Consider the following 54,392-nt stretch of genomic DNA (forward strand, 5'->3'; position numbering starts at 1 on the left):
GCTCCCGCAGTTGCATTCGGACCAGGTGGAAGCCTTCCTTGGCCAGCGCCCGTTGGTGGCGGCCGGCCGCCCCCGCTTGTCGCAGCTTTATCAACGTGAAGGCCTGGGCGAGCTTCGCGCCCAGCACCACAGCGTCATAGGGTCTTCCGCCCACAATGCGCTCGTACAGGTCAGTGGTGAGCTGCTCGACACTGGATTCCGTCATTCCGCGCCGGGCTGTCCGCCGGCAAGCACGGTAGGCGGACCAGACATGTGGCTGGTCAAGGTCGTTGAAACGAAGTAGCTTGCCGAGGAGCTGGGCAAGAGGGTGGGCTTGAAGCGCGCGTGGGAGCCGCGCCATGGCAATCCTTGTGGATGAGAGAAAGGGCAGGGCGTTGCGCCCCTCTCGTATAGCCAGGAGTCCGAGGCGTCCAAAAGAAAAAGAGCACCAGGAGGTGCTCTTAGGAAGAAGCTCAGGCGAAAGCGTGAGCCTTGTGCTTGGCGTAGCCGCGCTTGTGCAGGGCCTTACGGTTGCGTTCAACGCGAACACCAGGCTTCATGGACATGGTCTTGGGAGAGAGACCTTGTTCACGCATGGCGGCGTCGCGGACTTGGGCTTGGGTGAGCCTGATTTGCAGTTGCATAGGGGCCTCGAAAAACGTAGTTGAACTCAGCCCTATAGCGACGATGTCGGAACAGGGACGCGGGCCTAGGAACTCCGACGCATGGGCGGGGCGCGCGGCGCGGTCTGCGGTATTTGAGGGCGCCGCTTACTTTTCCGCCTTCGGGGGAGCGGTGTCGGCCAGCATGGCCGTACACCAGGGGGTTGGAACTGCCTCCCGGTAGCATGCCTTGCCGGCGGGGAATGACAGGGCCGCGAGGAACAGCCCCGCCCAGAAGGCGGTGTGCTCCCAGTAGGTCCACTTTCTCGCCTTGCCGTTGAGCCACGTTGCGCCCCAGGGGCCAATTTCTGACTCGAGGAACGCGGCGGACGTACCGCTCGTCACCTGCGTCAGGCTGCTGGCGATTACGCCGCCAGCCATCCCGGGCCATCCCGGCGATGAGAAAGCAAATGACTGCGAGCGAGGCCAGGGTGCCGGACAGCGGTAGCACCGGCCCGCCCGCGAAGGTGAGCCCAACTGCGGTGAGGTATGACGCTGTGAGCGTCAGATAGGCGCCGATATGGAACTTGGTGTAGTCGTACAGCCGGTCGAGGCTCTTGTTAGGGTCAAGGTCTACGGCGGCAGCTTGCAGTGCTGAGGAGGGCGCCGCCGGACCCAAGGAGAGCGCGGCAGGACTCGAGGGCGTGGGAGCAGTTCCGGTTGGGGACATCGGGCCTCCGTGGCTAGGGTAGTGGCGGCGCTCGCAACTGTGCCTTGGGTTCGTGGGTTCGACAATCCCCTACCAGGAACGATGCGAGCTTCAAGGGCCAGCGCGCCGGCGCTCTCCCCGCTCGATGCACTGTCCCCGCTCGCAGCAGTGACTCGCAAACCGCAGAAAGCGCCGCACCAGCAGAAAGGGAACACCGAGTGCAAAGACCAGGCCGCTCAGAACACCGAACCCCATGCTCACGTCCGCCACGGCCGAGCTCCCGGCTGCGGTCATCCCTGCCACTAGGGTGGGTGCCAGCAGGGGCACCATCACTGCAGCGAGGAGGATGAAGGCAGGAATGGTAAGGGCCAGCCACCAGAGCGACGCGGCGGTGGGGCTGCCTGACTTTGCGGCGGCCGCGCCAGGCGCCGGGCCATAGATGCGTTCCATCAGCCAGTCGCGGTAGCCGAGCCAGAAGAAATGGAAGGTGCAGGCGATGAAGGCGGTTTCCCGGGCATTCGCTTTATGGGTTTTCAACATGATGTGCAAGGCTCGCTATAGAAGTCAGGTCAACTGAAATCTTTAGCGATGAGCATTCATACCCTCAATCCAATGAACGAACGCCGATACAAAACCTTCCAAGAGCTCAAGGCGAAAGCCGACGGCGACTGGCCGTACATCCTCCAAGAGCTGGCCCCTGAACTGGCCGACGCGATGGACAAGGCGCCGCACCACGTGTCGTGCCCTATCCACGGGGGCACGGATGGTTTTCGGCTGTTCAAGGACTACCCGAAGACTGGCGGCGGCTACTGCAACACGTGCGGCCCCCAAGCGAACGGGTTCGCCATGGTCGCATGGGTGCGAGGTATCTCGTACAAGGACGCAGTCCGTGAAGTCGCCCAACTCCTGGAAGGCGAAGCCGCGGCACCCGTCGTGGTACGTCGCCCGCCGCCTCCGAAAATTCCCGACCTCGTCGACCCCCGAAAGGCGTATGGCCGCATCCGGCAAACCTGGATGGCCTCCACGACCCTGAAGGACACGCCGGCGGAGAAGTACCTCGCCGCGCGAGGCATCTGGCTGCAGAACATGCCAAACACGCTGCGTGCGCATCCGCGTATGCCGTACTACGACAAGGTCGCGAAGGCCATCACCGGCTGGCATCCCTGTCTCTTGGCCCCCATCAAGGACAGCCAGGGGCGCATTGCTTCGCTGCACCGAATCTTCGTCAGTCCGACAGGCGGCAAGGCCGACGTGCCCGAAGCCAAGAAGATGATGTCCGCCTGCCATCCTCTGCCCGGGGCAGCCATCAAGTTGTTCCAAGCAGGCGAAGTGCTGGGAGTCGCCGAAGGCATTGAGACCGCACTGGCAGCTCACGCCATCTCGCGCATGCCTGTGTGGGCCTGTGTGTCGGCCACGTTGATGGAATCGGTCGAAATCCCGGCGTCCGTCAGGAAGGTCGTCATCTGGGCTGACCTGGACCGCAGCGGTCGCGGCATCAAGGCTGCAGAGAAGCTGTCGGCCCGTCTGCGCACCGAAGGCAAGGAAGTCGAAATCTGCGTTCCGCAGGGCCCGATTCCTGAGGCCGTCAAGGGCGTCGACTGGCTCGACGTCATGCTGACGGCCGGACTGGAAGGCTACCCACCTCAATGGCAGAAGTGGTCTCCGCCGCCGGAGTACCGCAAGGCCGCTTAATCCATTCTTCAAGAGCTCCCTCCCGGGAGCTCTTTCTTTGCCAGGCGCGGGAGCGCTTCAGGCCAGGCCGGCAGCCACTGCTGCTGCAGCCACCTCGGGGCGCAACGTCCATACCCACTCGGCGCCCTGTCGCTCGCCGTCCGCAAGCGCAAAGGTGTAAACCGGCAAGCCCTCTCGGGGGCTCTCTGGCAGGTCCGTCGGCACCTCGCCGTACAGCAGCCAGCCCAATCGCCCATAGTGAAGATTCGCTGCCTCGTGGCCCTTGTATTCAGCGGCAGCGGCAAGCTCGGTCGCGGTTATCCGGCGGTCCTTTGCCTTCACGTGCGCTCGCAGCATGGCTCGCTGACCATCATGCACGCGCGGTTCGATGCGGCGGAACGCGGCGGTGAGCTCGCCTACTTCCGGGACCAGTCCGTTGCGTGCTCGAGCCTTCTCAGCCAAGCGCTGGGACGTCCAGGCCTGTACCTGCGCGAAACAATCGTCCAGGTTGGCGCCCTTGACTGTGAGCGCCTTGGCTCCGTTGGTGTACACCACGCCGAAATACTCGCCCTCGTAGAGCAACGCAACGAGCCTGTAGGGACCCACCTCGTCACTCTTTGCGGTCTCGTTCATGCGTAGCTCCTCTGTAAAAAACTTCTTCTGTCAGGCTATCAGGGCCTGAACCAGCCGAGCAGGTCGAACGCCTTCGCCAGTTCGTGGTGCATCACCAGCTGAAACTCCCCGCCCTTGGGCTGCATGGGGTTGGCCAGACCGATTGCACTGCTGTAGAACGGCTCGGAGCTTCCGGGATTCGGGGCAAAGCTCATCTTCAGCGACTCCCCCAGCTTGCGAGCAAGCTTGCCATAGAGCACGTTGGCCAACCGGTACGACTTACTCGTCCGTGCTCCCTCCTTGACCTGGGCGGCAGCATTGCCGAGCTCCGTGAAGGTGACCGTCCGGTTGTGCGCCCGGAAGTGCCTCTCAAGCATGGCTCGGCCCATTGCGCTGACGCCCCCTTCCTGTTCGAGCTGGAGGAGGGCTGAGGCATAGCGGTCCGCGCTGGGAACCTCGAACCTCATCACCTCGGCCTCGACCTTTTCACGGCGGGTCGCCAGTCGGAACACCTTCGAGTGGTCGGTAGGCACCCCTCGCTCTGTAAGGAACGAAGCGATTTCGCGCCAGGTGTGACCCTTCTCTCGGAGCGCTTCGATAGCTTCCAAGTAGAGCTCAAGCCCCTCCTTCGGGGCGGCGGCCAGGGCGTCGTTGAGTATGGTGGTAGGGCTGGGCATCGCGCACAGCTTACACCAGGCCGAACAGAATGCAACAGCGTAAACCAGGCTGCAACAAAATGGACTTCCTCGCGGGGCTCCCGGGCGGCCTGGGCGGAAAGCGCCAAGCACAGCCGCGCGGCTAAAGCCCGTGACTACAGGCCAGGTCCCCTCAACCGCTACCAGCCAATGCAAGTCCGTCTCATTGACGCCAACGCGCTGGGCTTTGCCCAGTATTTCATCGGGAAGAAAGCAGGCCACCACGACACGCACGCAGTTCGTGGCTTCCTGGAGCACGTGCGCTCCCGCCTGCACTTCTCGCAGGGCGTAGTGAACCTTCTCCTGTGGGACGGCAGGGCGCAGTGGCGCTACGACCTCCTGCCGGCGTACAAAAGCTCGCGGCACAAGACGCCTGAGCAGCGCGAGGCGCGCGAGACCTACGAGCCACAGCGGCCGCTCATCCAACGTGCGTTGAACTACTTCCCCGTGATTCAGCTTCTGCATCCTGGCGCGGAAGCGGACGACCTGGCATTCGGCCTTGCGGGACAGCTGGCGGCGCAGGGGCATCTGGTCGACCTGTCGACCTCGGACACGGACTGGCTGAGCCTCGTGGCAAACCGGGTGCGCTGGGTGAACGCCAAGAAGTTGACGCAAGTCATCGAGCTGGATGGGTTCTTCAAGGCAACCGGCGTGAGTTCGCCCCAGCTCTACGCCCACGCAAAGGCGATGGCCGGGGACACGACCGACGACATTCCTGGCGTCGAAGACGTGGGCCTCAAGCGGGCGGCGGCGCTCCTCGCGAAATACGGAAGTCTGGAGGCCGCGCTCACCGCGGCGGAGGACCTGCTCACCTTCGGCGCGGAAGCGAAGTACTACCAGGGCCTGACCGACGCGGACGTGCGTGAGAGCGTCCGCCGCAACGTCAAGCTGGTCGACCTATCGGCCGGCCCGGTGCTCCAAGGCTCGGACATCCGAACTACGGTCGGCCAACTCGACGAAATGGAGCTCGCAGGGCTCTTCGACGAACTGGGCTTTGCAGACTACCTGACCAACTGGAGCTACTGGGGTCGCCCCCTGTCCAAAGAGCTGGAGAAGGCCGATGTACTTTCGGTTCAACGCGCCATCTCCAACATCCACTTTAGCTGGACCGCGAAAAGATAAACGGCTGGACTAGACCGTATCACCCATTATTTGCCCCTTGGAGCACACATGAAACAAATGCCCGGCTTGCTGAGCAAACTTTCCCAAATGCAAAAGCGCATGGAAGCCGCTCAAGCCGAAATTGCCGCGATGACCTTCGAAGGCACCGCAGCCAACAACCTGGTCACCGTGACCATCACCGGCGCCGGCGAGCTCAAGCGCGTGAACTATGACGCCAGCCTGAAGAGCGAAGACCTCGAGACCCTGGGCGACCTGGTCGTGGTGGCTGTGGCCAATGCCAATGCGAGGAAGGAAGAAGCGTCGAAGGCCAAGCTGGGCAGCCTGGCCGCCGGCCTGATTCCCTTTGGCATGAAGGTTCCAGGCCTGGGCTAAACCAAGGGCTAGAAGTCCTTTGAAGGCCCGCTTCGGCGGGCTTCTTCATTTGCCTGAACGAAAAGGGGAGAGCCGGAACTGCGTTATAAACCCATCCCCTTTACTAAAGACTAAACTCTACGTAAAATGCATTGGCGCATGCCGGCGTTTTAAGGTTCGATGGCCAGTCCTTCTTCTTCCCAGCCCACCGAGCAACTGAGCGGTGTGGTCAAAATCCTCACGTACGTGAACCCCGAGAACGGCTATTTCGTCGCAAAAGTCGATGTGCCGGGAAAGGGCGAGCGCACGGTGCTCGGTACCGCCCCTGTCATCAACGTGGGCGAGCTCATCAGCGTGCGCGGGGCCTGGGGAAGCTCGAAATGGGGCCCGCAGTTCAAGGCGGTGGAGGTAACCCTTTCGCAGCCCACGATGCTCGAAGGCATCGTCAAGTACATGTCCAATGCCATCCCCGGCATCGGCAAGGGGTTCGCCCAGAAGCTGGTCGACGCGTTCGGGGAAGACGTTTTTGACGTCATCGAGAACCACCCGGAACGCCTGAAGGGCGTCAAAGGCATCGGCAAAAAGCGCATCGACTCGCTCATCGAGTCGTACGCCGAGCAGAAGGCGACGCGCGAAATCATGGTTTTCCTGCACAAGGCGGGCCTGTCTACCCTGCGAGCAAAGCGCATCCTCGACAAGTACGGCGCCTCGGCGGTCGAGAAAATCAAGGCGAACCCGTACATCCTCTGTCAGGACATCTGGGGCATCGGGTTCAGAACGGCCGACGAAGCAGCCTTCAAGCAAGGGATTCCGCGGAACAGCGAGTACCGCATCCGTGCCGGCGTGCACTACGTCCTGCGCGAGGCCGAGGGGCAGGGCAGTTGCGGTCTGCCGGTGGAAGTCGTTCGCGAGAAGGCGAGCGAACTCCTGGGTGTGGACTACGACGTTCTCAGCACCTGCTTCGAGCAGGAGGTTGAATCCGAGAGCCTGATTCGCGATTTCTCAGGCGGGGTGGAGTGCCTGTTCTCCCCGCGAACCTACAAGGCCGAGAAGGCGGTGGCGGACCTACTCCTGAAGCACGCCAAGCGTCCGCTGGCCCATACGGTCAAGGACATCGACGTCTCCATCCTCTCCGTCGAGATGGACATGCACATCACGCTGGAGGACGCTCAGCGCGATGCGGTTCGTGCGGCGCTGCTGTCTCAGGTATGCGTCATCACAGGGGGTCCCGGTACCGGCAAGACGACCATCACCCGGGTCGTTATGGAGTGTCTCCAGGCGGCCGGCATGAGCCCGCTGCAGCTGTGCGCGCCCACCGGCAAGGCAGCCAAGCGCGCGGCCGAAGCCACGGGTTTCCCCGGCCAGACGGTGCACCGCACGCTGGAAGTCCAGCGGGACGGTACGTTCAAGTTCAACGAGAAGAATCCGCTCGATGCGGACGTCCTCGTGGTCGACGAATCTTCGATGGTGGACATCTACATGTTCCTGTCCATCATCCGCGCGCTCGCGCCGCACACGCGCCTCATCATCATCGGCGACGTCGACCAGCTGCCTTCCGTGGGTCCGGGCAAGGTGCTGGGCGACATCATCGACTCGGGCGTGCTGCCCACGGTGATGCTGCGCCAGGTATTCCGCCAGGCCGCGAAGAGCCAAATCATCCGGAACGCGCACGCCATCAACCGTGGCGACATGCCGGAACTGAGCTATCTCCAGGACTCGGACTTCCACTTCTCTAGCATCATGCCGCGGGACCCGAAGAGTGAAACCGACAAGGAGAAGGCGCGCTCGGACATCGAGAAGGAAATCCTTCGCCTTGCCCGCGACATGTACAAGCTCGGCTACGACCCTATCCGTGACGTCCAGATTCTGGCGCCAATGCGGCGCGGCAAGCTCGGCGTGCTGGCCCTGAACGTTCAGTTGCAGGCATTCCTGAACCCGATGCCTGAAAAGCAGGTCGAGTTCAACGGGACCAAGTGGTGCACTGGCGACAAGGTCATGCAGCTGCGCAACAACTACGACAAGAACGTCTTCAATGGCGATATCGGCTACATCTCAGACGTCGATGCCCAGACCCGAACCGTCATGGTGGAGTTCGACGCGGTTCCGGTCGTCTATAGATTCCAGGACCTGGACGAGCTGGCGCTTGCCTACGCGTTCACCATCCACAAGAGCCAAGGCTCGGAGTTTCCGGTGGTCATCATGCCGCTCGATACCAGCCACTACATGATGCTTCGACGTAACCTCGTGTACACCGGCGTGACCCGAGCACGGAAGTTGTGCGTGGTCGTCGGCCAGCCAATGGCCATGAAGCTGGCGGTGGAGCGCGCTCAGAAGGATGAGCGTTGGACGCGCCTAAAGGAATGTCTCATGAAGGGGCTGCCCGCAGAGATGCGGCGAGAAGAAGCGCTTGCTGCATAAGTTAGCTGGCTATACCGAGGGCAACTACCAGCCCCGGAAATCCATGACCTCCAAGCGAAGCGGCAAGCTCAAAATCATCAACCTCTTTGGCGCACCAGGAGTGGGCAAAAGCTCCGTCGCTGCCGGCATCTTCTGGCTGATGAAGGCCCAGCACTGCAGCGTGGAGCTCGTGAGCGAGTATGCGAAGTATCTGGTTCTATCCGGGCGAAAGTGGCAGTTGACCGAGGAACAGGTCTACCTGTTTGCCAAGCAACATCACAAGCAGTTCGTCATCGAGCGCTCGGGTTACGAGTTTGGGGTGACGGACAGCCCGTTGCAGCTCTGCCAGTTCTATGCCCCGAGCAAGTACTTTGGCAGTTTTGAACCCCTCGTCGACGAGGCATCGGAAGCCTTTGAAAACATCAACTTCTTCGTTACCCGCGACCTGGAAGCGGGCCATTTCGAGGAACGCGGGCGGACGCAGGGTCGCGCCGAAGCGCTAGAAGTGGAGCGACAGATGCGAGCCTTCCTGGCACGGAAGAACATCCCCTACACGGAGCTTCCTGTCGACATGCTGGCGCCGTGGCGCGTTGTGAGCAGTTTGAACATTGGCCAGCCGCCGGTGCCAGAGTTTGCCGCCTTTGGGCTGGAGACCTCCTGCATGACGGAACATAAGCCGCTCTTGGTCATGACCTACCTGTTGGCTGTCGACGGGGACGGGTCGCCCTGGGCCACGCTGGAGCGCTGCACCAGACGAAAGAGCGCTCAGCCGGACCGTTGGGCCGTCCGAACGCCCTGGGGCGGCTGTCTGAACAAGGACGCCATCTTCGAGTACGAGCCGTCGAGCTCGAGCCGAGATGCCGCGTTTCTCGCCCGGGCCAGGTTTGACACCCCTGAGCAAGCCTTAGACGTTTGGCTAAAACACTATGCACATGAGCGCATGCAATCCGAATATGACATCCGAGGTATCCGCCTTGTCTGACAAAAAGCCGCTCCTAGAGCGGCTCTTTTCACTCGAAAACTTCCTGCAACTGGTGGGCGTGGTCGGCGGACTATGGGGCAACTACCTAATCAACCAGACCAACGCCGCAGGATTTGTACTGTGGCTACTGTCCAACACTGCGCTCACCTGCCTTCAGTTTCGGACCCGTCTATTTGGACTGGTTGCGTTACACATGGCCTATGTTTATTTATGCTTTCAAGGTATCGCTAGTTGGGCCGAAAAAGCGCCGGCGTCCCTCTCAGCTTGGGTGCCTGCGTGGCTTATTTTCGTCTCGCGGTTTGTCGCATAGCCGCGGCGGCGATAATCTCAGGTTAAGTTGAGTTGCCGGGTACTGCCCGTTTAGAGTGTTCGCTTGCTAGGTAACATATTTGAGCCAAATATCCGCTTCGGAACTACTGCAACTGGCCCGACTAGGGCTCAGCCCGGGCCCCGAAGGTGGGCGCCAGGACGCATTCGCTCTGCTTGCAGAGTGCGTCGAAGACTTTGTTGTCAACGACCGCGACCTCGCCTATGTCGTGTTGAAGGCGCGCTCAGAAAATGTGATTCTTGCACAGTATCTCCAGCGCGTTATCCGGACGGTCTCAGCCGAGGAAAACGTCCCGGCGGCCACAGACAGCTGGCGATTGATTCTCGGCGGCATCGGCGTGCTGCTGCCGCCCGGCTTCGACTTTCAGGTCGACCAGTGGGCGAGGGCCATCGAAGGGTTGGAGTCCAGCCTTTCAACCCTGTGGGCTGACCAGACCCACAACGTGACCGTCATGCCGGAGGCGAGCCCCGTCGAAAGCTTCTACAAGCTACGGCCTAAGGCTATTCGCTCCGGCCTATTGCAACTTTTCAGTGACAAATGGGCTGACGCCTTCCACCTGGGTGACGTGGCACCTGCTGAGGCGTGGTCCGCCTTCGTGCTTCCGTTCGTTGTCGCCGTGGAAGTTGAAAGTGCCCAGAGCTTCGTACGTAACGAACTTGCGCCTCGCGCGCCGACGCTCGCGCTATCCGGGATAAAGCACCGGTTTGAATCCCATTTTGACCTTGGCTCTCCGGGCGCCAAAACCCCCTTTCTGTTGCCTCCGGTGGATTGGGCGAACCTGTTCTCCTTCGTGCGCGGGATGCACTTTCGCAAGGCCGTGCGCGAGCTGGTGACCGACCGCCCGGAGGCCTCCAACGATTGGGTGCTGAAGTTCGACGCCCCGACCCTGCGTTTAACGAACTTCAAAGCGCGGATAACCAAAGAGTTCCTTTTCCCTGAGGAAACACCGGCGGATGTTCGGCAGATTGCAGCTGCGCCTGCAAGCCAGCTAGGCATCCCGTACGTGGACGGCACCAAGGCCGACTAGCTCCGTTTAAGCACAAAAAAGCCGCGCATCTCCCGACGACAGCGCCACGGCTGCGGCCTCGGGGCGCTCAAAAACCTCAGCAGTTCTAGGCCTTTGCTCCGACCCTGGCTACACGTGTCAGGACAATAACTGGAGCAGACATGCAGACCTTTCTCGTTGGAGGCGCAGTGCGCGACCTCTTGCTCGGCCTTACTCCCAAGGACCGCGACTATGTGGTGGTCGGCGCGACCGCCGAGTACATGCTCGACTGTGGATTTCGCCCCGTCGGCAAGGACTTTCCGGTCTTTTTGCACCCCCTGACGCAGGATGAATACGCGCTCGCGCGCGTGGAGCGCAAGACGGCAGCCGGCCACACGGGCTTCACGGTCTCTACTGAGAACGTGACGCTCGAGCAGGACTTGAGCCGTCGAGACCTGACCATCAATTCGATGGCGATGGCGCTCGGGGGCGACCTCATCGACCCCTTTGGGGGCAAACGCGACCTTGAGATGAAGGTACTTCGCCACACGTCGGGCGCCTTCCTGGAAGACCCCCTGCGTGTGCTGCGCGTGGCACGATTCCAGGCTCGGTTCGGCCCCGATTGGTGTATCGAGAACAGCCTGCTCATGACGATGCATGGGATGGTCGCCGCAGGCGACCTGGCGGAACTGCCGTTCGAGCGAATCTGGGCGGAACTCAAGCGCGGCCTCATGGAGCCACATCCCGACTGCATGGTGACGACTTTGCTTGGGCTCGGGCTTCTAAGTGGCCCGAATGCGTTCAAAGGCATCAGCGTCCGGCCGGACTACGTGGAATCGCTTCGGCGCGCGGTAGCCAGCGAGGCAGCCCTCGAGGTTCGCTTCGCATGCGCCTTCCGGCTCGACAGCGACCAGGTTTCGGGCAAGCTGCCAAAAGACGTGACGGACTTGGCGCTTTGCGTGCAGCGTGCCGAGCAGGCCGAGCTTCGCCAATTCGACAGCCTAGTCGCCCAGCGCCAACTGGCGTTGCTCGAGGGGCTCGACGTGCTGCGCCGCCCGCAACGGGTGGAAGCTACGGTGCAAGCGTTGCAGTTGATGCACACGTTCGGTGCCGACGGCTTTCGCGCGTCTTGCGATGCACTCAGGAACATTGACTTCCAGGGCTTGGCCCAAGGGCTAGCCGGACCTGCAATCAAGCACCGCATCGAGCAGGAGAAGCTCGCCGTGTTGATTGCTCGCAAGGCCATGGCCGCTGCCGCCTGAAAACTCGTTCTTCGAAGCGTCCGACCCCTCCGTCGGGCGCTTTTTCTTTGCCTAGGCCAGAAAAGGCGACGCCGGTTGAGCACCGGCGTCGTTGAAAAGGGGAGAAGAGGAGAAAGGGTCTAGCCGAACAGGGACGTGCGCATTTCGAGGTCTGGCTCGCGATAAGCCGCTGACTCGCGCACCACGCCGGCGCCGAACAGGCCTGTAAGGACCTCGAACGCGACGAATCCATGGTGGTTGAAAGGGAAGCCGCTTGCCGCTGCGTAAGCCACAGTGATGCACGTGACCAGCGTCGGCAAAACGAGGCGCCGGAATACCTGCAGGCTGGGGCGTGTGAAGACGGCGCGGCCGCCCCTCAAGTAGATGAAGAGCAGGCCGACCAGCATCACGACCGTTGTGTGGCCCGATGCCTGGTAGCCGCAACATACCGCACTAGCCCCCCACAACGCGACGGCGGGGTACCACTGTAGCCGAAGCAGCCGGCTTGCGAGCTCATACCGGGAGTGAACGGAGGCCATGCGGTCATCGCCAACCATTTCACCGGTCGCCGCGATAACAGCCAACACCGTCGCCAGTATGAGGAAGGTGCCTGGAGACAGAAATGTGTTCATCGTAAAGTTTTCGTTGAATGTTGTCCTGCACCGGTATAGCGACCGAACGGAACCCACTGGCAGTTGAGAATAGTGGGCACAAACGCTTTAGAGTTTAGAGCAACGTATGCTAAAATGCAACGCACCGACGGATGGGATTTAGCTTTTTGGCTCGCCAATTCAGGCGCGCGAGCAGGGGCAGGTGGCTATACGTCGAACGCCCTCTAGGGCGGTATCCTTCAATCCGGCTCTTCCGCGTCTCATCGCCAGCAAGAGCCATCGACAGAGAGTTCCATGAACACGTCGCTCCCGACTCCCAGCAAGAAGTTCGACCTCCTGGTGCAGAGCGCCATCCTTCGAGGCGAGAAGCCTACCAAGGGCCTTGACGCCCAGCTTGCGCCCAACGAAAACCAGATGCATCGACTCACGGCTTTCATGGCCGACGGCCGCCAGGTCGTGGTCGCTCAACGTCACGGCCGAGGCGGGATGGACTTCAACAAGCTGCTGGGCGGCAAGGTTTACGCGGTGGCGGCCGACGCACTGTCGCCGGTGTTCGAGAAGGAGAACAACAAGCCGACGAAAGTTCAGAAACAGGAGGAGGGCAAGCCCCTTTTCTCGTCGTCGGGCTTCTACCTGCTCTCGTCGAAAGACTATCCCGCGCTTCGAATCGCGGAGGGCTATACCCGCCTGTTTGCGGATGGAGCGAAGGTCATGCTCCTCACCGCGGAGCAGCTTGCGGCCAAGGAATCTCTCTCGATGACTTCGGACATGGACTGGGAGATGGCCCTTGCGTTCCTGGGCGCGGCTTTGGGCGATGACCGAAACATGGTCACGCCGTTTGACGCAGACATCAACCGCAAGCGCCGCCGCGGCATCGAGACGGCAAAGGGCGTAGCAGAAGACGACCAGGAGACGTACACCGGCGTCGAGTTCACCGAGTTGGGCGCGAGCAAGAAGGACGGAAACCCCTTCGTCCTCTACACGTGGCGCATCGACGGCGGTGCAGCCCGGACCGGAACGCTCATGCGTGAGTTCGAGGCGACCGACGACAACGACCGACCCATCACGAAGTACGACGACGCGGACGCCACGGTCGCGCGCTTTGCGGACAGCGCCGAGGGTCGTGAGATTGCAGCCGCCTGCGAGGCAGGCAGGACCGTGGACTTTGCCTTCGTCCAGGGCCACGTGATGCGCACGAGCGTTTCGTTCCGCCGCAAGGTCGAGAACGTTCGTGCTGCGGGGAGCGACAAGCCCGCGTACGGCGACGCCGTCTACATCTGGGGCGCGCTAGGCGGTTGGGTGAAGGGCTTGGTGAGCGTGATGCAGTCGATGCACCCCAACTTCCCGGCGAAGGATTACGACGCCCACCACTACGTCGCGGCCTGTCGCCAAGCCGAGGTCGGGATGACGAAGAAGCCGGACGGCAGCGGCTGGCTACCGCCGCAAGCCGTTACCTACGACCTGTCGGCAATGTTGGTCTGAACGACAGTTCTCGCCTAACATACTGTCGACTCGTGCCCGTGCCTGTCGCTCCTTCCCCCGTTCTACTGCAGTCCGGCGTGCGGTTTCGCGCACGCCCCGACGCAGCCATGGCGCAGCGCCTGCGCCAATGGGTCGGACACCAGCGGTGCATCTATAACGCAAAGGTCGACGAAGACCGCTACTTCGCCGGCATGCGCCTCTCGATGCTGGCGCGCGGCAGGACCGCGGCCGAGGCGGCCACGCCGCTGGACCGCGCGTACGCGCAGTTCCGGGGCGAGACGACGCCCTGGCTCGGTGAAGTTCCCTCGCAGGTCCTGCGCATCGGCGCCGAGCGCTGGTTCGAGGGCAAGCAGCGCCAGCTCAAAGGGTTGGCCCGGGCGCCGCGCCGGCGCAACCGCCTCAACTTCGACAGCGTGCGCGTCTCCAGTGAGCTCTTCGAGTTCAGGGAGCTCGATGAGCCTCAAGGCGACCTGCGCCACGAGCTCGTCCTCGGCAACGACAAGTTCGGGTTCGGCAGCCTCCCGTTCACGGCGCACCGTCCATATGAAGTGCCCAAGTCGCTGACGCTGCGCTGCACCGGTGGACAGTGGTTTGTCAGCTTCAGCTACGAGCACGCCGCGCCGAAGGGCTTTGTGGCGCGCAATGAGGAAGAGCTCGCCTACGAGCTCGACCTGCTCGACGGCCCCGCGCTCGAAACGCGCACGCTCGGCCTTGACCGCAATGTCGCGGACAACTGTCTCGCGACCTCCGACGGACGGTTCTACGCCCTGAGCGCCGTGCAGAAGGCGCGCATCGCCCGAAAAGCTGTCGGCGCGAAGCGCCACCAGCGCCGGCTCGCCCGTCAGGAGAAGGGCAGCGCCAACAGCCGCAAGACTCGAGACCGCCTGGCGCGCAAGCTCGCCTACAAGCGCGAGGTTCTGCGGGACTTCAGCCACCAGACCAGCCATGACCTGCTCGAATCCAAAGCGAACGACGCCGGCGTGCCGCAACTGCTGGTGCTCGAGGCGCTGAAGGTGGGAAACATGACGGCTCGGCCCAAGGCCCGGCAGGACGAGACCGGGCGGTGGCTTCGTCAACGGCGCCGCGAGCAAGGCGGGTTTGAACCGGGCCATCCTCTCGAGCGCCTGTGGGCGCATTGCCGAGCAGCTGGGCTACAAGGCGGCCCGGCGCAACGTTCTCGTGCTGCAGGTGCCTGCGGCCTATTCATCCCAAGAGTGTTCCCGGTGCGGGCACACTCACCCAGGCAACCGCGACGCACAGCGGTTTGCCTGTCAACGCTGCGGACTCGAAGCGCACGCCGATACGAACGCCGCCCGCATCATTGCGGGCCGAGGTATCGGGATGGTGCGCGACCAAAAGGTCGTCGTGAAGGCCAGGAAGCGTGTCGCCTATCGACGGCGCGCAACAAAGGCAGGGCTGGAATCGCCCGATGTGCCTGTGGAGGGTGGTGTAAGTCGCGACGAAGCGAAAGCCGACATCGCGCAGTGCCCGAGGAAGCAGGAAGGTGCCACGACTACAGCGCCGTCAGGCGTTTAGTCGCGGGAGATTCACGGTGGCCCACATATCTCGGAAAGCTTCGGAGGGCATGTCGGGGTGGCGAACGACGTTGTGCGGCTGACCGACGAGCTCATCCTCACTGTAGCCGCTCGCCTCAACGAACGCAGGATTCACGTAGGTGATGATGCTGTTCAGGTCGGTCATCGAGACAAGGGTCTCGCTGCCGAGTTGATATTCGCGATGGGTACCAGGGAGATTGCGCTTCATGGTTTGTCTGGTTTCGGGTGGCCAGCGAACGCCGGGCCTAAAAAAGACCGCCCCCTGTGTGGGAGCGGTCTGGAATGAAATGGAGTGGCTCTATCCGGCGAGAAGTGCCTCGAAGGCGGCTTCGTCCAGGACGGACACGTTGAGTTCCTGGGCCTTGGCCAGCTTGGTGCCAGCCTCTTCGCCTGCAAGCAGGTAGTGGGTCTTCTTGGAGACCGAGCCAGCCACCTTGCCGCCTGCGCCTTCAATCAGCGCCTTGAACGTCTCGCGGGGCTTGGACAGGGTGCCGGTGATGACGAAGGTCTTGTCCACAATGGCGGGATTCGCGACGCCGCTTTCGACATCCTTCGGTCCCACGAAGAACAGCAGGCGGTCCACTTCGGCGGCGTTGTCCGGGTTCGCGAAGAACGCCAGCACGTTGCTCGCAGTGGTCTCACCCACGTCCGACACCTGTAGCAGCGCATCGAGGTCCGCATTGCGGAACGCAGCGAACGACTTGAAGCGCTTGGCCAGGTCCTTGGCGGTCGCCTCGCCCACGCCCGGGATGCCCAGGGCATAGATGAACCGATTCAGCTCGGGCTGCTTGACCTCGATGACTGCGTCGACCAGGTTGGTGGCAGACGTAAGGCCCATGCCTGGCAGCGTCTGGATATCCTCCACGCGCAGGTGGAAGAGGCCACTGGGCCGCTCGAGGAGCCTTGCCTGCAGCATCTTCTCAACGGTGCCCTCCGCCATGCCTCGGATGTCGAGCGCAAGGCGCGACGCGAAGTGCGTGATGGCAAACAGCCGTTGCGCAGGGCAGTTCAATCCGCCGGTGCAGCGGTGGTCGGCGCTGTCCTCTTCCTTGTGCACTGCGGAGCCGCAAACAGGGCAGGTGGCTGGCGCCGTGTACGAGGCCTCGGTGCCCGCGCGCAGTTCAAGCACGGGGCGCACGATTTCCGGGATGACATCGCCAGCGCGGCGTACCACCACGGTGTCGCCCACGCGCACATCCTTGCGGCGCGCCTCGTCTTCGTTGTGCAACGTCGCGCTGGTCACCGTCACGCCACCGACATAGACGGGGGCGAGCTTGGCGACGGGAGTGAGCTTGCCGGTGCGCCCCACCTGGACGTCGATGCCGATGCATTTGGTAGTGGCTTCCTCGGGCGGGAACTTGAACGCGATGGCCCAGCGAGGGGTGCGCGAGTTCCAGCCAAGCTGGTCCTGGTAGCGAGAAGCGTTGACCTTGAAGACGACGCCGTCGATTTCGAAGGGAAGTCCGGCGCGCTCCTTCTGTATTTGCTCGAAGTGAGCTTGCACGCCGTTGACCCCCTTGACGACCTTGACCGTGTCGCTGATTTCAAAGCCTTCGGCGACGAGCGTCTTGAGCTGCTCGAACTGGGTGCCGGCTGGCAGGTAGCCCTGGCATTCGCCAAAGCTGTACGCAAGGAAGGTCAACCGGCGCGAAGCCGTGACCTTGGGGTCCAGGTTGCGCAGGCCGCCGGCCGATGCATTTCGAGGATTGGCGAAGCGCTTGTCGCCCTTGGCGTCCTGGGCCGCGTTGATGCGGGCGAAGTCTTCCTTGGTGATGACGACCTCGCCGCGCACTTCCACGCGCGGTGCCGTGTTGCTGATGCGCAGCGGCACGTTTCGGATGGTCCGAACCTGGGCCGTCACGTTCTCGCCGGTCTCGCCATCGCCGCGGGATGCGGCCAACTTGAGGACCCCGAACTCGTAGACCAGCGCGCAGGATGCGCCGTCGTACTTCAGTTCGGCGCAGAACTCCACCTCGCTCTCCGGGATGCCAAGCTGTGCGGCAACGGATGCGACGAAGGCCGCAGCTTCCTGCCCGTCCATCGCGTTGTCAATGGAGAGCATCGGTCGCAGGTGCCGCACGTCAGAGAACGCAGCCAGTGGCGCGCCGCCGACGCGTTGAGTGGGAGAGTCGGACCGGTCAAGTTCGGGATGCCTTGCCTCCAGCGCCTGGAGCTCGCGAAACAGTGCGTCGTACTCCGCATCGGAGATGACGGCCGCGTCCATCACGTAGTAGCGGTGGCCATGGCTGGCGACCGTTGCCTTCAGGTTGCTGTGTTGCTCGTGGATGGTCATGTTGTCCTTGTGTCCAATGTGTGATTATAACAGATTGCATGTAAAAGGGTTCTAGCACTAGTTGTTTAGATACCGGGGGTGTCTGGACTAAGTTTTAGTTTAAACGTCCTGGCTAGACGGACAAAGCTCCCGCAATTGCAGCCAATGTTTCAACTCATCCTGACCGTCATGGCCATCGCACTCACATCCGCGCTTGTGATGGTCTCAATCAACTACCTGCCGGCCTGGCGGGGGGCTGCACGTGACGTGGAGCAGCAGGTGCGCACCGCTCTTCCGCAGCTTGAGGAAGCCTATGACGCGGCGACCCGCGCAGCCGGCGGCGTGCCGCCCGCCGTCCTTGCGGCCAGTGATGGCGGCTTTTCCGCGCAGTTCCTGCCCTTGCTGCGCTTTGCGCCTGCTGCCCCCGCAGGCTACGTGTGGACCTACGGCCAGCACGGTGACGATGGCAGCCGGTACGCAAACCTGAACTATTTCTGCCTGGCCCCCACCCGGGCCGGGCTTCAGGGAGTCGGGCGAGGCCTCTACCGCGGCGTGAGCGCCTTCTCGCGCGACCAGGCGTTCGTGAACACGAGTTGCGGTGCGACGGTCACACAGGCGGCCCCCTCCAATTGGAACGCTGCGCCGGCTCGCGCGGTGACCTTCTACGTGGCGTATACCCCTGGCGTGAATCGATGAACCGCCGCCTGCGCACCACCGTCGCAGTCCTTGCCGTCGCGTTCGCTGCGCCTTGCCTGGCCGCCGAACCGATGTTGAGCGCAACGTCTGTCGGCGCGGAGGTCGCGCGCGCAGCCAAAGACGTGAAAAACGCGTTCTATCGACGCGCCGCCGTCTTCAGTCCTGGTACGTACGACCAGTTGCCCGCGGCCGCTTCTGCCGCAGACCTTTTCCCTGCGTATGGATTCATGCCCCGTGGCCACAAGGTTTCATGGGGGCTCTCGGCGGTAGACGAGGACCAGTCGAAGCTCTGCCTGACAGCCACCCTAAACAGCACGCAGGACTGGATTGACTTCGTTCGAGGCGCCCAGGGCGCCCACTTGACCCCCGCAGACGGCGGGTGCACGGGGGCTGCGCAATGGGTTGCACCCGCGGCATATCCCGTGGGCGCCTCGGCCATAGTGCCCTTGGACCGGAGGCTGGTTCCTACGCCCACCGCGATGGACGCTGGGCTGGAAGTGACTGGGACGCTTCAGGATGAGGAGCCGGCGGCGGTGCTGCCAGGGCATGCACAAGTGGCTGCCGTGCTCCAGGCGCGGGCAGGGCAGCTGAGCGCTCCCTGGACTCTCACCGTGACCAACCGGCTGCCAATGCAATCGCTGGCCATCGCCGGCGCGGCGGCTACGCCGGGCTTCAGCCTTGGTGATAGCAGCTGCGCGGTGCTCCTGCCCGGCGAAAGCTGCTCGGTCGCCGTGCGGTTTCAGTCGTCGGCTCAGTTGCCTTCGACGCCCGGGCGAGTCCGCCTCGAGTTCCGGCAAGAACTGGAAGGCCTGCCAACGGGAGGCATGAGCGCACTGAGCGTCACGCTCTACGGCGAGCAGGTACGTTGAGGAGCGCGTCGAGGTCGGGCGCGAGCTCCGGGGCTACTGCCAGAAACGGGGCAAGCCAGGCGTGCACGTGGGACGCTCGCTGCTCGGGGAGCGAACCGCCTTTGAGCAGGGTGTCCATGGCGTCCAGCATTGGGCTTAGCGAGGACTTGCGCAAAAGAGGCGGGCGCGCGCGCCATTCAGTCGTTGGCACCGGGAAGACGATGTCGCGCTGCTCGATAAGGAACCGGACAGGGTCCTCGGTCGTACGGAACCGCGCGCGCAGGGTCAGCTCAGGGTCCGGCACCGTGCGGTCAACGGCGAAAGTGGCCGCAGCGAGAAGGACCGCCTTGGCGTCGTCAGCGCGGGCTGCGTGGTGCAGCTGCTGAAAGCGCCCAGCAAAGGCCAGGGCGACCGCCTGGTAGGCGCTCCGGCTGAGCGTGCCGAGGCTCACGAGCGGGCTTCCTGGAGCCAGTTGACGTTGACAGGGACGCTGACCATCCCGAGCTGGACCTGGCGCTCGAAGAGCAACCCATTGTGCAGTTCGGTCAAGGACGGGTATTCGGAGCAGACCGCCATGCATTCAAAGCTTTCGAGCTGGCTCTGAATCATGGTCTTGGCACGTACGGCGGCTTCGCGATAGAGGCGGGGCGACAGCACGAGCCGGCGGCTGTCCGCAGCATCAAGCATCATCCCATAGCGGCCAAGCTCGACGCGAACTTCTTCCGGCGTGAGGGCGGCGAGGCCGGGGGCTGCAGCTTTGATGTTTGTCATGCTTAAAGTATACCATCAGAACCACTTTACGGTCAACCAGTATCGCTTCATTAGCAGCGGCGCTGGGGCAGATTTAGCATAGCGCCTATACCATAGCAAGCGACTAGGTCGCAAAACTCCGAAGTGATGAGCGGAATTTGACGGAGGGGCCCGCCTGATGCGGTCTCCTCCGTATTTCGTCCTAAGCCGCCGGCGCCTGGCCGAAGAGGTCGCCCAGGGCGTCGAGCATGCCGGCCCCGTTGGATTCCGGAGCGATATACACCGCCCCCGGTTGCCTTCTGGCCGCGTCAGTCACCCGCGTGGCTGCCTGCACGACCTCGGTCCATGTGGCCGGGCCGGGGCCGAAGGCGAGGACCCCGACGCTGACCTGCGGAGCGGTTTGGGCGTCCGACGCGCGCAGCTTCCCCAAAACGTCCTCCGCGAGGAAAGCGGCCTCCGGCAGGTCGCAGTTCTTGAGAACGAGGAGGAGGCTCGCCTCCGTCCAGCGGAACCCCCTGTCGCCCATGCGAAGGGTCTCGCGAACCGCCTTGCCCGCATTTCTCAGCTGCCCAAGGTTCGGACCCTGGTCCCCGCAACCTGCCATGTCCATGGTGATGACGGCGTGGTGCCCGTCGGCGGGCCCATTGGCGTTGAAGAGCTTTGTCAGAACGGACTGCAACTCGCAGTGCCGCCGCAGCCCCGTGGTTTCGTCTCTGAGGTGCACCCCTGCCACGGCGGGCACCTCGGCCGCGCTTGGACCTCGGATGACGATGACGGCGCCGGCCGTGCTTCCGTCCGCAAGGAAAACTGGGACAGACGCTTCCGAGAGGGGTACCGCCTTGCCGTCACGGCTCACCGCCTCCAAAGTGTTGACTCGTCTTAGCGCAGTCTTGGCGCTCAGCAGCGCAGGATGCAGGCTCGGCATGGTTTCCCCCGAAGCCCGTAGCCGCGGTTGGTAGACCTGGTCCAAGGGCCGGTTCAGCGCGTCGGAAACTCGCCAGCCCAGCAGCCTCGCCGCCACCTGGTTGATGGTAGTGATTCGAGATTCGCAGTCGACGACGAGGACGCCGGCGTCGACGTTGTGCAGGGCTGTTCGCAAGCGCGTGGTCTCCGCCTCCTCGACGGAGAGACTTTTTGTACTCGCGCGCGAGATGGTGCGCACCGCCTCCGCGAGTTCCAGCTCATCAGAGGTGTGCAGTCCGGACGTGTCCATGGCTGGGACAGTATTGCCAAGGCTCACCGCCGCCACCTGGCGGTGGAGAACGCGCAACGGCTGCAGCACCGCGCGGATGGTGAGCCAAAGCAGGGGGAGAAGTGCGGTCCCCGCGGAAAGCACGACCAAGAAGTGCCATCTAAGCTCAGCTTCGTCAGTGAAGATTTTAGACACCGGGGCCTCCATGACCAGTCGCCAGGGGCTGGACGGGCCCGAGATGGTGGTTACGTACATTAGGCTCGGCACGCCATCCGCATTCATGCCGTAAACGAGACCGCTTGGGGCCTCAGCTTCCGTAAAGAGCTTTGCCATCGGGCCCAGCGTGCGCACGGATTCCCCCATCCGGTCGGCGTTCCGTTGGGCAATGATGGTTCCCTCCTCGGAGGCGACGGTCACCAGGGACGCAGGGCCACCTGCGAAGTCGCCAAGGCCGGCGGTGGCGGCAAGCGCGATATTCTCGATAGACCCCACGACCACGCCGACCACCTTGCCTTCTGCTCCGTAAATGGGCGAAGAGAAAATCGTGACGTGCGTGCGAAGGGACCGACTGAGCACCGGACCCACGATGACTCGCGATTGTGTGGCGAGGACGCCGCTGAAGTAGCTCCGGTCGGCCACTGAAGCGTCGGCCTGTGGTCCGGTGGTCGCTGGCACCCATGCGAGTGGGTATCCGTTCAAATCCGTGACGCTCAGCGTCCTGAATGCGTGCGGGGCAACCAAGGTCAGTTGCGCAAGCCGCTGTTGAAGCCGGGGCTTGTCACGCAGGGCTGCCTCGTCGAGCGACGCTGCAACGCCGTCTGCAAGCTCGCTTAGCGCTTGCAGGCGGTCTTCGAACACGGCAGCAGTGCGCTCAGTGAGCCGCGCGTGGTGCCTCTCCACTGAGGCGCGAAGGGCGACACGGGAGCCCTGGTACTGAACAAAGAGCAAGGCGGCGACCAATGATGCCGCGACAACCGTGCATACGGTCGTGAGGCGAGCAGTAAGGCTCTGCCGGAAGGGAGGGGGAAGGCGGCTCAAAACTCAGCAATGCGTGTCCTGCGTAAGCGGGTTATCGGCATCCCGCAGCAGTCTTGAAGTCCGCGCGCTGCGTATCGCAATTTCTTGAAGGCGCCTTAGGCACGCGTCAAAACCTTGCTCCCTACACCTCCTGGACACAACCAAGGAGGTAAATATGTGGAGGAACGTACTACTGGGCGGCCTGCTGGCCACCGCGCTGGCGTCCACCGGTGCGGCGCAGCCAGGCTTTGCGGCTTGCCCGCAGTTCTTTGTCGGCGGCAAGGTGCCAGTCGTCTCCCGCGCGCCCGAGTTGCGACGGGAGCTCTGCTTCGATTCATTCGCAATCCTGCACTCCGGGCAGTCCAAGACCCCGCTCTTTGGCGCGGAGAGGCTGAACCGTAGCCTGCTGCTCGACGCCAAAGGCGAGGAGCGAACAGACCGGTTCTACGAAGAGGCGCGCTTGCCTCGAGCGGAGCGGGCCGCGCTGGAGGACTACAAGGCAGGGTTACTCGTCCAGGACCCGGACGACTCGACCAAGCAGGTCCGAGTTAAGGTCGACCGCGGGCACGTGATTGCGGCAGGGGACATGCCCAACGCCCGAGCGATGGCTCAAAGTTTCAGCTTAGCGAACATGATGCCGCAGGCGCCGCAGAACAATCGCAGGACTTGGAAGGACATCGAATCCGCGACGCGGAAGTACGCCATGCGCGCGACCGGTGATGTATTCGTCTTCACCGGGCCCGTCTTCGCCGGCCCTGTTCGGACGTTAGCGACGGGGCAGGTTTGGGTTCCGAGCCACCTATACAAGCTAGTTTATGACCAGACGTCTAACCGGGCATGGGCACATTGGCTGGAGAACACCGACACCGCGCGTGCCGGCCGGCCAATCTCCTACGAGGAGCTTGTCAGGCGCACCGGCATCGACTTCCTGCCAGGCGTTCGACCTTCCAGCTAAGAACGTGCTTTTACAAGCCCCGGGGATTTACCCGGGGCTTTTTCTTGACTGGCGAATCCCGCGCGGCCGCTGTTTAAACGCCCGTGCCTGTACGAGGCACACGCTCCCGCAACTCTTCTGTGTCTCAAATGAACCTCTTCAACGGACGTCTCGCCCGTCAGCCTGTCAACCGCACCCTGGACGCCTACGCCGCTACTGCCGGTGTTTATGCACAGCGCACTGCCGGGGTCGACATGTCCCGCGAACGGGGGTTCTTCGTGCAAAGACTTCCCAACGGCATCGCAGGCAGCACTGTGCTCGACGCAGGGTGCGGTAGCGCGCGGGACGCATTGGAGTTCCGCCGGCTTGGCCTGGAGGTCGTGGCATTCGACGGTTGCAAGGAGATGGCGGAGCTCGCCAGCGCGACTTGTGGCCAGGAGGTCCTGCACCTGCGCTTCGACGAGGTCGTCTGGCAGGGCGCATTTGACGGTGTCTGGGCATCCGGCAGCCTGCTCCACCTCGATGACTCGGCCCAGGTGGATGCGCTGCAGCGCCTCGCGCGCAGCTTGAGGCCTGGCGGTGTGCTCTGCGCGGTGATGGAGCGGGGAGAGGGCACGTCCGTCGCCAGTGACGGCAGATTCTTCAACTACACGACGACTGAAAAGTTCGCTCGCGTGGTCGCCCGGGCGGGTCTCGGCCAGTTCGAGAGCTTCGCTGCGGACAGCTATCTGGCGGCAGACGGTACGGTGTGGCTCACGATGTGTGCACGCAAGCCGTACTTATAATCGCGACGCTTTGTCGCGGCGACAATTAAACAATCGTAGCCGGATACAATTACTTTAGTTGCACTGCTGTCACCTATATTGCTACCATCAGCGGTTCGATAACCCTTCACGAACGAACCGATGAGCGCCGGAGATTCAAAGTCACCAGAACAGAAGCTTGCAACGTTTGGAGGTCGCTTGGACTTTGCGCTCGACGCGTTAGGCGTCCGCAATCGCGCGGCACTTGCGCGGCGTGCTGGTCTCCGGGAGGCCCAGAGCCTTTTAGCGGCGCTCCGTCGCGGCAGTGCGCACAGTGAGTACTTTGAGCCCGTTCTCTCACTCCTTCCAGACCACCTCGTAAGCCATAGCTGGGTGCGCTTGGGAGAGGGGCGAGGCTTCCCGCGACCCCAGAAACAAGCAACAGCGTTCGACTTCGACAGCGAAGCTTCGCCAACCACTACGGAGGCCCCAGCTGCTTCCAGCCAGAGCCCATCGCTCAGCATCCCTCCGATTGCACTCAAGACGACCTTCAGCGGCGGCACAAAGCTCGAGGTTTGTCCCGACCTGAGCGGCGAACGAAGGGAGTTTGGAGCGTTGCGTAGCCCGTCAACTGGCGGCAGCGCCGGCAGCCTTGTCTTCGCCGAGATGCCGGACGGGTCAATGTCTCCGTACCTGATGCCCGGGGAGGCCTTCGCCCTGAACTATCGAGATACGGCCCCGGAGGAGGGGAAGCTCTACTGCCTGTGGAGAGCTGGTCAGCTCACAGTGCGAAAAGCACAATGCAAAGGTGACTCCGTTGTGCTGTTGGTCTCGCCTATCGAAGCAAAGGATGTCATCGACCTGGCAGAGAGCGCGAACGTGCAGGTACTCGGGCGGGTGGTTGGGCGCGCCGGCGCTGAGCTCTAGCCGTAGCGTCGAGCGATGAGCCCCCGACGTAGCCGGCCGGGGTCGTGCCACCGGCCCTGGTCACGGCTTCAGCAGCATCACTGCCAGTGCGCCAACCGAGGCGCCAATGGCGGTGACGGCCCAGGGGAACCACCAGCGCGCGTCGATGGGCGGATTCTTGACGAGCTGCGCCTGCTTTTGCATTTGCAGGTAGCTGACCTCCCTAGCCAGCGCCTGGAACTCTTCGTCGTTGGTCGGCAGTGGAACGGCGGCTTTGTTAATGCTGTCATCGTAGCGGATGTGGGTGGATTCGTCCTGCCACCCCGCCGCCTTCCTCAGCCGCTGCGTTCTGACGCCAGAGCAGTAAGGCAGTATCCTTTAGCCATGAAGGCGGAACCGCCGAGAGAGCTCGCCCAGGTGAACTGCGTAACCTGTCTTGATAGCGGATGGGTCTGCGAAGACCACCCTGACCGGCCATCAGCGCTCGTAAGCGACAGCGGCTGCGAGTGCGGAGGCGCCGCCGTGCCCTGCGCATGCAACCGTGATGCGGTCTACGTGTTCGCGGAGGTGTATGCAGCTGTCGACCCGAGGTTGGGTAGCCGCTGGGTAGCCGTCCGGTCACAAACGCGGAAGCCAGGAAAGGTGCCAAGCCGGCGCTCCTGAGCGTCGCCTTGGCCGCCCCGACCCTCCGATTACCCGCGGGCTGGTCCTCTTCCCCCGCCAAATGAGAAAAAGGAGCTCCAGCACAGTTGGAGCTCCTTTGAATTAGATGTTCTGACGCAGCTGTACAGGAACAACCCAGCGACGCTGCTTAACCCGGACGGGTGTGCCCGGGTAGCTCGACGTGTGCCCACAGCAGTCGTGCTCGCAGCGGCAGCCAGTAGCGAAGTTGTCGCGCAGAACCTGCGCAACGATGTCCGCGGAGACGGCACGAGGGGCACGTACGGTGATGAAGCTTTGGCCGCCGGACCCGTACTCGGCCTCATGGTCCGATGGCGCCTGGTGGCGCACATTCAGGACGCGAAACCGACCCACGTGCTCATGTTCGTCCTCGGAGGCCCAGCCTTGGCGGAACCGATGGGTGAGGCGCTTGTATCCTTCGAAGTCGTAGCCCATTGAGATGTCCTTTGTGGTGAAAACTGCCACGTATAGGAAGTCTCGCGGGCGAAGCGTTCATACTTAAAACCACGCAACCTACCCAGCTGACCTGCGCGATTGTCACCAACCGCGATGCCATCAAGGCCCGGAGCCTGCGCAAGTTCGGAAGCCCTGCAATCCAGATGTTCCATGACTCGGCGGACGTGCGGGAAGTGCAGGAGCTGCGGCTGTTCCCGAGCGGAACCGCATGTCTCGAAACCCGCCGCCTGGGGGACTTCGACGCCAAGCGCAACGCGTGGACGACCGAGCTGGGCGTGCGGATGGACGACATCGACGACGCGCGTGCCGCCAACCGGGCTGCGGCCGCCATGCTCGCCGAGATTGCCGGCAGTCTGCATCCCTCACGTCACAACACTTCGAAAACCGAGTTCTTCTATCCGACGCCTGACCTTTAGCGCGTCGCGCGGCCGGCCCGTGCTGGATGCGGCACGCCGCCGTCTCAGGCCGCCTAGAATCCGGCTCACCAGGAGGCGCCCAGGATGTTGGTTGCAACGGTGCAGGGGTCCCGACTACAAGCCGCCAAGGCCTCGAAGAGCCAGGCGCCGTTCCTGTGCCCAAATTGCCAGGAAACGGTGATTCTTCGCCAGGGCACGGTCCGCGTCGCTCATTTCGCACACCGCTCGACCATTGCGTGCGCCTGGACGGTCGGAGAGTCGCAAGCTCATCTGCAAGCCAAGCAGGCGATGGCGGACGCCCTGAGAAACTCGGGCTATGACGCGGAGCCAGAGGTCCCACTGGGCGCGCAGCGCGCCGATGTGTACGCGGAACGGGATGGAGAGCGCTTCGTCGTAGAACTCCAGCACACGCCCATCGACCCGAGGGAAATTGAGCGGCGCACGCGCGGGTACGTCGACATGGGTCTGCACGTGGCTTGGGTCAGCCTGGTGGACATCGACTACCGTTGCTTTCTGCGGCCGAGCGATATTCCGATACCGATGCGGTATTCGCCGCGGCCTTTCGAGCGGTGGATTGAGGTTTTCAGCTTCGGGCAGGTGCCCATGTTCAACCCCCTGCTCGGGGGAGTGCTCTGCGGAAAGCTACGTGCTTATAGGACGTCTGTGCCCGTGAGCGAGTGGACGGAGCGCGGAGGCGCCCAACGGTCCGCTGGCGGCTATGAAAAATCCTCACGGAGGTATGCAGACCTGTTTTGCGAAGCCTATTTACCTTTGGAGTGCCTGCAGCTGGAGCGCAGCTGGCGCTCCGTTGAACTGCGTGTAGGTGGGATGTCGTTTCCTCGGGGAGGACTGGCTAAGCTTACGGTTCGCCGCTAGGCGCGCCGCGCCTTCCGCGGACAGGTGCCACCCATCGTGGTCTTGGAGCTCGGCAAAGGAATAGCGCCTGCCTTAAGCAGGGCATCCACCTTCTTCTGGAAAGCGGCCCTGTGCTCGTCGCTTCCGGCGTCGACAGCATACGAGAGCTCGACCATTCGGCTCTTTGTAGGGAGAGTCCACTCTTCGACCTTCCAAGCAACTTTCTTTGACACGTCCTCCTTGAGCCGGCTCACGAGGTTGGAGCACGGCTTCGGCACCATGTTGAAGGACCTTGGATAGGCTGCGCTTGCGGGCGCCGCGACCGAGCAGCTGTAAGAAATCGCTTCGCGGATGACGGGCGGAAGATGGGGCTTCGTTTCGTCCTCCAGGACCCATGCGACGTCGACTTCCACCTTCGCATCCTGCGTACCTTGCAGGGGGCATTGCCAGTTCGGTAGCGTCTGCCTCGCCGTGGGGGTGTTAGGTCCGCGCAGCTTGTACATGGCCTCTGGTCCCTTCTTGTCGGTGCGCTCTCGAGCAATGACCTCGAAGCCCGGGCCCGGCAGCCCGGGCGGCTGCTTGACGGTCAGGTAGCGCACCTCGAACTTCTTCGGTTTGTCATCATCGATTTCCAGCTTGGTCGCCGCATCTGCAGCCGACTGGGGCCCCCCTTTGTCCGGGTCCCAGCGCACCGCGTATTCGGTCGCCTCGGCGAATACGGAAGCACTTGCCCCAAGCGCGCAGAGGGGCAAGAGGAGGGTGGCTGTTCTCATGGGGTTCTCCTTGTCACGCAGGACTCGAAGGCAGGGCAGACGTCGCAAAGTGTCGAGCGCAAGCTAGGTCCCCGTCAATGCTTGCTGACGTGATTTGTGGCGCGCATTCCAGGGCTGGGGAGGAGGGTGCCACCGAGGCGCCGTACCGCGGAGCGGCACATCGGCGGGCACAGGGCGGCAACAGCTGTCGCCAGAAAGGCGACAGATGGCGTTCTGGACCTCCTCGCGGAACCTGGACTCCCTGCCACGTGCAAGCCCTCGGAACTCTGCCCTAGCGCTTCTTGACAGGGGTGTCGTCTGCCCGCGTCTCCACCCATCGCTTGAAAAGGTGGTCGTCAAACTCGTAGGGTCCGCGTGGCGATTTTGAGAGCAGGTTGCTGTCATCCAAGGCGCGCATGACTGACTGCAAAGTCGATAGCGGCAGCTGCTTGAGCCCCAGCTTCGCCGCGATTGCGTGTGCGGTGGCACGCGCGAATGGCTTGAAATCGGGGGCCAGGCTCAGCTTGAGCACTTCGCGCTGAAGCTCGGTGAGGCTGCGCCAGGTGCCCTCGTAGTCATCCTGCCCGGCAGCCGCTTTGACAACATTTTCTGCAGCTTGCTCGAGCGTCAGCTCCGGCGTGGCCAGCAGGTGCATCACCGCGGTCAAGAAGGGCTCGGGACGGTGCTGCATCCTGTCGAGCACTGCGACGCCCGCTTCGATGTCCAACACCCGCGTGCCACCTGTCGCCGCGATGAATTTGGCAGCGGCAAACTCCACTAGGTCCCGGCCCAGTAGGGGGAAGTCGATGATGCCGAGTCCCGGGGCGTACAGCGGCGCTTGGGGGTCGGAGAACATGTGCGACAGGCGTGACCGGGAGGAGCCCGTGTAAACAACTCGCACGCAGTCTCGGTGCTTCGTCAGTGCGGTACGCAAGCTCTTGGCCACGTCTTCATTCGCCTCGGTGCGGGCGAGTTCTTGTGCTTCGTCCACCAAGAGCAGCAGCGGGTGCTTCGACGACAGCTTCCCCACGAGCTCGTCAATGCGCAGCCCTAATTCGGCCGTGGCCGTCTTCGCATCGGCGAACTCGAGCTCCGCCTCGCCCTTGAGCTCTCCAACGCTGCCCTTCATCTTCAACTTCTTGATAGGCTCGCGCAGCTTCGCAGCGGCGCGCTCGCGCAGGCTCTTGGGCTCGTGGGCCTCCTCCAGACCCCTCACGATGGCGAGCGCCGGCGAGACCGTGGTTTGCCAGAGGTCGACGTAGGCGACGCGGTATCCCGCCGCCTGAGCGGCCGGCGTCAAGTCCTTACGCAAGAAGACGGTCTTTCCCGTACGACGGGGCGCAAAGATGGATGTGCTCGTGACGACGCCAGCCCCCAATTGGGCCAGGTAGGCTTTAGCGAGGTCTGGGCGCGGGCAGTGCCAAAGGGGTTGAAGTGGTGACATTATGGTCAATTATGTCGTGCTTGCGTAATTGTACTTCTTCTACGTAATCGGACGTAGTCTTGCGGCGGGCGGAGGGGTGGAGAGGCTACCGACCAGAACATGCCGCGCTGAGTCCATGTCGCGAGCGAGCCCAGCCAAAAGATTGGCCCAGGGCGAACCTCCGGGTGAGCGCTTGCAGGCAGATTGTCACGGTCGCGATGTGCCACTAGGCGGCATGCACGGGCACAGGGCCTCCGACTTGCCGGCGGAACCGGCTCCGAATCACGACGCGGCGCTCGCGATGTGACGGCTGAACTGTCATATCGCGAGAGCGCACGTCATGGGCCGGCGGCTGCATGCGCCGTTTCTGGGAATTCCTCTTCCCAGAAATAGGGCGGATGGATACAGTCGAGGCTATGGCACTTCCACTACCCCTTCGCCCTCTCGACCAGCTCAAGCCGCCGGCGCATCTGCTTGGAGCTTCCGGGCCCAACCGTGCACCACCAGAGCGGCTTCTCATCCGAGCTGACAACGACCTCGAAGCGTTGAAGTCGTTCTTAGCGCAGTTCGATTCGTCTCCGGAGACGCATCGCAAGTACGGCCGGGAGGCGGAGAGGCTGTTCCTCTGGTCCTGGCACGAGCGAGACAAGCCTGTATCCGCGCTAATGACCGACGACTACGAGGCCTACCTGCGGTTCATGGCAGACCCGCAGCCCGCCGAGACATGGTGCGGGGTCAAGGCTCCCCGAGAAACCGACCGGTGGCGCCCGTTTGTGGGACCAGTCGGTGAAAGCGCGCTGATGACTGCGTTCGCAGGCCTAGACTCATTTTTAGGCTATCTGGCCAACAGTGGCTACCTCTACGGCAACCCCTTGGGTCTGATTAAGCAGAAGCGCAAGCAGGTCCGTAAGCAGGTCTCGAAGACTGCTGCCAAGCGCGGCGAGCGGCAGCTCGACGAAGACGCCAAGATTGAGCGATTTCTCGACCCAGAGATGTGGATGGCCGTGTCCCAGGCAGTAGAAAGTCTGCCGGAAGACTCCGAGCGGCAGCTCGACGAAAAGGAGCGCGCACGATTCATCTGCGCCATCCTGTACCTTCTGGGCCCCCGGGCGGGAGAGCTTGAGAGTATGCGGATGAGCTCATTCCGGGAGGTCCGCGGCCATTGGTGGTGGCACGTGCTCGGCAAGGGAGACAAGTTCGTGAAGGTCGCCGTGCCCGACGACATGCTTCAGGCCCTAGTGAGATACCGCAAGCACCGCAAGCTCTCCGCGGTGCCAACCAAGAAAGACGACTCCCCTCTTTTGGTGTCGTTGAAGGACGGCAGCTCTATCACCGCGCGCCGGCTGAACCAGATACTGAAAAAGCTTTTTTCCGCAGCCGCGGACCTTCTGCCATCCGAGTCTGCGCACAAGAAGGAGAAGCTTCTGGCGGCCTCAGCTCACTGGGTGCGGCACACGGCAGTTACCGCTCGCGTTGATGCCAAGATGGACCTGCGAATCGTGCAAAAGGACGCGCGTCACGCGGACGCGCGTACCACCGAGCGATATACCCACTCACAGGATGAGGCGTGGCACGAAGAGAGCCAAAAAGTCACCCTCCCCTGGATTGCCTCGAAAGCCTGAATGGATGAACACCTGCCGCGGCGCGAAGCAGGTGTTCGGTAGGCGTTGACGAACCGATGTCCTACACCCCGCCTTTCCTTCGGTTGCAGGACTTGCAGAGCATCTTGCAGTTGGCCAGGATGGACTTGCCGCCGGCGTGCCAAGGGTCGACGTGGTCCCCCTCCATCTCGTCAAGCTTGAAGATTCGGCCCTTGTCTGGGCACGTCACGTCGGCGCACGCCCCGGCCTGCCGAGCGTAAGCCTCTGCCTTAACCTTGTCAGTGAAGGCCCGCAAGTTGAGGTGACGCTCTTGTTTTGTGATGAGGTACGAGTAGATGCCAGACTTCCTCGAGACGTCCTCATCCTTCATTAGTGCCACGACGCGCGTTTCTAACTCGGCCGGGTCCAAGTCGTCGTCTTTGTGCTTGTTATAGAGCTCTCCCCAAGGGACGGACTTCATTTCCCTGCGGACCACGGGGAATGTAGCCTTTACCCAATTTATGACGCTGCTAAAGTAATTCCAGAGTTCAAAGGCAGTCTTGTCGTGTTGGTGGCCAGACATGTAACGGCGCGGGTTACCCCCCTCAATCCAGTTGAGGGCTGTCTCCAGGTATTCCTGCCGGATAGGCGAGCCCGTCATGTAGTCGGAACCGATTTGGTAGGCCGGGCAGTTCGGTTTGCTGAAATAGGCCTTGGCCGATAGCAGCCACGGGCCAACAAATATTGAGTTCAGGAGTTCTTGGTCGGTAAGCTTTTCACCGGCAATGTTGATAGTTTGAAACCAATCCAGCTTCTCACTCTCAGGGCCTTCGCACACGTACACTGTCAGCGGGTATTCAAGAATCTTGTCCATTTGGTCTTGGGGCAAGTTATGAAAATACACCTCGTCAATTGAAAAGTCACCCTTCACGTACTTGCAAATACTCAGCGTGCGCTGCTGGCCGTCCAGCACTTCGAAACTGGCAAGCTTTTCATCGTCAGGAGCATCTGGGTCTGGGTTTCGAACCCAGTACATTACATTGAGTGGGTATCCTTTGCGAACAGTATCGAGAACCTTGTTGCGTTGCACGTCCTTGTAGACGAACTCACGCTGGTACGGCGGACGGATGTTTAGTCTCCCCCCGAAGCCAACTACGCCGGCGTCGCCGCTGTCTGCGTATCCACTTACCAGCTCCCCGATGGATATCTGTCTTGGTTCAATTTTCATTTTGCTTCTTCAATTTTACGATTATGCGTTTGTAGAGGGGGGCCTTGTTCACTACCGGGCCGTTCCACAACATGGACTTGCCCTTCGTGACAATTGCGGTTTTAGTGGCGCCTAGTTCCTCGCCGTGAGCGCCAGCATTAAAACTCCCCACGATTTCGAATTGGGACGGGTTGTATTTGTCTAGGAACGTGATGGGGACACCCATGCACCCGGCATAGTCACATGGAATATCGCTGACTTTGGACACTTCAATGGCATCAAAGTTGTCGTATCGCGGGTAGGAACTTTCGCTCCCCGCGTAAACTTTGAAAAGGACCAGCTCCGCCTTCCGTTTGCTATGGAAAAGGTTGGTGAACCAATATACGCTGCCCATGCTGAAGTACTTCACTCCATCAATAATTTGAACTCTTGATTGCGTCTGTATCTCATAATGCGTGGGCACCTCAAACCATTTCGTTCCTCCGTTGTCGGTCCCCGCCCAGACGACGTTTTCCTTGATAAGCGTGAAGATTTCCTTGTACGTAAGCGCGTTTTGATTTCCGATTATCAAGAACTGCTTCTTGTGCTCGATGAGCTGAGCCACGTATTCTCTGAAGAGGGAAAACGGCGGATTCGTGACAACGATATCCGCTTCTTGCAGGATTTCTACGCACTCTGCGCTACGGAAGTCACCGTCGCCTGTAAGGTCCGTCTTGACCAGAGACTTATCGGCGCCAGTGAACTCCAGTTTGTAGGATGGCCCCCCGCTTGCGTAATGCGTGGCAACTAACTTAGCCAAACCAAGGTGCTCAAAGTTCAGGGTGAAGTACTTCCAGAAGTTGGACCACTCGGGGTCATCGCAGTTGCAAAAGACAGTTTTCCCTGCAAAGTGGCCCTTGTAGTGCCGCAGCTCCTTTTCAATGTCAGTAAGCTGGGTATAAAACTCGTCGTTTTTGCCACGCTTGGCGGCATGCAGTGAAGTGTTGCTAGTGCTTGAATTGGTTGGTGAGGTGGCGGCACGTGTCAAAGTCTGCTCCAAGAGAGAGCAGCACCCGTAGCAAGCGCGAGTCAACTTTTCCGCCTGCTATCGCAGTGAGGCGGTGCTACGAGTGAATATCCTTGTGGGTGCTGGCGATGGGTTAAGCGCCGCACTTTCGGCGGCTATAACGCGTATAAAGGCCGCGTTTTAAATCCGCGATGAGTCTGCGCCTCGGGCGCGACCACCAGATGGAGCGAGCATGGCTGCAGCCGGCCAGCGCGGCCGTGCTAGGCCCCCAAAGATTTGAGGAGGTGGCGCGGACGCTCATTGAGACCCTCGCGGTTGTCGGAGGGTGGGATACCGTAAGGCCGCCGACCCCGAAGCGATAGCTCCGCGGCCAGCCCCTGACCAGTGCAACGTATCGAAGTGGGCGGCTCGATACCTGACATGGAGACAACTCTCACTAGCTGGGGCGCTCCAGGGCGTCGTTATCAGAGGCATCCCTCCCCCAAGTGTCAGCTACCCTCGAAGCAGCCGGCCCGTCCAACGGGTGCTTTGCCCTCCGGAGGGCCGTCACGTTCGGTGCTAATCCTTGTAAGCGAACTCACGCAGGTAAGCCGGCCTTGCGTTCCGGACGCCCTCGAACAGACGGCCGGGCTTAAACCACTCTGCTTAAAGGTCGCCGATAAGCATTTTGTTGCGGGCAAATGTTTAAAGGCGAGCCTCTTATAAAGTCTTGGACCTGATGATGATTCGCGCATACGGCACGACAACCTCGCTCTCCCGCAACATGTAGAGGTCGCCGTCGACCGCTCCTCTCTGTTGTACGGTTTTCCTATAAGCCTTGTGCTCAGCTAGATAGGGTTTGACGCCAATTTCAAGCCCAGAGCTGGCAATCCCTAGTCCTATTATTTCGAACTGATGAGGGCTATGTTTATCCAGGAACGTAATAGGTACGCCCATGTCTCCAGAATAGTCTTTTGGCAGGTCCTTTACCTGCGACACCTCGATGGCGTCGTAATTGGCATAACTGGGGTACGCATATTCGTGGCCACGGTACTCCTTAACAAGAATGATTTCTTCGTTGCGCTTCTCGTGCGGAAGATTCGTGAACCAAGAAATGGCAGGAACCTTGCCGAACTTGTTGCCAGCTTCGTCCAGCCTATCCCACTTTTCATAGTCGGCCGACAACTTAAACTCCATCGTCTTGTTCGCAGAATGACCAAGCCATAGTTGGCCATCCCTGAGCAGCCTGAAGATGTCTTTGTAGGTAATGGCGTTATTGTTGCCAATAATCACAAATTTCTTCTGATGCTCTATCAATTGGGCGACGTATTCCCTGAAAAGGGAGAAGGGGGGATTAGTCACCACGATGTCGGCTTCGCAGAGCAACTCGATGCACTCAGCACTCCGAAAATCTCCGTCCCCCTCGAGGGAAGTCCTGACACCCGCCATGTCGCTGCCACCGGTGTATTCACGCTTGTAGGAGACTTCGCCTCGAGCGTAATGAGTCGCGACAACTTTGGCCAACCGAAGATGCGTGAAATTTAGCGTGAAGTACTTCCAGAAACTCGACCACTCAGGGTCGTCGCAGTTGCAGAAGACGACCTTGTCCTTAAAGTGGTCCTTGTACTGCCGTAGCTCTTTCTCGATGTCGGAAAGCTGGGTGTAGAACTCGTCGTTTTTTGCGCGTTTCGCCGCGGCGAGTGAGTTATTGTTTGCGCTGGTAGCGCGGATTGCACTGGCACTGGCCAAGGTCTGCTCCAAGAAAGAGCAGCACCCGTAGCAAGCGTGAGTCGACCTTTCCGCCTGCTTGTGCAGAAGGCGGTGCTACGAGTGAATATCCTTGTGGGTGCTGGTGTTGTTGAGGGCCGCGCTTGCGGCGGCTATAGCGCGTCTAGGGGTCGCGATTTATACGCAGGCGAAACGCCCGTTTGGGTCCTACCTACGGCCGTTGTGACCCTTCGGCTGCGCCTTTCACCCGGCGTGCTCCGCCTCGGCGCCATTGGTCGAGCCCGAGTCTGGCTTACCCCGGAATCGGCACCATGGCCCCTTTATTGCGAGACGTTCGCCGCAGAGCTCGCGACTAAGGGCTGAGCTCCTGCTGAGCTCCGGGGCGCCAGTTCTGCTAATACCGGTTATCAGAAGCAGGAGGTTGGACTTCGAGTGGTTTCGTCGGCTACTATTTTGGGCCCGCCTACCCCGCCTACCCCGCCTGTCCGAACCCCGAGATTCCTCCAGCATGCAACGAGCTAGCAAGCAATCCCTCGACCACTACGACGAGCGCCGTCGGTGTAGCCAGGCGCTGGAACCCGCCGCTCGGAAGCTCATGCAGCAGATGCAGGACCGTGAAGTGTTGTGCATCGTTAAAGACAAGCCTTGGGCCTCGTACCGGGTAATTTCGGCGACTAGGGACGAAGTGGTTCAGCTAGCGGAGATGCAGCTCGCAACTGCATGTGGCGGGTCGCTGGGGGACGTGCTCGACTGCCTCGACCCCCTTCCGGCTCCAGATTCGCTACGGGAAGACGATGTCTGGAAGGCGGCCCTGAGGTCTTTGGAAGGACCCGACCACTCCCCGCCAGCGTTTCGCTGGTGGCCGAACACGACCGCGGGCCAAAGGGAATTTGCAGCAGCTGCCGCATCCTGTGGGTTGGCTGAGGAAGCTGCCATGCTCGTAGCCCGAGGCCATAGCCGATAAGCGGGGGGCCTGGTCCCTGGCCCTTTCGCGCAGGGTCAATCCTCGCGAGCCTGAAGTGACGCAAGTGCCTGAAGTGCCTTACGGAACTCCTCTTGGCCATCGAAATACCGGTTATCCGAAGTCTCCGGCGGCTGATTCGACGCCGACCTTCCCTGTTCCGCGCGCTAGCGCGCGGACCCCTATTCCTCGAGGTACTCAGGGATTCGCACCAGGAGCTCCCGGACGACAGAGGCAATGGTTAGCCGTACCGACCCCGGACCCTTCTGGTCGCAGGCAGTGAGCAGGCGCCGCATCTCGTAAGAGCCGGGTCGGCTTCCCGGGAACTTCACGGTTGCGTCAAACAGCCCATCAGCCGCAGTTCTCAGGTCCGCGGCGGCGGGGCCTTGGCTGAGCCCGAACCTTGCACCGTACTCCGATGGCGTGATACGCCGCCCAGGGGCCCCTTCGAGGGCAAGCCTTAGGAGCCTCTTCTCCGGAACAGAAAGCGAGTGCACCGCGCGAGCTACTGCGGCCAGTGCTAGGTTCTCATCGTCCATATCTTTGGTCCAGTTCGGCTCGGCCCTCTAAGGGCGAGCCCTTGACGCGTCGCTCAGTTGGTCCGCCATCATTGCGATGCTCGCGACAACACGCGCGGCTTGTTTGAGCTCCACGCGGTCGGAGTGCATTCGCAAGTTGTCGTCCACGACTGAGAACATCCTGTCGCCGTCGTGGGAGCCACGAAGCTTCTGCCATGCGACGACCCCCGACTCCTCGAGTTGCTCCCGCGTGAACACCACGCCTTCAATGTCGTCGTAACCCCGGTCGCAAAGGTGGAACAGGTCGTCCTCGAATCGCCCAGGGTCACGGACGAACACGTACGGGATGTCACCTCCGATGTGGGCCATCAGGTCGCCCACGCCTGGGTCGTCCGATACGTGGTCGCCGATGTAATCCAATTGCTTGGCCCAACGCATGAGCTCAACCACCGCTGCATGGCTCTGGTCCCCTGGTCGTTGCACGCGCAACCGAAGCTGGGGCAACGGTGCGTCGATGGTTGTCCAGGGCGCGGCATCCGAGCCTGCGACGAGCCTTCCGGCCTTGCCGGCCGCCGCGGCCGCATTCCAGTCCCTGAAGCCGTTCTGCTTTGCGACGGCCTCCAATGCGTCGGCTCGCTTGAGCGGGTGCCCTGAGGCGTTGGCTTGCACCTGCAATGCCTCCGCCTGAGCCTTGAGGCTGTAAAGCGAGTCATGCGTATGCGTCGATTTGAATTCCATGGTTTCTCCATATCCAGGCACATCAACAGGCGTTGTTCGCATTACGCCGGCCTGGGAAAACCAAGGTGGCGACAAGAGTTCGAAGAGCAGATTCACCAAGCCTGGAGGAGGCGCGAACGGCGGGGCTGCTACCCACTATTCCGGAGTGTATCGCGAGGTGCGGCTTTCAGGGGCTCCTTGCTAGACGGTGCATGCCCCAACTATCTGCTTTGCGTCAAGCCGCTCCCGCCAGGAGTGACCTCCCCGTCTTACCCGCCCTCCCCGGCGTAGGTATCCTTTGGGACGTCGACGGCGTCCTTGTGCGCAGCGAGCCACTTCACATGGAGAAGTTGGTCGCGGTGGCGCGCCGCTGCGGCGTCGAGATTCCCGCAGCTGCTTTCTCGACGGTACAGCGCTTCACCGTGCCTGGAGCGGAAGGCGCGCCTGTGGAGGCCCAAATGCCGCTATACGGCGCTGGCGACAAGAACGTCTACCACTGGCTGGTGAGCATTCGCCCTGAAATCAAGCAGGTACTCTCGCTGGACCAGTGGCTCGCTCTGCTCCTCGACCACTACCTGGCGCAAGCACACCGCATCGAAGCCCGAGGCTCGATACCAGAGGTGGTCAGACAGCTCGAATCCGCCAAAGCTCTCCAGGGCGTGGTTACGAGCGGCATCCCTGCCCAGGTGACTGCCAACCTCAAAGCCGTGGGCCCGGCCAGCGAGCACTTCGCCTTCGTGCTGACGGCAGACGATGTGACGCAGTCAAAGCCGCACCCTGAGGGGTATTTGCGAGGGGCCGCGCTGTTGGCCGATAAGTTTTTGTCGACAAAATCCGGCCCGCTCGTCATCGTTGCGGTGGAAGACAGCCCTCCCGGTGTCCGGGCAGCCTTGGACGCGGGGCTGCTGTGCATCCAATTCCTGTTGCCAGGCCAGGCGCCTGAAGTCTTGACGCCGCACGAAGCGGGCCGTTTTCGGGCCGCGACGAGCGCCGAGGAGGTGCTGGCTGCCATTCACGCGTTTGCCGAGCAGCAGCGCGGGCGGTAGCCCGCCCTGGGGGCAAGCTTCAAGACGCGAGAGCCTTTTCGAACTCGGCGACAGCTTCCTTGCTCAGCCATTGGTGGATGTGCTTGTCTCGGATGGGGCCGTGGTGCTCCAGGGTGAACCGCAGGAGCCGGGCACAGTACTCGATGGCGAACGCATGGTTGGCCTTGGTGACTGCCTGGAACGCCTCGCAATCGAGAGTGCCGGCGGCGGCTCGCACCAGGTCCTTGAGGGACTGGTCGAAATTCATGGAGTTACCCGAGACCTGGAAGATTCCAGCCTCGATGGTGCACGGCGTGTTCGAGTCCGGGTTCGTCGTATCGACGCCTGCGGTCCACTTCCAGGAACTCTCGTAGCCGGCGAGCACCCGTAACACCTCAAGCATGACCGCCCTCCTCTGGCGCATATCGCCAGGCGTGAAGGGGCCGAGCACCGGGGCAACGTCGGAATAGATTTCGTGCTGCGGTCGAGGTGCGAAGATGTCGTCGGGAGCGGTTTTGGCCCATGCGACGATTTCGTCCAGGAAGGCATCTGGTGCGACCCCTCGGTTGTGGACCTTCTTTTTCGCGGCAACGAATGGCGTCGGGTTTGGCATCAGGGGTACCTCCTGGGACGCGGATGGTCCCACCGTTCTGCCGGCGCGGCAAGCCCGCGGCCGCCACCGTTCGTGCGGGCCAGCGTGGAAAAAGCCCTGTGAACAGGTCACAGGGCTTTGGAATGAGCGAAACGAATCTAGACAGCGGTCCGGAGCGCGTCGAGCTCGTCGAGCTTGTCAGCAAAAGCCAGGACGCCGGCGCCGAGAGCGCGCAAATCGCTGGGTGTGAGACGCGACGGCAGCTTGATGCTGATGTCAGGCGTCTTGTCCGTCAGCAACGTAGCCTTGATGACCGTCTCGGTCTTGCCCTTGAGCCCGACCTCGAGCTGGGCCATCCCGCGGACGGTTCCGCTGGGCGTCTTGAATATCTGCTTGTTGATTTGGTGCATCGTTTGGTGAACGTGAGGTCTTCCCTGTAGCAATGTCCGCTGGGTCTTGGGAGGGGACGCCGCCCCTCAGCCCTCTTCGACGGCCTGAGCCTGGCGCGTGTCGACGACCACACCGGCCTTGGCGAACTCGGCCATGGTGTAGCCCTTCTTCAGGGCGTTCGACCAAATGAGGGCGTGCTCGCGAACGAAGGCCGCGCGGGCGCCGTAGGCCGTGTCGCTGAAGGTGTCGTAGAGGACGGCATTGTGGGGCCGCGGGGTCACGACGGCGAAATGCCCCTTGCGGTGCCAATCGGAGTGCTGACTTTCTTGGTTCGGCATGACTTGTCCTTTTGTCTGGTTGGCCTGAGAGGTATAGCGCCCTGCCCTCGCCCAGTGAACATTGGCGCCCGAAAGGGGCGCTCAGGACCGGTCTTAGGCCGCCGGCCTGCAGCCTGGCGGACCCGCCGGCGGGCTCTCCTAAACCCTTCCTCGGCTGCCCTGCCCCGCTAGCTATACGGCGCAGGACATAACCAAGGAAAACCATGCAATACAACAAGACGGCTCTCGAGCTCGACCTCTTCGTGAACAGCTCCACTCACGTGGACGGCACGGTGACCCAGCTCGAGAAGCTGTTTTACCCATTTGAAGACATAACCGACAAGTCCGTCTCGCTGGCTGCGGCCTACCGCGCGCGCGTGACGACCCCGACAGGCGACCACACGGTCTTCGTATCCTATCGGGAACTGGCCGGAGCGCCGACCTACAACCTGTGGTGTGGCGACAAGTTCTCCGAAGGCAAGGACCTCACCGACGCGCAAGCGAAGGAGCGCTGCAAAAAGGCGGCGGAAGGAACTTCCGACCCGAGGACGCTGATTGCCCAAATGATGTCCGAAGGCTTCGCGAAAATGCCGGAGTCGACGGGCTGCAACTTCTGGCGGCTGATGCGAAGCAACAAGATTTGCAAGCACGTCGAAACGTTCCTGTTTCACCTGAAGACGAACAACCCGGACTTCGCGACCGAGCTGGCAACGGACTACAAGGCCGTTGCGAGCGGCGTCCCGCCAACGGCCGCCGCGTCCTCGAAGCACTACACCCTTGCCGACCTGGCCTTCCGAGTGCCGGTGCTCTACGAGGGTGACCGCGGCGCAGGTAAGACCTTCGAAGCTCGCGCGTTCGCGCGCAGCCGAAAGCTGCCGTACGTGGAATGCCCGGGGCACGAAGGTATCGAGGCGCCCGACCTGCTCGGCTTTCTTGTGCCATACGGCCCTGGCCAGATGGTGTGGAAGGACGGACCGCTTTCCGAGGCGTTCCGCAAAGCTCAGAAGGGCAAGACGGTGCTGGTGCTGGACGAAATTCTGCGCATCCCCAATCGCGAGCTTTCCATCCTGCTGACGGCGTTCTCGCCGGACAACGGGGTGTACCGGCTGCGCACCGGTCGAATCGTATCTGTGGAAGACGGCATCGCGAGCGAAGAAACGCTCGAATGCCCGGTCGAAAACCTCTGTGTCGTGGCGACCACCAACGTGGGCTCCGAATATGCGGTGGATGACTGTGACCCGGCGTTGGCCGAGCGATTCATCGTGCTGCGCAAGGACACGAACGAGGCTGAACTGAAGCGCATCCTCACGGGGATTGCGGTCAAGAACGGGCTCTCCGCTACCGAGGTGACGAAGGCTCTCAAGTTCTTCAAGCACATGGGTGAGGCGATGAACAACGGGCTGGTGAAAAACATCCCGACGACCCGAACCATGGCTCGCGCGTTCGAGCTGGCGGTGGTCGATGAGGACGTCGTCAAGGGGCTGCGCTCGCAGATTCTTCTGTGGGTTGCGCGCACCAGCGAGGGCAAACCTGTCGCAGAGCAGGTGACGTTCGTGACGGCGACTTTGGACAAAGACTTCCCTTAACAAAAGGAGCTATCAATGCACGCGCTTTCCTTCGCAGGGCTCTCCCCGCGACCACGTGGCGCGCCGGTAGCGCCTTCGCCTCCGCCGCCACCCCCGCCACCTCGGCGGTACACGCTGTCCGACCAGTTCTTCAAAGGATGCATCGACCGCGCCATTCAGGCGGCAATCTTCGGCCCGATAACGCTGGGCGAGAAGCAGGTGGTGAAAATGAAGCCTGCGTTCGACACGGCATGCTGGGTGCATCTGCCGCCGCATCGAATCTACATCGGGGCGGACCTGTTCGAGAAGGACATGGTCAAGCTGAAGCTCTCGAGCGAGCTGCAAGAAAAGTACATCGCCAACCACTATCACCACGAGCGGGCACACGCCCTGTACACGATTCGAGACCTAACGGTCCCGAAGAAGGCTCTGGCGAAGATGAAGGCCCCGTTCTCGCTCTGGAATCTGTTCGAAGATGCGTATATCGAGGACCGGTATCGCCGTGAGGCAAGTTACCAGTTCGAATGGCGCCTCATGGAGGACGGCGACTTCAACAGCCGACCGGAAAGCGTCCTGTTCGCGTTGATACAGCGCGAAGGCGCACTGGACGACGTGACTGCTGACCTCGACGCCTGGACCTACAACGCAAAGAAGGCAGGACGGCCCGACGGACCCATTGCCATCGACGCAACGGGTCTGCGCCTGGAGCCCGACGTCAAGTCGGCGCTCAAGGTCTGGCTGCCGAAGGTTGCATTGTTCTATGCGCGAGCTGTCGCCGTAAGCGGCTCGATGGACCTTATGCCCATCATCAAGGCGTGGATTGCCGAGTTTGGCCTGCCGCCTGAGCGTCCGCCTGGCAGTGGCCAGTTTCCGGGAATTTCTTCGGACCTCCAACTGGGTGAGGGGCTGCAAGCGAGCCCCGAAGCACTCGCGGAGTTCGACAAGGATGCCAAGCCCATGATGGGCGGCGAAACACCTCGAGGAAGCGGGGGGAAGGGCACCGAGGCAGAAGACGACGCGTCTAAGGACGTCCCGGTGTCGCAAAAAGGCACCGTTCTCGGTGACGCGGAGCACTACGTGGACCCGTCAAGGGTGGATGCGGTGTTCCAAAAGCTGAGGAAGTTCTTCGAATCGAAGAGCCGCCATATTTCGACCTTGACGCCACAGCGGCGGGTTTCGGCGAGGCACTTCGCGGTCGGCCGCGCGCCCTACCGAAAGGTGGAGTTGCAGGGCCGCGCCAAGAAGAAAATCGTGATTGTGGTGGATTGCTCCGGCTCTATGGGCATGAATGACGGCCTCCACATCAATGAGGCACGCATCCTGGTCGCCGCGCTCTCGGAGCTGGCACGCAAGGGGCTCCTTTCCGGACACGTCGTCCTCACGGGTGTCGAAAAAGGGCCAATCCACGAGACCTATGAGCTTCCGATGCAGGTCGAGACCACGTCCAGAATCGGTGCCGAGTTTGGGGCCGAGGGGCTGGAAGCGGCCATTCGCGCAAACATGAAGCTGTGCAAGGAGGCGGACTACGTGTTCGTCTACACGGACGGACACATCACGGACCACCGCATCAAGAAGTCGGAACTGCACGCGCAGGGTGTTTACACCTGGGGCCTCTATGCGGGTTTCGACCAGTCGCTCCTGGCGGGCCTCCTGGCGTACTTCGATAAGGCCGTGCTGCGCACCTGCGCAGAGGACTTGGTCGACGCCATGCTAGCGCAGACAAAGTAGCTAGCCTTTCTTCAAAGCCTTGTCGCTCCGCGGCAAGGCTTTTTTCTAGATTGCTGGCTGGCTTGGCGGCCGGTTTAGGGCGTGGGCCCGCGCCGGCGCAACTCCCTATACGCGGTCAAGGAAACCAAACCAGAAAGACCATGCGTCAAGACAAAGCCATCAAGTACTTGCGGCACGCCGCAAGCTTTGCCCGAGAGTTCTCCAAGGACCGTTCGACTAAGGTCGGCGCCCTGTTCCTGCACCCAACGGATTTCACCATCCTGACCGCCGGCTACAACGGCATGCCCCGTGGGGCTGACGACGATGCTCCCGAGCGCCACGAGCGGCCTCTGAAATACGAGTATTTCGAGCACGGCGAGCGAAACGGTGTCTTCAATGCCGTCCGCCCGCTCCTTCGAGGCTCGATTTGCCTGACAACCGAAGTGCCGGGGATGAGCACCGCGCGCGCCGTCATTGCGGTGGGCGCCAGCGAGCTCTGGTTCCCGTACACCCAACTGCCGACAGATGGGCTCAAGCGAGCCCTCGCCCTGTTCGCAGAAACGGGGGTCAAGGTGCAGTCGTACCGCGGAGGCGTCGTCGCCGGCGACCCAGAACGGCACACCCGCAAGCTGACCGCATACCTGGCGCATGCACGCTCCTTGGCAGCAAACCTGGCCAAGGACCCTCGCGCCGGCGCTACGCTCTTCCTCGAACCGGGCACCTACACCCAGCTCGCCGAAGGCTACAGTGGTATGCCACGCGGCTCCAATGATGGCGCGAGCCACCGCTACGACGGCGAGGAACGACAGTTCTGGGTCGAGGACTCGGTGCGCAATGCCATCTACAACAAGGCACGGCCCTTGCTGACCGGCAGCGTCGCTGTCGTCACTGAAATGCCCTGCTCGGAATGCTTGCGCGCCATCGCTGCAGTCGGCGCCTCGGAGGTCGTCACGACGCCTCCTTCGGCCGAGTTCCAGGCCCGTTGGGCCGAACAGCTCGAGCGTACGCGCGCAATGGCGGACGAGCTTGGCATCTCGCTGACTTTCGTACCCCGCGATGAGCTCGCCCCCGCAAAGCTGGAGTTCGCGCTGTAGGCCCGCGCTCCCGCTGATTTCAAAAGCTCCTGCCGGCATTTGCCTGCAGGAGCTTTTCTGTGGCTAAAGCGGGTGCGCTAAACGGCGCATGCGAATTCCCCCGCCCGACCTGCTCGCGCGGCTTGACCCGAGTGCATTCAACCTTGCGAATGCTCCGCATGCGAGCCTCGCCCACCCCGACCCCGACGAACTAGGCCTTGACCAAGGTCGTCGAAGTTTCCTGCGCGCGGCCGCCGGCGCGGCCGCTGCCGGCTTCCTCCCTCCGGCAAACAGCGCGATGGTGTTCAATACGGATGTGGGCTCGGAGCCCGCGAAAGAAGACGCCCCTGCCCCGCAGGCGGTCGAAGAGGGCAAGGCGGAGCTGGTGCTGCCTCAGGCTCCCCGGCAACAGGCGATGCGTCGCCTTGCGATTGGCGAAATCCCAGGAGACTTCTGGGAGCGCCCCCGCGAGCTGCACCTCCAACGTCAAGGCACGTCCGAGCGGATGCGAATCGTCTACTGGCGCGACGGGAAGCTGGTCCCTGAGGGCTACTGGGCCGCCTGCAACCTGCTACGGGACGTCAAAGCCAAGATGATGACCTACATGGACCCAGCGGTCCTGGACATTCTGCGCGGCATCCTTGGCTACTACGAGGCCTGGAACTGGAACTACCCCATCATCATCACCTCCGGCTACCGGACGGTTGGGACCAACAATGGCCTGAAGTCCGAAGGAGCAGCGAAGAACTCGATGCACCTTTACGGGCGCGCGGTCGACCTCTACATGCAACGCATCCCGGTCGCCCACCTCGGCCAACTTGGCATGCACTTCCAGCGCGGGGGTGTGGGCTTCTACCCGCAAAGAGGCTTCGTGCACCTCGATACAGGGCGCCTGCGCAGCTGGAAAGGCTAGGGGTACGGATGGCCGGGCCCAATAGGCCTACTTCGGCTGGACGGCCATGACAGTTTCTATGGGCAAGCGCCGTTTCATTTGAGACGCCCAGCGCCCCTTGCGGGGGCAATCGCTAGACGTGAACAGGACAACCAACCCCCCCTGTTCATGGAAATCTCATTCAACCACGTCATCAAGCTGGCAGCCCGCTTGGGGCGCAGCATCCACATCTTCGACCTGGAGTGCACCACCTTTCGCGGCATGGCGAACTTTGGCATCACCGAGGTTGCCGGCTTCCGGGTCTGGCCTGACAAGGACTCCGGCGCCATCTACAGCCACCTCATCAACCCCGAGCGAGAAATCTCGCGTGAAGCTCAAAAGCTGACCGGCATCACACAGAGCATGGTCGCCGACAAAGAGCTTTGGGGTGCGCGCTACGCCGCCGACTACCGTCGAATGGCCGGCGACACCTGGCTCACCGGGTACAACATCAAGACCTTCGACCTTCATGCCGTCAAAGACATGAACGAGCGGTACGGATTCCCCATCGACGAGTTCAAGTTCGTCTTCGACGTCCGGGACCTTCACCTGAACCTGTCGTGCGCTGAAAACAAAAAGGGAACGCTCGTCGAGGTGGCCGCGATGTACGGCGTGACCCCCAAAGGCGCAGCGCACAGGGCCAAGGCCGACGTTATCCTGACGGTGGAGACCCTGGACAAAATCATCGACCTCTACGGGATGCAGGCGGTCCTCGACCGAATTCTCCCGAAGGCCGATGGGGCCTACGACAAGCTGACAGCTCAAGCCATCGCGAAGTTCGTCAAGAACAAGACCCAGGTCTCGCTCCCGCAACTCGCCAAGGCCTTTGTCACGGACGAAAAAAAGGTGAGCTTCGAGCTCGCCGGGCCATCGACGAGCGCCTGGTCGACCCGACCATCTTCGCGGCCGCGGACACGCAGCATTGGCTTGCTGAAGCACTTGTTGAAGTCAACGGTGAGCTCGTCACTGGCGGCAAGCTGAAGCCTCTGTACGAGGCCTTGGCGTCCGGCAAGCCTGAAGGCGTGCTGCTGGACTACGTGCAGCTGCGCGTGGCCCTCAGTAGCATGGGCATGGACTGGAGCTCTCGAAAGCCCACCTGAAGCGACAATTCGAAACGCCGGCAATGCCGGCGTTTTTCTTTCACTAGGCGGCCAGAAGGGCCGGGCTGTCGTCCGTGTCGGCGCTGAGGTCCAGAAGAACCGTTTTTTGCTGCTGGTACAAGACCGAGATGCGGGTGACCCGCTCATCCGTGAGCTTGAGCAGCGCTTCCTGGCAGGGCTGTCCCACCGGGTAGTAGACCCAGCGCAGCGTCTTGGCGCAGATTTCGGCCAGGAGACGCGTATGCAGGCGCGCGGCCGGGATGCGGGAAGTCCGCCAGCCGCCACGGTCAAGAACGCGAACGTCCACGAACGTATCCGGGGCTGCGGTGCGGTCGATGTTGATGTCAAAGAGGGGTGCGAAGCTCTCAAGGCGGCGGCGGTCGGTTTCAGTGAGCTTCTCAGTTGCTCGAACGATGGTTGCGGTCATTGCGGTCTTTCCATAGGCGTTAGCCGTGGAGGTTCATCTGGCGGGCGGAGCCCGGGCTAAACCAGTAACAGCGCACAAATGCAAGCAAGGAGCGCTGTACCAGCGGGGTACCGCAGGGCAACCGCCACGTCCGTCGAGGAAGGAATGGCCGCCCAGGCGGTGATTCCACCCACCATCCCCCAAAGGAGTTCCTCTCCTATTGCGGCGGACGATGGGCGGAGCCAGAGAATCCAATAGCTCGCGGCGCCAAGCACCCACAAGGGGGCCAGTGCCACGAATCCAGTCGAAAGTTTTCCTGGGGTGAATGTGACAGAGCCGAGTTCCCAGTAGTTGTCGCGAACCCGCTTCGGGATGAGCGAAAAGCCCGCTGGCCGGCAGCCAAGGAGCAACGCAACGACGAAATGCGAAAGCTCGTGCGCGACCGTGGAGGGCAGCGACTGCACCGCAAGCATCGCAATGCGCCTGGTGGTCAGGAAATGCAGGCAGATGAGCCCGGCGACGATATGGCTGAGGTTCATGGCGCGCAACTCAGCAGCGGCGGCTCGTAACCGTCCGAGACGCGTTCTAGGAGGTTTAGGGGTCGACCGCCCACCACTCCGCCACGAAGGAGGAACTCACGCAGGCCGGCCGGGCTTGAAATGTTGCGTCCGCAGTGCAGCAGGCGCGCCTGGAAGGGCATCGGGCGGACGCGAAGGGGCGCCGAACCCAGTTGCCGGAGGTGGTTCCTCGACAGATTCTCTGTTTCGATAAACCGTCTAGCAACCAACCCACCAAATTTTTAGCCTTTCCGAATTTAAAGGGCGTCTTCTAGACAGACGGTCCTCTTCCGCTAGCTATAGGTGGCTGGTAGAGCTTCTCTTCTCCCAACAGGTTCAACACACACAAAGGCAATATGGATACCAAGCAAATCATCGCAAACCTCCAGGCATTCTTCCCTGCATCGGCCATCAAGTGGCGCGCCGGCAAGAAGGAAAGCGAGCGCCGCGGCCTCGCCCTCCCCTACATCGATGCGCGCGACGTTCAGGCCCGCCTGGATGCCGTCGTTGGCGCCCAGGGCTGGGAAGTCACGATGAAGCCGTCCTCGGTTGGCGTCATCGCCGGCATCAAGATTCTCCTGGACGGCCACTGGGTCCTGAAGGAAGACGGCGCCCAGTTCGACAGCTTCAAGGACAACGACGCCAAGGAACTCGCCATCAAGGGTGCGTTCAGCGACGGTTTCAAGCGCGCCGCCGTGATGTGGGGCATCGGTCGCTACCTCTACGCCTTCGAGGCGCCGGTGGTCGACCTGGACGAAAACGGCGAACTGGTGTCGACACCGACCTTGCCGCCGCAGTTCCTGCCGGAAGCCGACCGCGAAGCTGCCATTGCACAGGCCCAAGCCGGTGCGACGTCGAGCAAGACGACGGACACCGCAGCCGAGGTCCCCGCCCAAGCCAACCCCGTTGCTGAGGCCAAGGTGACTCCGGTCGCCGAGGTGAAGGCAATGCCGCCCGTAACGGAATCCGTCAAGGTTGCCGAGACGAAGCCCAAGGAAACGAAGGTCCAAAAGACCTCCGCCCCGGTGCCGGACACCAGCGCTGACGACGAGCGCCGCGCACGCGCAGATGCACTTGCTGACAGCGCTGCAGGCCAGGACACCGGCTCGAAGGCCGCTGCCGCGAACGACAGCGCGGCTGGCAACGGCGCTGCGAACGACAGCGGCACGGCCAGCACGGCACCGGCCGGCGCGAAGGTCGTTGCAGGCTTCGACTACGGGCACCTGACCCTGAGCGACGCTGAAGAAGGCTTCGTGAAGGACATCCTCGTGAAGGTGCCGAAGTTCCCGTATGAAGTGCTGAAGAAGTACCTCGACGGCGACAAGGCAAAGCAGAAGGTCAACGAGACCGCCATGAAGTGGCTGCTGAAGTGCCTTGACGAAGAGAACGCCCGCAAGAAGGCCGCTTAACCCTCATTCGGCCCGCACCTTAACCGGTGCGGGCTTTCACTTCCCTGAAATTTCCTGAACAAGCAAATGAAGAAGTCCCTCATCGCCCTCGCCCTCGCCTTCGGTTTCGTTGCGGCCGGTCACGCACAAGATGCGACGCCCACCTCGCCGGCGGCAATCCCCGCTCCCTTGCAGCTGGCCATCCAGGGCGGCATGAAGGTCGAGAACAAGTTCGACGCCGCAGGTGGCCTCACCGGTTGGATTCTGTCGCAAGGTGTCGGCAAGTACCTGGTGGCTTACACCCCGCCGGGTGGTGAAGTCGTGCTCGCGGGCATGCTGCGCAACGCCAAGGGCGAAGACCTGACGAAGCAATACCTCGACAAGTACGCCCCGAAGCCGGACTACGACAAGTTCTGGTCCCGCCTGGAGAGCACGCAAACCATCAACGAGGGCGCGCAAGGCAGCGCTGCGAAGTCGGTCATCTATGCCTTCATGGACCCGAATTGCATCTACTGCCACTTTGCTTGGAAGGCCCTGCAGCCTTACGAAAAGGTTGGGCTGCAAGTCCGCTGGGTGCCGGTGGCCATCCTTGGCGGCAACTCGCCCGGCCAGGCCGCGGCGCTCCTCACGTCGAAGGACCCGGTCGCGGCCTTTGCAGAGCACCAACGCACCTGGGACCCGAAGAAGAACCAGGTTGGCATCACGCCGCTGGCGAGCATCCCCATGTCTGCTAAGAAAACCCTCGACGCAAACAGCAGCCTCATGGTCGAGCTCGGCGTGAGCGGTACGCCTGGCATCTTCTACAAGGATGCCAAGGGCAAGGTGCAAAAGGTCGACGGTATGCCAGGCCTGAGGGACCTGCCAGGCATCACTGGCCTTCCCGAACAGGCCATCACCGACCCGGAGCTGCAGCGCTTCCGTCGCTGAGCAGGCGCACGCGCGGAGCATGGGGCTCAACCGGACCCAGCACAGACCGCCCTTCCTGCAAAGGCCTGCCTCTCGAGGCAGGCCTTTTCGTTGGCACGGGCATCATCCCCTCAGGCTCCGAAGTCCCTACACCGCAAAGGCACTAACTAGCACAATAGGAAGGAATACCTCCATGACGTCGTTCCTCGTCAAGAACGGCAAGGGCGGATATGTCGAGGCCCTCGAGGCCATGCGCCTTGGCTACGACTACGACGGCTACAGCCTCTATCACGGAGGGCTCCGGTTCACGCCCTTCGAGGTGGAGACGGTCGAGCCTCACCTGGATGCACATCAATCGTGCGCCACGGTCAGCGAGCTGGAGGAAAGCGGCCTTCTTCGCACGGAGACGGGCCGACTCTATAGGCGTTTGCCGTCAAGTTGACGCTTTCCTTCTCAGACTAACGCCAGCCAGGGCCCAAGTTTGGGCCGTGAGCTATACGACTCGTATATGTTCTTGCCTAACCTTTTCGCCGCTCGCCGGAAAGGGGCCCTATGCGCTCAACGTCTTGGGGCTGGCAATCGAGGTCATCCGCGTTTCAGGTAGTTTTCTCATGGCTTACGAGCGAATTCAGGTAGTAGGAAATATCGGGTCTTCAGAAACCCGAAAGTCAGGTGCAGGGAACCCGTACTTCGAGATGAGTGTGGCAACCGACAGAGGCATTGGTGGCGCCAAGCAGACCGTTTGGTACAAGGTCTTGCTATTCGGCGCGATGGCGCAGAAGCCCGAGGCTTTGGCGAACTACACCAAAGGCCGACAAGTTCTCGTCGAAGGTCGCCCCCAGGTGGAGGCGTACCTCAAGAAGGACGGAACACCAGGTCTGGACAACGCCATTGTCGCCATCTCCATGCCCGAGCTACTCGGCCACAAGTGACCGAAGGCTGGAAGCTCCCTTGCCCGCGCGCGAGCTACATCGCGCCACTCCAGATACCGTGATTAACATCCCCGGAGCCATTGGTTCCGGGGATTTCTTTTTGCCCGCTCAGTTGGCGCTGGCCTAGCCGTGTCGGCAGCAAGGTGGTTGCGGTTCCGTGTCTTGTCTTTCTGGTCGTACGGTCGGCCGGCAGCCGCTCCGTGCTCGAAAGGACGTGCCCCGGCGGCCGCCTCGTACGACCCCGAATTTCAGACCCGAGGTCCGCAGGCTTACCGAGTTCGTACCCCGTCTGACGGCGGTCCAGGATGGACCTTTCCGCTGAACGCTAGAGCGTCGTCATTGATACCCAGGGGTCAGCCGCTGAATTCAACGAGCGTTGTCAGGTTCGCCTGGCTCGTACGGTAGACAATCATCTCGTTGTTCAGGACACCGCTCTCCCCTCCCTTTGCGAACGTGGAGTCGTAGCCTTTGGCCGGATACTGCGCGCGTGCGTTGGGTCCGCTCGGCGTCATGGCGCGGCCCATGGCGACGTCCGCGAGAAACATGAAACAACGGTTGTCGATGCCCTGCGAGCGGCTCCAGTCGCCCCGCGAGTACGCCAGGGACTTCGTCGACTGGTCGCTGAAGTAGAGTCCGTCGCCGAACATGCGCCCGGTGATGTTGTACGAACCGCCGCTCTTGGGAACAATGAGGCCCTGCTTGAGGATGGACAGCACGTTGTAGGCCCGGGTGCCGTGCCAGAGCCGCTGAACATTACCTACCTTCATCCCATCGTTCTCGAACGCCCGCGCCATCGAGCCGATGGTCACGCGGAAGGCCCGAACGGGCTTGAGGCCTGAGGACGCGTGCCGAAGGTTGATGGACTGCTTGAAGAAGCGCTCGATGCTGGTCCACTCCGCTCCGTCTTCGATGAGCTCCAGTTCGACGTCGAACACCTTGGCCGGCTCTGGGCCTGAGCTCTTTGCGTTGGCAAGAGCCAGTTCGATGGAGCCCTCGAGCTGGTCGAGGAACGCGCTCTGCTTGATGATGGCATCGTCCGCGGCGAGGAAGGTGGTGTGCCAGCCGCGCTTCGCCGATACCTTTTGGGGAACCAGCGTGAGGTACTGCTGCAGGTAGTCGATGAACACCGTGGAGTTGAAGTCCTTGGTCGCGTGGGATAACGCGATAGTGGCCAGCACCTGCCTGGCGGAGCGGACCGACTCGCCATCGATGACCCCGACGGCGGTCGTCACGACGCCGTCAGCGGACACATTGATTTGCCCGCCGGACATCACGAAGATTTCGTGGCGGTTCTCCTTGACCAGGCGCTCGAGCAGCGCCTCGATGACTGGGTTTCCTGCGCTCGATATCTGTCTCTTCACGGCCTCGGTTGTCGTCGCGACAACCTGTGATTTCGGGCTGCCTAGCACGGCCACTTCGGTGTAGCCGCCACGTCGCTTCTCGTTGGCCTTGCTCGTGAGGAACGACTTGCCTGCGCTGGCGAACACCTTGGTTTGCCCCGTCGCGCCGACGCGGCCCCACCTGCAATGGACGTCACCGTTTGCCTGAAGCGTGCCCTCCCAGAATTTGTTGTTGTTATTTAGTGCGTCCGTGCACACCAGCATGACAGTCTCGACGGCGGTTGAACTCAAGAAGGGTCTCCGAAAAACGAGTTCCGGAGAGCCGACGAGACGCAGGAGGCGTTGGCAGGCTCCCCGGAGGGGGTTGCCCGCTGTCTATCCAACGTGTTTAGCCGCCAGGCGGATAAAGGAGCCTGGCTAAACGGCGCATGAAATCTCTTCTCAAATCCGCGCTGCTGCTCGCGTTTGCAGTGCCGGCCATGGCGATGGCCAACCCCAAGCTCGTGGGCAAGTGGGAGACCGTGTCCGGCAGTGACCGCGCCTTGACGGGCGTGATGGAGTTGGGGGCGGATGGCTCGGCGAAGCTCGGCCCCAACGGCTTTGCGCCGCTCATTGGTACCTGGACGACGGGCAGCACGGCGGAGTCAAGCGCCGGTACGCTAACTTTTGAGATGCCGCCCCACGGCTCGGTCGACAACACCTACGTGCTGTCAAAGGGGAAGCTGACCCTGACCTACAACGACGGGTCGCAGCAGGTGTTCGCACCACAGAAGAGCCAGCCGAGCAAAGCAAAACCCAGCACCGCGACCAAGAAATGAAAACAAAATCCTGGAATGGCGGACTATCCCGCGCCAATGAGCCCTCCGAGTCGCCGACGGCATGGATGCGGACGCAGTTTGTCTTTCACGGACCAACAGGCGCTCCCCTGCAACTTGAATTCATCGGCGCGACCTACCACGTCTGGTATCACATCCTGGCCGCGAAGCCCTTCATGCTCAAGCTCATTGACGGTGAGGTCATCGCTTCGCTGCAAGGAGGACAGCTGGAGGTGCAAGACGAGTTCAAGCCGGCCATCGCCTTCTTGGACCGCTTCATCGAAATCGAGCGGCGGGCGGCCTCAAGTGACATGCTGGCCCAGCTCGAAAAGAAATTTGAAGAAAGCGCGAAGCGCAACGTCGGGGCCTCCGTCGCCGTTGAAGGCTCGGACGATGGCGCCGCCTTGCAGCCGGTCACCGAATCGAGTGAACGAGAACTGGGTGAAACCCGTGCAGTCCGGCAGGAGGGTGGGCAGGGACAGTCACGGCCTGAATCTCATCGTCGTCGGCGATAGTTCTGGCCTGCACGAGCTCGGCGTCACCTTGGGTGACCAGCTCAGAGATTTGACGGTCGTCATCGCCAACAGTGATGCTTGCCAGATAGCCACAGCCCTTGTCGTCGTCGCAGACCGCAAGGGCTGTGGCCTTGATGGCGGCAGGCGCTCCGCCGGGGGCAAGGAAGCGAATGTAGCGGGTTGCGAAATCAGCTTCGAGTTCACCTGCTTCGGTCTTCCAAGGCTGGTCCATCGTGCGGTAGGCGACCTCGGTCCCCGGCGCAGCGACGAGGCACCAATCGGCAATTACCTGGGCGCCTGCGGCGGCCGTCACGCCCTCTGCCCACGTCTGAAAACGTCGCGTGCCGGCCTCGTACGTGCCCTCGCAGGTCGGGCCTCGTCCGACAACCTCCAACTTCACGGTTGCCCCGTCTGCCGCACTGACCGCCGAGCTGGCACTCACGAAAAGGAATTCGACAGGCGCAGCTTCCTGAATTTTTGGGCCCGGCTGCACGGTGACCGCCACCTCACCCTGCCCCAGCGATTCCAGGTAGGACACCGCGGCCGTCACTGCCGTGGGTGCCAGCCTCGCATGCTCTGGGGTGCGCTTCAGGACGCCTGTAGAGGTGCCCACGTGGAAGAACGCGTAGCCGCCCAGCGCGGTACAGGCGGCAACCAAAAGAGTATTTAGACCCAGACGAGCAAGTGGCTTCATACGTTTTAGATTGGGTTTGATTTTAGTGCTTGTATAGCTTAAAATGTTATCTTCCTAAAGGGTTTTATCTTGAATTACGCTGACCTTTTTGCCGACGTCCGCGAGACGTCCGATGCGCCTCGTTCCTCCGCCCTGCGCGCGGAAGGCGGGACGCTCTCGCCCGAGCAGCGAAGCGCACTCGAATCGTCGTTCAATCGAAATGCTGTCATCTGCGCCGGTGCTGGCGCTGGAAAGACCCGGTTGCTCGTCGAGCGAGCCGTGGCCCTCATCCAGGCTGGCGCGGACCCTGCCCGGGTCGCGGTGGTCACCTTTACGCGCAAGGCCGCCAAGGAAATCCAGTCTCGTATGCTGGCTCGCTTCGGCGACCGTTCCAAGATTCCGGTGTGCGGCACCGTCCACTCCCTGGCCCTGTCCAAGCTTTCCAGCCAGAAACTGCAGGTCGTCATCGCGAACGACGATGAGCTCGTCTATTTTCTGGACAATCTGCGCACTGAGCTGCCGGAGGACTACGAGGACTTTTCCGACTCCGAGCTGTTGCTCGCGCTGAACCGGTCCCGCGAGGAGGAGAAGCACACCACGACCATGGGCATCATCGCCTATCGGTTCGAGGAGATGCTCCAGGAGGAAGAGGTCGTTGACTTCACGGGCCTTCTAAAACTTGGGGCCGAAAAGCTGAACCCCTGTTTCGACCACATCCTGGTCGACGAGTCACAGGACCTGAGTTCGCTCCAAAAGACCTTCCTGCGCAAGCTCGGGCGGCCGAACGCCAAGTATTGGTACATCGGAGATGCCGACCAGGCCATCTATGCGTTCCGCGGGGCCCATGGCGGCGTGATGCATCAGCTCCAGAAGGAGTGCGATGACACGCACGTCCTTTCTGTGAACTACCGCAGCGCGTTGAGCATCGTCGAACATGCCAACAACGTCATCTCGGTCAACCCCGACCGCTTCCCCATCCAGTGGAAGGCGCACCGCACGGACATCGGAGAGGTCGTCATCAACCACTACGACGACGCTGCCGGGGAGTTGCAGGCAGCGAAGGACTGGCTGGAGGCTTCTCCCAAGAGCCGGGCAGTTCTGGCTCGCACCCAAGCCGTGATTTCACCGCTGCGCGAACTGAACCTGCAAGCCTACACCGTGCACGAGTCGAAGGGCCTCGAGTGGCCGGAAGTGTGGGTG

The 54,392-nt window shown here is 62.0% G+C and carries 58 protein-coding genes (2 of these 58 only partly in view); 30 read left to right on the forward strand and 28 right to left on the reverse strand.

What is annotated here, in order from left to right; all coding sequences use genetic code 11:
* From E5P2_RS31710 to E5P2_RS31725, 3 genes are all read right to left on the reverse strand, one after another.
* On the reverse strand, positions 1-205 hold the beginning of the coding sequence (locus tag E5P2_RS31710) for a reverse transcriptase-like protein (RefSeq protein WP_162571106.1). It extends 458 nt beyond the left edge of the window; only the first 205 of its 663 coding nucleotides appear in the window; the start codon lies at positions 203-205; its stop codon lies beyond the left edge, outside the window.
* A 247-nt stretch (positions 206-452) separates the two neighbouring features.
* Positions 453-623 (reverse strand): hypothetical protein, encoded by a 171-nt coding sequence (locus E5P2_RS31715; protein WP_157103369.1) that lies wholly within the window; start codon positions 621-623, stop codon positions 453-455.
* 778 nt (positions 624-1,401) lie between these two features.
* A complete protein-coding gene (locus tag E5P2_RS31725) occupies positions 1,402-1,830 on the reverse strand; it encodes a hypothetical protein (RefSeq protein ID WP_162595294.1) in 429 nt (142 codons plus the stop codon).
* Positions 1,831-1,878: 48 nt separating this feature from the next.
* Here E5P2_RS31725 and E5P2_RS31730 point away from each other — a divergent pair, with 48 nt between their 5' ends.
* Positions 1,879-2,982, forward strand: coding sequence for a DUF7146 domain-containing protein (locus tag E5P2_RS31730; protein ID WP_162571109.1), 1,104 nt, complete (start codon positions 1,879-1,881; stop codon positions 2,980-2,982).
* A gap of 57 nt (positions 2,983-3,039) precedes the next feature.
* On the opposite strand, the gene E5P2_RS31735 is transcribed toward E5P2_RS31730, so the two are convergent.
* Together E5P2_RS31735 and E5P2_RS31740 are read right to left on the reverse strand one after the other, a co-directional pair.
* On the reverse strand, positions 3,040-3,594 hold the full coding sequence (locus E5P2_RS31735) for a hypothetical protein (protein WP_162571110.1): 555 nt from the start codon (positions 3,592-3,594) through the stop codon (positions 3,040-3,042).
* Positions 3,595-3,632: 38 nt separating this feature from the next.
* A complete protein-coding gene (locus E5P2_RS31740; RefSeq protein WP_068673747.1) occupies positions 3,633-4,250 on the reverse strand; it encodes a hypothetical protein in 618 nt (205 codons plus the stop codon).
* Positions 4,251-4,418: 168 nt separating this feature from the next.
* On the opposite strand from E5P2_RS31740, the gene E5P2_RS31745 reads away from it, so the two are divergent.
* From E5P2_RS31745 to E5P2_RS31775, 7 genes are all read left to right on the forward strand, one after another.
* Entirely contained in the window at positions 4,419-5,390 is a 972-nt protein-coding gene (locus E5P2_RS31745) for a 5'-3' exonuclease H3TH domain-containing protein (protein WP_162571111.1), read from the forward strand.
* Between the two features lie 57 nt (positions 5,391-5,447).
* Positions 5,448-5,762 (forward strand): YbaB/EbfC family nucleoid-associated protein, encoded by a 315-nt coding sequence (locus E5P2_RS31750; RefSeq protein WP_269475019.1) that lies wholly within the window; start codon positions 5,448-5,450, stop codon positions 5,760-5,762.
* Between the two features lie 159 nt (positions 5,763-5,921).
* On the forward strand, positions 5,922-8,159 hold the full coding sequence (recD2, locus tag E5P2_RS31755) for an SF1B family DNA helicase RecD2 (RefSeq protein WP_068673740.1): 2,238 nt from the start codon (positions 5,922-5,924) through the stop codon (positions 8,157-8,159).
* 43 nt (positions 8,160-8,202) lie between these two features.
* Complete coding sequence (locus tag E5P2_RS31760; RefSeq protein WP_162571112.1) at positions 8,203-9,120, forward strand: AAA family ATPase; 918 nt, start codon at positions 8,203-8,205, stop codon at positions 9,118-9,120.
* On the forward strand, positions 9,113-9,430 hold the full coding sequence (locus E5P2_RS31765) for a hypothetical protein (RefSeq protein ID WP_146039466.1): 318 nt from the start codon (positions 9,113-9,115) through the stop codon (positions 9,428-9,430). The genes E5P2_RS31760 and E5P2_RS31765 overlap by 8 nt, the downstream gene beginning before the upstream one ends.
* A gap of 79 nt (positions 9,431-9,509) precedes the next feature.
* Positions 9,510-10,475, forward strand: coding sequence for a hypothetical protein (locus tag E5P2_RS31770; protein WP_068673735.1), 966 nt, complete (start codon positions 9,510-9,512; stop codon positions 10,473-10,475).
* 140 nt (positions 10,476-10,615) lie between these two features.
* Positions 10,616-11,695, forward strand: a complete 1,080-nt coding sequence (locus tag E5P2_RS31775) for a hypothetical protein (protein WP_162571113.1) — start codon at positions 10,616-10,618, stop codon at positions 11,693-11,695.
* Between the two features lie 119 nt (positions 11,696-11,814).
* On the opposite strand, the gene E5P2_RS31780 is transcribed toward E5P2_RS31775, so the two are convergent.
* Positions 11,815-12,306, reverse strand: coding sequence for a hypothetical protein (locus E5P2_RS31780; protein ID WP_162571114.1), 492 nt, complete (start codon positions 12,304-12,306; stop codon positions 11,815-11,817).
* A gap of 273 nt (positions 12,307-12,579) precedes the next feature.
* Here E5P2_RS31780 and E5P2_RS31785 point away from each other — a divergent pair, with 273 nt between their 5' ends.
* Positions 12,580-13,767, forward strand: a complete 1,188-nt coding sequence (locus tag E5P2_RS31785) for a hypothetical protein (RefSeq protein WP_162571115.1) — start codon at positions 12,580-12,582, stop codon at positions 13,765-13,767.
* Between the two features lie 62 nt (positions 13,768-13,829).
* On the opposite strand, the gene E5P2_RS31790 is transcribed toward E5P2_RS31785, so the two are convergent.
* Entirely contained in the window at positions 13,830-14,879 is a 1,050-nt protein-coding gene (locus tag E5P2_RS31790; RefSeq protein WP_162571116.1) for a hypothetical protein, read from the reverse strand.
* Between E5P2_RS31790 and E5P2_RS31795 the strand changes: the two genes are divergently transcribed.
* Entirely contained in the window at positions 14,866-15,303 is a 438-nt protein-coding gene (locus E5P2_RS31795; protein ID WP_162571117.1) for a zinc ribbon domain-containing protein, read from the forward strand. The genes E5P2_RS31790 and E5P2_RS31795 overlap by 14 nt on opposite strands.
* On the opposite strand, the gene E5P2_RS31800 is transcribed toward E5P2_RS31795, so the two are convergent.
* Both E5P2_RS31800 and ligA read right to left on the reverse strand, forming a co-directional pair.
* Positions 15,292-15,531, reverse strand: a complete 240-nt coding sequence (locus tag E5P2_RS31800; RefSeq protein ID WP_162571118.1) for a PAS domain S-box protein — start codon at positions 15,529-15,531, stop codon at positions 15,292-15,294. The two genes, E5P2_RS31795 and E5P2_RS31800, sit on opposite strands and share 12 nt — an antisense overlap.
* Before the next feature lie 90 nt (positions 15,532-15,621).
* Positions 15,622-17,616, reverse strand: coding sequence for an NAD-dependent DNA ligase LigA (gene ligA, locus E5P2_RS31805; protein WP_162571119.1), 1,995 nt, complete (start codon positions 17,614-17,616; stop codon positions 15,622-15,624).
* Between the two features lie 144 nt (positions 17,617-17,760).
* On the opposite strand from ligA, the gene E5P2_RS31810 reads away from it, so the two are divergent.
* Together E5P2_RS31810 and E5P2_RS31815 are read left to right on the forward strand one after the other, a co-directional pair.
* Positions 17,761-18,291 carry a hypothetical protein gene (locus E5P2_RS31810; RefSeq protein WP_162571120.1) on the forward strand — a complete coding sequence of 177 codons (531 nt, stop codon included), beginning with the start codon at positions 17,761-17,763 and terminating at the stop codon, positions 18,289-18,291.
* Entirely contained in the window at positions 18,288-19,160 is an 873-nt protein-coding gene (locus tag E5P2_RS31815; RefSeq protein WP_068673723.1) for a hypothetical protein, read from the forward strand. Before E5P2_RS31810 ends, E5P2_RS31815 begins: the two co-directional genes overlap by 4 nt.
* Here the strand turns inward: E5P2_RS31815 and E5P2_RS31820 are convergent.
* From E5P2_RS31820 to E5P2_RS31830, 3 genes are all read right to left on the reverse strand, one after another.
* Positions 19,132-19,590: a hypothetical protein gene (locus E5P2_RS31820; protein WP_162571121.1), complete on the reverse strand. Its 459-nt coding sequence runs from the start codon at positions 19,588-19,590 to the stop codon at positions 19,132-19,134. The two genes, E5P2_RS31815 and E5P2_RS31820, sit on opposite strands and share 29 nt — an antisense overlap.
* Positions 19,587-19,910, reverse strand: coding sequence for a hypothetical protein (locus tag E5P2_RS31825; RefSeq protein ID WP_162571122.1), 324 nt, complete (start codon positions 19,908-19,910; stop codon positions 19,587-19,589). Before E5P2_RS31825 ends, E5P2_RS31820 begins: the two co-directional genes overlap by 4 nt.
* Before the next feature lie 181 nt (positions 19,911-20,091).
* Positions 20,092-21,939, reverse strand: coding sequence for a PAS domain-containing protein (locus tag E5P2_RS31830; protein ID WP_232076890.1), 1,848 nt, complete (start codon positions 21,937-21,939; stop codon positions 20,092-20,094).
* 334 nt (positions 21,940-22,273) lie between these two features.
* Between E5P2_RS31830 and E5P2_RS31835 the strand changes: the two genes are divergently transcribed.
* Complete coding sequence (locus tag E5P2_RS31835; protein WP_162571124.1) at positions 22,274-23,053, forward strand: DNA/RNA non-specific endonuclease; 780 nt, start codon at positions 22,274-22,276, stop codon at positions 23,051-23,053.
* 128 nt (positions 23,054-23,181) lie between these two features.
* Positions 23,182-23,817, forward strand: coding sequence for a class I SAM-dependent methyltransferase (locus E5P2_RS31840; protein WP_068673713.1), 636 nt, complete (start codon positions 23,182-23,184; stop codon positions 23,815-23,817).
* A 945-nt stretch (positions 23,818-24,762) separates the two neighbouring features.
* On the opposite strand, the gene E5P2_RS38225 is transcribed toward E5P2_RS31840, so the two are convergent.
* Together E5P2_RS38225 and E5P2_RS31845 are read right to left on the reverse strand one after the other, a co-directional pair.
* A complete protein-coding gene (locus tag E5P2_RS38225) occupies positions 24,763-24,885 on the reverse strand; it encodes a hypothetical protein (RefSeq protein WP_269475012.1) in 123 nt (40 codons plus the stop codon).
* A gap of 561 nt (positions 24,886-25,446) precedes the next feature.
* A complete protein-coding gene (locus E5P2_RS31845) occupies positions 25,447-25,797 on the reverse strand; it encodes a hypothetical protein (protein WP_068673706.1) in 351 nt (116 codons plus the stop codon).
* A 164-nt stretch (positions 25,798-25,961) separates the two neighbouring features.
* On the opposite strand from E5P2_RS31845, the gene E5P2_RS31850 reads away from it, so the two are divergent.
* Positions 25,962-26,234, forward strand: coding sequence for a hypothetical protein (locus E5P2_RS31850; RefSeq protein ID WP_162571125.1), 273 nt, complete (start codon positions 25,962-25,964; stop codon positions 26,232-26,234).
* Positions 26,235-26,318: 84 nt separating this feature from the next.
* Positions 26,319-27,110 carry a competence protein CoiA gene (locus E5P2_RS31855; RefSeq protein WP_162571126.1) on the forward strand — a complete coding sequence of 264 codons (792 nt, stop codon included), beginning with the start codon at positions 26,319-26,321 and terminating at the stop codon, positions 27,108-27,110.
* Here the strand turns inward: E5P2_RS31855 and E5P2_RS31860 are convergent.
* Both E5P2_RS31860 and E5P2_RS31865 read right to left on the reverse strand, forming a co-directional pair.
* Positions 27,107-27,862 carry a hypothetical protein gene (locus E5P2_RS31860; protein ID WP_068673701.1) on the reverse strand — a complete coding sequence of 252 codons (756 nt, stop codon included), beginning with the start codon at positions 27,860-27,862 and terminating at the stop codon, positions 27,107-27,109. The genes E5P2_RS31855 and E5P2_RS31860 overlap by 4 nt on opposite strands.
* A gap of 271 nt (positions 27,863-28,133) precedes the next feature.
* A complete protein-coding gene (locus tag E5P2_RS31865) occupies positions 28,134-29,153 on the reverse strand; it encodes a hypothetical protein (RefSeq protein ID WP_232077612.1) in 1,020 nt (339 codons plus the stop codon).
* Positions 29,154-29,662: 509 nt separating this feature from the next.
* Between E5P2_RS31865 and E5P2_RS31870 the strand changes: the two genes are divergently transcribed.
* Positions 29,663-30,886, forward strand: coding sequence for a tyrosine-type recombinase/integrase (locus tag E5P2_RS31870; protein WP_162571128.1), 1,224 nt, complete (start codon positions 29,663-29,665; stop codon positions 30,884-30,886).
* A gap of 61 nt (positions 30,887-30,947) precedes the next feature.
* On the opposite strand, the gene E5P2_RS31875 is transcribed toward E5P2_RS31870, so the two are convergent.
* The 5 genes from E5P2_RS31875 to E5P2_RS31895 form a co-directional block, all read right to left on the reverse strand.
* A complete protein-coding gene (locus E5P2_RS31875; protein ID WP_162571129.1) occupies positions 30,948-32,072 on the reverse strand; it encodes an HNH endonuclease family protein in 1,125 nt (374 codons plus the stop codon).
* Positions 32,062-33,078, reverse strand: a complete 1,017-nt coding sequence (locus E5P2_RS31880) for an adenine-specific methyltransferase EcoRI family protein (RefSeq protein WP_162571130.1) — start codon at positions 33,076-33,078, stop codon at positions 32,062-32,064. The genes E5P2_RS31875 and E5P2_RS31880 overlap by 11 nt, the downstream gene beginning before the upstream one ends.
* A gap of 678 nt (positions 33,079-33,756) precedes the next feature.
* Entirely contained in the window at positions 33,757-34,785 is a 1,029-nt protein-coding gene (locus E5P2_RS31885) for an adenine-specific methyltransferase EcoRI family protein (protein WP_232076888.1), read from the reverse strand.
* A 1,122-nt stretch (positions 34,786-35,907) separates the two neighbouring features.
* Positions 35,908-36,264, reverse strand: coding sequence for a hypothetical protein (locus tag E5P2_RS31890; protein ID WP_162571131.1), 357 nt, complete (start codon positions 36,262-36,264; stop codon positions 35,908-35,910).
* A gap of 27 nt (positions 36,265-36,291) precedes the next feature.
* Positions 36,292-36,981, reverse strand: a complete 690-nt coding sequence (locus tag E5P2_RS31895; protein ID WP_162571132.1) for a glyoxalase superfamily protein — start codon at positions 36,979-36,981, stop codon at positions 36,292-36,294.
* A 191-nt stretch (positions 36,982-37,172) separates the two neighbouring features.
* Here E5P2_RS31895 and E5P2_RS31900 point away from each other — a divergent pair, with 191 nt between their 5' ends.
* Entirely contained in the window at positions 37,173-38,006 is an 834-nt protein-coding gene (locus E5P2_RS31900) for an HAD family hydrolase (RefSeq protein WP_269475011.1), read from the forward strand.
* 19 nt (positions 38,007-38,025) lie between these two features.
* Here the strand turns inward: E5P2_RS31900 and E5P2_RS31905 are convergent, their stop codons facing one another.
* The 3 genes from E5P2_RS31905 to E5P2_RS31915 form a co-directional block, all read right to left on the reverse strand.
* Complete coding sequence (locus E5P2_RS31905) at positions 38,026-38,598, reverse strand: hypothetical protein (protein ID WP_162571134.1); 573 nt, start codon at positions 38,596-38,598, stop codon at positions 38,026-38,028.
* Positions 38,599-38,735: 137 nt separating this feature from the next.
* Positions 38,736-38,987 (reverse strand): hypothetical protein, encoded by a 252-nt coding sequence (locus tag E5P2_RS31910; protein WP_162571135.1) that lies wholly within the window; start codon positions 38,985-38,987, stop codon positions 38,736-38,738.
* A gap of 66 nt (positions 38,988-39,053) precedes the next feature.
* Entirely contained in the window at positions 39,054-39,305 is a 252-nt protein-coding gene (locus E5P2_RS31915; RefSeq protein WP_162571136.1) for a hypothetical protein, read from the reverse strand.
* A 203-nt stretch (positions 39,306-39,508) separates the two neighbouring features.
* Here E5P2_RS31915 and E5P2_RS31920 point away from each other — a divergent pair, with 203 nt between their 5' ends.
* The 5 genes from E5P2_RS31920 to E5P2_RS31940 all read left to right on the forward strand — a co-directional run bounded on the left by E5P2_RS31920 (position 39,509) and on the right by E5P2_RS31940 (position 45,541).
* The gene (locus E5P2_RS31920; RefSeq protein ID WP_162571137.1) at positions 39,509-40,870 is read left to right on the forward strand and encodes an AAA family ATPase; all 1,362 of its coding nucleotides are present in this window, start codon (positions 39,509-39,511) and stop codon (positions 40,868-40,870) included.
* Positions 40,871-40,885: 15 nt separating this feature from the next.
* Positions 40,886-42,577: a hypothetical protein gene (locus E5P2_RS31925; protein WP_162571138.1), complete on the forward strand. Its 1,692-nt coding sequence runs from the start codon at positions 40,886-40,888 to the stop codon at positions 42,575-42,577.
* A 140-nt stretch (positions 42,578-42,717) separates the two neighbouring features.
* The gene (locus tag E5P2_RS31930; RefSeq protein WP_068673669.1) at positions 42,718-43,650 is read left to right on the forward strand and encodes a hypothetical protein; all 933 of its coding nucleotides are present in this window, start codon (positions 42,718-42,720) and stop codon (positions 43,648-43,650) included.
* An 88-nt stretch (positions 43,651-43,738) separates the two neighbouring features.
* Positions 43,739-44,542, forward strand: a complete 804-nt coding sequence (locus E5P2_RS31935) for a YcbK family protein (RefSeq protein ID WP_162571139.1) — start codon at positions 43,739-43,741, stop codon at positions 44,540-44,542.
* A 147-nt stretch (positions 44,543-44,689) separates the two neighbouring features.
* Positions 44,690-45,541: a 3'-5' exonuclease gene (locus E5P2_RS31940; protein WP_162571140.1), complete on the forward strand. Its 852-nt coding sequence runs from the start codon at positions 44,690-44,692 to the stop codon at positions 45,539-45,541.
* A gap of 162 nt (positions 45,542-45,703) precedes the next feature.
* On the opposite strand, the gene E5P2_RS31945 is transcribed toward E5P2_RS31940, so the two are convergent.
* Together E5P2_RS31945 and E5P2_RS31950 are read right to left on the reverse strand one after the other, a co-directional pair.
* Complete coding sequence (locus E5P2_RS31945; protein ID WP_068673665.1) at positions 45,704-46,087, reverse strand: hypothetical protein; 384 nt, start codon at positions 46,085-46,087, stop codon at positions 45,704-45,706.
* A gap of 56 nt (positions 46,088-46,143) precedes the next feature.
* Positions 46,144-46,605 (reverse strand): hypothetical protein, encoded by a 462-nt coding sequence (locus tag E5P2_RS31950; protein WP_068673663.1) that lies wholly within the window; start codon positions 46,603-46,605, stop codon positions 46,144-46,146.
* Between the two features lie 374 nt (positions 46,606-46,979).
* Here E5P2_RS31950 and E5P2_RS31955 point away from each other — a divergent pair, with 374 nt between their 5' ends.
* From E5P2_RS31955 to E5P2_RS31970, 4 genes are all read left to right on the forward strand, one after another.
* Positions 46,980-48,032: a Rad52/Rad22 family DNA repair protein gene (locus E5P2_RS31955; RefSeq protein ID WP_068673661.1), complete on the forward strand. Its 1,053-nt coding sequence runs from the start codon at positions 46,980-46,982 to the stop codon at positions 48,030-48,032.
* 66 nt (positions 48,033-48,098) lie between these two features.
* The gene (gene dsbG / locus E5P2_RS31960) at positions 48,099-48,938 is read left to right on the forward strand and encodes a thiol:disulfide interchange protein DsbG (RefSeq protein ID WP_068673659.1); all 840 of its coding nucleotides are present in this window, start codon (positions 48,099-48,101) and stop codon (positions 48,936-48,938) included.
* 172 nt (positions 48,939-49,110) lie between these two features.
* The gene (locus E5P2_RS31965) at positions 49,111-49,359 is read left to right on the forward strand and encodes a hypothetical protein (RefSeq protein ID WP_068673658.1); all 249 of its coding nucleotides are present in this window, start codon (positions 49,111-49,113) and stop codon (positions 49,357-49,359) included.
* A gap of 46 nt (positions 49,360-49,405) precedes the next feature.
* Positions 49,406-49,849, forward strand: a complete 444-nt coding sequence (locus E5P2_RS31970; RefSeq protein WP_162487232.1) for a single-stranded DNA-binding protein — start codon at positions 49,406-49,408, stop codon at positions 49,847-49,849.
* Between the two features lie 353 nt (positions 49,850-50,202).
* Here the strand turns inward: E5P2_RS31970 and E5P2_RS31975 are convergent, their stop codons facing one another.
* Complete coding sequence (locus E5P2_RS31975; RefSeq protein ID WP_146039472.1) at positions 50,203-51,480, reverse strand: WGR domain-containing protein; 1,278 nt, start codon at positions 51,478-51,480, stop codon at positions 50,203-50,205.
* Positions 51,481-51,617: 137 nt separating this feature from the next.
* Between E5P2_RS31975 and E5P2_RS31980 the strand changes: the two genes are divergently transcribed.
* A complete protein-coding gene (locus E5P2_RS31980) occupies positions 51,618-52,007 on the forward strand; it encodes a hypothetical protein (RefSeq protein WP_068673652.1) in 390 nt (129 codons plus the stop codon).
* On the forward strand, positions 52,004-52,519 hold the full coding sequence (locus E5P2_RS31985; RefSeq protein ID WP_146039473.1) for a hypothetical protein: 516 nt from the start codon (positions 52,004-52,006) through the stop codon (positions 52,517-52,519). Before E5P2_RS31980 ends, E5P2_RS31985 begins: the two co-directional genes overlap by 4 nt.
* Here E5P2_RS31985 and E5P2_RS31990 read toward each other — a convergent pair.
* Positions 52,419-53,213, reverse strand: a complete 795-nt coding sequence (locus E5P2_RS31990; protein ID WP_068673650.1) for a hypothetical protein — start codon at positions 53,211-53,213, stop codon at positions 52,419-52,421. The two genes, E5P2_RS31985 and E5P2_RS31990, sit on opposite strands and share 101 nt — an antisense overlap.
* Positions 53,214-53,282: 69 nt before the next feature.
* On the opposite strand from E5P2_RS31990, the gene E5P2_RS31995 reads away from it, so the two are divergent.
* On the forward strand, positions 53,283-54,392 hold the 5' portion of the coding sequence (locus E5P2_RS31995; protein WP_083944125.1) for a UvrD-helicase domain-containing protein. 198 nt of this gene lie beyond the right edge of the window; 1,110 of the gene's 1,308 nt are visible here — the first part of the coding sequence; the start codon lies at positions 53,283-53,285; the stop codon falls past the right edge of the window.

The sequence above is a fragment of the Variovorax sp. SRS16 genome, assembly GCF_901827165.1.
Lineage (GTDB): Bacteria > Pseudomonadota > Gammaproteobacteria > Burkholderiales > Burkholderiaceae_C > Variovorax.

Bases quoted from the DNA above. Each gene is read 5' to 3' on its own strand.
- E5P2_RS31860 (WP_068673701.1), bottom strand. From the start codon at position 27,862: ATGAGAACAGCCACCCTCCTCTTGCCCCTCTGCGCGCTTGGGGCAAGT.
- E5P2_RS38225 (WP_269475012.1), bottom strand. From the start codon at position 24,885: ATGCAAAAGCAGGCGCAGCTCGTCAAGAATCCGCCCATCGACGCGCGC.
- E5P2_RS31740 (WP_068673747.1), bottom strand. From the start codon at position 4,250: ATGCCCAGCCCTACCACCATACTCAACGACGCCCTGGCCGCCGCCCCG.
- E5P2_RS31855 (WP_162571126.1), top strand. From the start codon at position 26,319: ATGTTGGTTGCAACGGTGCAGGGGTCCCGACTACAAGCCGCCAAGGCC.
- E5P2_RS31835 (WP_162571124.1), top strand. From the start codon at position 22,274: ATGTGGAGGAACGTACTACTGGGCGGCCTGCTGGCCACCGCGCTGGCG.
- E5P2_RS31775 (WP_162571113.1), top strand. From the start codon at position 10,616: ATGCAGACCTTTCTCGTTGGAGGCGCAGTGCGCGACCTCTTGCTCGGC.
- E5P2_RS31750 (WP_269475019.1), top strand. From the start codon at position 5,448: ATGCCCGGCTTGCTGAGCAAACTTTCCCAAATGCAAAAGCGCATGGAA.
- E5P2_RS31965 (WP_068673658.1), top strand. From the start codon at position 49,111: ATGACGTCGTTCCTCGTCAAGAACGGCAAGGGCGGATATGTCGAGGCC.
- E5P2_RS31930 (WP_068673669.1), top strand. From the start codon at position 42,718: ATGCGTCAAGACAAAGCCATCAAGTACTTGCGGCACGCCGCAAGCTTT.
- E5P2_RS31725 (WP_162595294.1), bottom strand. From the start codon at position 1,830: ATGTTGAAAACCCATAAAGCGAATGCCCGGGAAACCGCCTTCATCGCC.
- E5P2_RS31840 (WP_068673713.1), top strand. From the start codon at position 23,182: ATGAACCTCTTCAACGGACGTCTCGCCCGTCAGCCTGTCAACCGCACC.
- E5P2_RS31870 (WP_162571128.1), top strand. From the start codon at position 29,663: ATGGATACAGTCGAGGCTATGGCACTTCCACTACCCCTTCGCCCTCTC.
- E5P2_RS31715 (WP_157103369.1), bottom strand. From the start codon at position 623: ATGCAACTGCAAATCAGGCTCACCCAAGCCCAAGTCCGCGACGCCGCC.
- E5P2_RS31875 (WP_162571129.1), bottom strand. From the start codon at position 32,072: ATGAAAATTGAACCAAGACAGATATCCATCGGGGAGCTGGTAAGTGGA.
- E5P2_RS31780 (WP_162571114.1), bottom strand. From the start codon at position 12,306: ATGAACACATTTCTGTCTCCAGGCACCTTCCTCATACTGGCGACGGTG.
- E5P2_RS31920 (WP_162571137.1), top strand. From the start codon at position 39,509: ATGCAATACAACAAGACGGCTCTCGAGCTCGACCTCTTCGTGAACAGC.
- E5P2_RS31745 (WP_162571111.1), top strand. From the start codon at position 4,419: ATGCAAGTCCGTCTCATTGACGCCAACGCGCTGGGCTTTGCCCAGTAT.
- E5P2_RS31915 (WP_162571136.1), bottom strand. From the start codon at position 39,305: ATGCCGAACCAAGAAAGTCAGCACTCCGATTGGCACCGCAAGGGGCAT.
- E5P2_RS31925 (WP_162571138.1), top strand. From the start codon at position 40,886: ATGCACGCGCTTTCCTTCGCAGGGCTCTCCCCGCGACCACGTGGCGCG.
- E5P2_RS31815 (WP_068673723.1), top strand. From the start codon at position 18,288: ATGAACCGCCGCCTGCGCACCACCGTCGCAGTCCTTGCCGTCGCGTTC.
- E5P2_RS31825 (WP_162571122.1), bottom strand. From the start codon at position 19,910: ATGACAAACATCAAAGCTGCAGCCCCCGGCCTCGCCGCCCTCACGCCG.
- ligA (WP_162571119.1), bottom strand. From the start codon at position 17,616: ATGACCATCCACGAGCAACACAGCAACCTGAAGGCAACGGTCGCCAGC.
- E5P2_RS31985 (WP_146039473.1), top strand. From the start codon at position 52,004: ATGAAAACAAAATCCTGGAATGGCGGACTATCCCGCGCCAATGAGCCC.
- E5P2_RS31910 (WP_162571135.1), bottom strand. From the start codon at position 38,987: ATGCACCAAATCAACAAGCAGATATTCAAGACGCCCAGCGGAACCGTC.
- E5P2_RS31845 (WP_068673706.1), bottom strand. From the start codon at position 25,797: ATGGGCTACGACTTCGAAGGATACAAGCGCCTCACCCATCGGTTCCGC.
- E5P2_RS31935 (WP_162571139.1), top strand. From the start codon at position 43,739: ATGCGAATTCCCCCGCCCGACCTGCTCGCGCGGCTTGACCCGAGTGCA.
- E5P2_RS31735 (WP_162571110.1), bottom strand. From the start codon at position 3,594: ATGAACGAGACCGCAAAGAGTGACGAGGTGGGTCCCTACAGGCTCGTT.
- E5P2_RS31895 (WP_162571132.1), bottom strand. From the start codon at position 36,981: ATGGAATTCAAATCGACGCATACGCATGACTCGCTTTACAGCCTCAAG.
- E5P2_RS31940 (WP_162571140.1), top strand. From the start codon at position 44,690: ATGGAAATCTCATTCAACCACGTCATCAAGCTGGCAGCCCGCTTGGGG.
- recD2 (WP_068673740.1), top strand. From the start codon at position 5,922: ATGGCCAGTCCTTCTTCTTCCCAGCCCACCGAGCAACTGAGCGGTGTG.
- E5P2_RS31890 (WP_162571131.1), bottom strand. From the start codon at position 36,264: ATGGACGATGAGAACCTAGCACTGGCCGCAGTAGCTCGCGCGGTGCAC.
- E5P2_RS31945 (WP_068673665.1), bottom strand. From the start codon at position 46,087: ATGACCGCAACCATCGTTCGAGCAACTGAGAAGCTCACTGAAACCGAC.
- E5P2_RS31800 (WP_162571118.1), bottom strand. From the start codon at position 15,531: ATGAAGCGCAATCTCCCTGGTACCCATCGCGAATATCAACTCGGCAGC.
- E5P2_RS31850 (WP_162571125.1), top strand. From the start codon at position 25,962: ATGTTCCATGACTCGGCGGACGTGCGGGAAGTGCAGGAGCTGCGGCTG.
- E5P2_RS31950 (WP_068673663.1), bottom strand. From the start codon at position 46,605: ATGAACCTCAGCCATATCGTCGCCGGGCTCATCTGCCTGCATTTCCTG.
- E5P2_RS31730 (WP_162571109.1), top strand. From the start codon at position 1,879: ATGAGCATTCATACCCTCAATCCAATGAACGAACGCCGATACAAAACC.
- E5P2_RS31990 (WP_068673650.1), bottom strand. From the start codon at position 53,213: ATGAAGCCACTTGCTCGTCTGGGTCTAAATACTCTTTTGGTTGCCGCC.
- E5P2_RS31980 (WP_068673652.1), top strand. From the start codon at position 51,618: ATGAAATCTCTTCTCAAATCCGCGCTGCTGCTCGCGTTTGCAGTGCCG.
- E5P2_RS31900 (WP_269475011.1), top strand. From the start codon at position 37,173: ATGCCCCAACTATCTGCTTTGCGTCAAGCCGCTCCCGCCAGGAGTGAC.
- E5P2_RS31785 (WP_162571115.1), top strand. From the start codon at position 12,580: ATGAACACGTCGCTCCCGACTCCCAGCAAGAAGTTCGACCTCCTGGTG.
- E5P2_RS31790 (WP_162571116.1), bottom strand. From the start codon at position 14,879: ATGGCCCGGTTCAAACCCGCCTTGCTCGCGGCGCCGTTGACGAAGCCA.
- E5P2_RS31905 (WP_162571134.1), bottom strand. From the start codon at position 38,598: ATGCCAAACCCGACGCCATTCGTTGCCGCGAAAAAGAAGGTCCACAAC.
- dsbG (WP_068673659.1), top strand. From the start codon at position 48,099: ATGAAGAAGTCCCTCATCGCCCTCGCCCTCGCCTTCGGTTTCGTTGCG.
- E5P2_RS31760 (WP_162571112.1), top strand. From the start codon at position 8,203: ATGACCTCCAAGCGAAGCGGCAAGCTCAAAATCATCAACCTCTTTGGC.
- E5P2_RS31955 (WP_068673661.1), top strand. From the start codon at position 46,980: ATGGATACCAAGCAAATCATCGCAAACCTCCAGGCATTCTTCCCTGCA.
- E5P2_RS31810 (WP_162571120.1), top strand. From the start codon at position 17,761: ATGTTTCAACTCATCCTGACCGTCATGGCCATCGCACTCACATCCGCG.